We start from the raw sequence: 56,652 nt of genomic DNA on the forward strand, positions 1-56,652 counted from the left end.
CCCCCTTGCGGATTCTGGCGGTGGACGACAACGCGGTGAACCGGGACATCGTGCGCGGCCTGCTGGTCCGTGGCGGGCACAGCGTGGTCACCGCGGTGGATGGTGACGAGGCGGTGCGGACCGTGGAACGGTCGGAGGGGCCCTTCGACGTGGTGTTGATGGACATCCAGATGCCGGGCATGGACGGGCTGACCGCCACCCGCCTGATCCGCGCTCTGCCGGCGCCGCGCAACGGGGTTCCGGTGATCGCGCTGACCGCCCATGCCTCGGGCAGCTCGCTTCCGGAATGCATGGCGGCGGGCATGAGCGGGTTCGTTCCCAAGCCCTTGCGTCCGGCGGCGCTCGACGCGGCGATCCGCGCGGTCGTCGGCAACCCCGCTTCCAAGGCGGTGCCCACGGTGGCTGCCGAGGCGGCTCCGGAAAGCGTTCCGGTGGTGGACCTGCTCGACCGCGAACAGGTGGACAGCGTGGCCGAGGCTCTTGGCCCGGAGAGCTGGTCCGAGGCCGTGCAGGGCTTCTCGCGCACCGCGCGGGAGCAGGTGGCGCGGATCAGCAGCGCCCTGGCCAGCGGCGAGGAGCACCGCCGCGCCGCCCACACGCTGAAGGGTCTGTCCTGGAACGTGGGGGCGAAGCGGCTGGGCGACCTCGCGCTGGCGCTGGAAAAGGCGCCGCCGGACGAGGCCCTGGCCCTGGCCGGAAGCCTGGAAGGCGTGCTGAAGGACAGTGTGGAGGCCCTGTCCGAACCTCAATGACGAGGCCGTAAGGTGTGGGCAGGGCCTCGGGCTGGTTAGGAGGCCGGCATCTCGCCGGTCACCCAATAGTCCACGCGCTGCTTGTTGTTGGCGATGTAGGTGTCGATCGCCTTGTCGTAGGAGGTGGCGTCGGCCTCCAGCATGATCTTCTCCAGATCCTCCAGCGGCAGGTACATCCGGGTCAGGAGCTCGGCGACCTTGGGGTGCTCCTGGTAGAGTTTCTTGCGGGCCATGACGTGAACGCGCTCAAGGCCGCCCAGCGAGCCCTTCGGGTCCTCCAGGTAGCGCAGCTTCCACTTGGCGAACATCCAGTGCGGGCTCCAGGCGGTGACGGCGATCCAGTCCTCGCGCCGATCGGCGCGGCCCAGCGCGGCGGTCATCGCCGCACCGCTGGCCGACACCAGCTCGTAGCCGTCGAGGCCGTAGTCCTTCAGCGCCTTCTCCGACGCCTGCATCAGGCCCGAACCGGGGTCGATGCCCTGGATCTTGCCCTTCAGCTTCTCACGGATTTCCGGCTTGGCGAGGTCGGCGATGGTCTTCACTTGATCCTCCGGCACATAGTCCGGCACGGCCCAGCCCAGGCGGGCGCGGGTGTAGAGCATGCCCAGCGGCACGATGTCCTTGCCCACCTTGTCCAGGTAGGAGGCGTGGGTGGTCGGCAGCCAGGACATCATCATGAAGTCGAGGTCGCCCTTGGCGAGCCCCTGATACTGCAGGCCGATGTCGGCAAGCACCAGCTCGACCGGCTGATCCAGCCGTTCCTGGATGAGGCGTTGGGCGAGCTTGGTCACCGCCTCGGCGTCGGACCAGGCGGTCCAGCCGATGCGGACCGGCTTCTTGTCCCCCTCAGCCGTGTTGGCGGCGGCAATGCTGGCGGAGGACAGGGCGGTGCTGCCGATCACGGCGGCGACGCCGAGGGCCATCATCTTCAGAAACGTGCGTCTCATGCAAAAAATCCTTTGTTTTGTATGGTTTTGGGGATGGCGGTTCATCCCGCTTCGGTGACTCCGTGCGTGGGAGACAGGTGCGCGTTGTCCTTCGGCTGCGCCGCGCGGCGGCGGCTCAGCAGGGAGCGCAAGGCGGACCGGGGGGAGCGTCCCCCCGCGTCCGGGGTTCCGAAACTCTGGGTGATGCGGTCGAGCAGGATCGCCAGGATCACCACGGCCAGCCCGCCCTCGACGCCGAGGCCGATGTCCAGCCGCTGGATGCCGCGCAGCACCTCGTTGCCGACGCCGCCCGCGCCGATCATCGAGGCGATGACGACCATCGACAGCGACAGCATGATGGTCTGGTTGATGCCCGCCATGATCGACGGCAGCGCGGTCGGCATCTGCACCTTGAACAGGAGCTGGCGCGGCGTGCAGCCAAAGGCGAGGCCGGCCTCGACCAGCTCGTGCGGGACCTGCCGGATGCCCAGGCTGGTCAGGCGGACGACCGGCGGCATGGCGAAGATGATCGTCGCGATGATGCCCGGCACGCGGCCCAGCCCGAACAGCATGGCCGCCGGGATCAGGTAGACGAAGGCCGGCATGGTCTGCATCAGGTCGAGCGCGGGGCGCACCACCGTTTCCACCCGGTCGTTGCGCGCGGCCACGATGCCCAGCGGAACGCCGATGGTCAGGGCGATGGCGGTCGCCGTCAGCACCAGGGCCAGCGTGTCCACCGTCTGGTGCCACATGCCCAGCCCGGCGACGACCATCAGCGCGGCCGCGGCGAACAGCGCGAAGCGCCAGCCGTTCCGCCACAGCCCGATCAGCACCACGATGGCGGCCAGCGCCACGCCGGGCAGCGCGGTCAGGGCGGCCTGGACGCCGTCGGCGACCGCGCCGACCACGAGGTCGATGCCGTCGAACAGCCATTGCGCGTGGTCCAGCAGGAACATCACGGCGGCGTCGGCCCAATCGCCGATGGGAAGCTTGAAGTCCATGGTCAGCGCGTCCGTCCAAGGGTTTCCAGATAGGCGGTCTTGGAGATCGCCCCGACATAGGCGCCCTGCCCGTCCACCACCGGCAGCGGGCACGGGGCCGACGCGATGCGCGGCAGCACCTCGTCCATCGGCAGGTCGACGGGAAGCGGCTCGATGCCCGGAAGCAGCGCCTCGTCCAGCGTGGCGGAGCCGTTGTGCCGCTCGATGGCGGTGACCAGCGTTTCCACCGACACCACGCCGTGGAAGCGGCGGCGGCCATCCTGGACGTAACCGAACTCGCGGTCGCGCTCGCGCAGCTGGCGGACGGCGGCGCGCGGGCCTTCGCCGGTGTGGCGAATCAGAGTCACCTGATCGCGCCGGGCGATGTCGCCCGCCGTCAGGATCTTGGTGACGTCGATGTTGCGGAAGAAGGAGCGGACGTAATCGTTGGCCGGCTGCTTGAGGATTTCGTCCGGGCGCCCGACCTGGATGATCTGGCCGCCCTCCATGATGGCCAGCCGGTCGCCGATGCGGATCGCCTCGTCCAGATCGTGGCTGATGAAGACGATGGTGCGCTGCCGTTCGGCCTGAAGGCGCAGCAGCTCGTCCTGCATCTCCGTCCGGATCAACGGGTCGAGGGCCGAGAAGGCCTCGTCCATCAGCAGGACGGACGGTTCGTTGGCGAGCGCGCGGGCCAGGCCGACGCGCTGCTGCATGCCGCCCGACAGCTCCCGCGGGAAGCTCTCCGCGTAGGCGCCGAGGCCGACCGCGTCCAGCGCCTGCTGCGCCTTGTCGCGCCGCGCCTTCAGGCTTTCCCCGGCGATCTCCAGCCCGAAGGCGGCGTTCTCCCACACCCGCAGGTGCGGCAGCAGGGCGAAGGACTGGAACACCATGCCCAGGTCGCGCCGCCGCAGCTCGGTCAGCTCGGCGCGCGACAGCTTGGTGATGTCGCGCCCGTCGATCCGGATCTCGCCCGCGGTCGGGTCGATCAGCCGGTTGAGCATCCGGACCAGCGTCGATTTGCCGGAGCCCGACAGGCCCATGATGACGAAGATTTCTCCGGCCTCGACCTCGAAGCTGGCGTCGAGGACACCGACGGTCTGGCCGGTTCTTTTAAAGATCTCTTCCTTGGAAAGACCCGCCTTCAGCAGGTCGAGCGCCTGACGTGGGTGGCGCCCGAAAATCCGGGTGACGCCGTTTACGGCAATTTTCGCGGTCATCCGCTGATGCCTCCGCTCTTGGCAAAATGCGTGTGGTTCCGGACCCCGAGAGGGACCGGTCCGTCGTGCAGCCTTCATTGGAAGCAGGGGGAAGCGGGGGCGTGCCGGGGTGGAGAGGCACGCAAGGCAAGGACTTTCGTCCGCACGCCAGCAATTTCGACAGCCGCGTCGCGACCGCCTCCCGCCAACCACAGGGAAAGTAAAGCTACATGAGAAAACGCAAAAACAGCGAAGACTCATGAAATTGAAGGCTATATGAACAAGAAAACAGATTTATCTATGCATGCATACCGATGTCACCTCTAAAACAGACTGGGGTTGTAGGGAAATGCGCACATGGAATGGCGCTCCTGAAGCGCGTTCAAGAGAGCAATTCCTGGCCGCCACTGACAAGAGGCTAACAAACTTTAGGAGAGATTTGAAGCCTTTTTATGTCTCGGTTGGATATGGCACCGGATCAATGTCGTTCAAGCGTGGATTTCAAGGCTTATTATCCTAATGCCGCGCCGCGGTTCCTTCTATTTTCGCCGTTCTGGGATGCGCCCTGCTGTGACCGGCGTGTTGTGGTGGCGGACCGGTTGCGGCACCATGTCCTTGCATGTCTTCCGTTTCCGGTCAGCAAGGGGCCTTGATGAGCAACCCGTTCTTCGAAACCTGGACCACGCCCTTCGGCCTGCCGCCCTTCGACCGCATCCAGGCCGAGCATTTTCCGCCCGCCTTCGACCATGGCATGGCGGAAAACATCGCGGAGATCGCGGCGATCACCGGAAACCCCGACGCCCCGACCTTCGCCAACACCATCGAGGCGATGGAGCGCAGCGGGCGCTTCCTGAACCGGGTCGGCGGCGTGTTCTGGAACCTGAACTCCAGCAACACCACCGACGCGCTGGAGACCATCGCCCGCGACTACGCGCCGAAATTCGCCCAGCATTCCATGCGCATCGCGCTGGACCCGGCGCTGTTCGCCCGCGTCGCGGACCTCTACGAGCGGCGCGCCACGCTGGACCTCGCCCCCGACCAGCTGCGCCTGCTGGAGCGCCAGCATCTCGGATTCGTGCGCAGCGGCGCGCTGCTGCCGCCGGACGCCAAAGCGCGGATGACCGCGATCACCGAGCGGCTGGCGACCCTGCACACGCTGTTCGGCCAGAACGTGCTGCACGACGAGAAGGATTGGCAGCTCGTCCTGGAGGAGAGCGACCTCGCCGGCCTGCCGGACTTCGCGCGCAACGCCGCCGCCCAGGCCGCCAGGGAGCGCGGGCAGGAGGGCAAGTACGTCATCACGCTGGCCCGCTCCTCGGTGGAGCCGTTCCTGACCTTCTCGGCCCGCCGCGACCTGCGTCAGGTGGCCTATGAGGCCTGGATTCGCCGCGGCGAGCATGAGGGTGAGCACGACAACCGGCCGCTGATCCGTGAGATCGTCGCGCTGCGCACCGAGCAGGCGAAGCTGATGGGCTACGCCAGCTACGCCGATTTCAAGCTGGACGACAGCATGGCGAAGGACACCTCCGCCGTCGAACGGCTGCTGCTGCAGGTCTGGGGTCCGGCCAAGGAGAAGGCGGCCGCCGAGCGCGCGGAGCTTCAGGACTGTGCCAGGGCGGAGGGCATGAACGAGCCGATCGCCCCCTGGGACTGGCGCTACTACGCGGAGAAGGTGCGGCAGGCCAAGTACGACATCGACGAAGCGGAGGTGAAGCCCTACTTCGTGCTGGAGAACATGGTGCGCGCGGCCTTCGACACCGCTGGGCGCCTGTTCGGGCTGACCTTCACCGAGCGCCCCGACCTGCCGGTCTATCACCCGGACGTCCGCGTCTACGAGGTGACCGAAAAGGACGGGCGTCATGTCGGCCTCTTCCTGCACGACAATTTCGCCCGGTCGTCCAAGCGCTCCGGTGCCTGGATGAGCAGCTACCGCGACCAGGAGAATTTCGACGGGGCGGTGTCGCCGATCATCGTCAACAACAACAACTTCTCGAAGGGCGAGCCGACGCTCCTCAGCTTCGACGACGCCGAGACGCTGTTCCACGAATTCGGCCATTTCCTGCACGGCTGCCTCAGCAATGTGCGCTACCCGAGCCAGTCCGGCACCTCGGTCCGCCGTGACTTCGTGGAGCTGCCCTCGCAGATCTACGAGCACTGGCTGGCGGTTCCGGAAACGCTGTCCACCTACGCCCGCCATCACCAGACCGGGGAGCCGATCCCGCAGGACCTGCTGCGCCGCCTGCTCGCCGCCCGCAACTTCAACCAGGGCTTCGGCACGGTGGAATACACCGCGGCGGCGCTGCTCGATCTGGAGTTCCACACCCGCAGCGACGCCGCCGACACGGATGTCGCCGCCTTCGAGCGGTCGGTGCTGGACAAGATCGGCATGCCGGCGGAAATCGCCGTGCGCCATCGCCCGACCCATTTCCAGCACCTGTTCGCCGGCAGCGGCTACGCCGCGGGCTATTACGCCTATCTGTGGGCGGAGGTGCTGGACGCCGACGGGTTCGAGGCGTTCCTGGAAACCGGCAACCCCTTCGACCCAGACCTTGCGGCGAAGCTGAAGACGATCTATTCGTCGGGTGACACCCGCGACCCGATGGAACTGTACACCGCCTTCCGCGGACGCGAGCCGCGCATCGAGGCGCTTCTCAAGCACCGGGGCCTGACCCAGTCGCTCGGGGACGCCTGACGCACCGCCCATCGGCGTCGCAGACACGCACACGAGGACAAGGGACGGGGGATGGGCCGGACGCCCTCCCCCGTCCCGTGAGGATTTTGATGGCTGTTTCTCTTCTCGACCCCGCCCGCTACCGCCGCATGCCCTGGAAGAACGGCGGCGGCACGACCACCGAAATTGCCCTCCAGGAACTGCCCGGCGCCGCTGGCCGCTTCCTGTGGCGGGTCAGCATCGCCGACGTGGCGGAGGCCGGCCCCTTCTCCGCCTTCACCGGCTACGAGCGGCTGATCGCCGTCGTCGAGGGGGCCGGCATGCGGCTGACCGTGGACGGCGTCCCGGCGACCGTGACCAACCGCGCCACCCCCTTCCGCTTCTCCGGCGACGCCGCGGTGGATTGTGCCTTGCTGGACGGGCCGATCCGCGACTTCAACCTGATCTTCGACCGCGAGCGGGCCGACGCCCGGCTCGACATCCTGCCGGCCGACACGGCGGCGGACATCCCGGCCGGCGGCATGGCGCTGGTTCACGCGCTGGCCGGCGAGGTGATCCTGCGCACCGGCGACAGCGTGGCGCGGGTGTCGCCGGGCTGGACCGCGCGTTTGGACGACACCGCCGCCACGCTGGAAACCGGGCCGGGAGCCTGCGCCGTCCTCGCCCGCGTCGCGACGCGCGGGTAAAGGACCCGGCGTGAGGAGTTAGGTTGAGGGATTACGGCGCCTTCCGGCAGGTCATCTCCGGAGCGCCGTAGCCCCAGGTCACCCGCGCTTCGCCCTGATGCTCCCAGAAGCTCTCGTTGCGGCCCTGGTAGCGGGCGCCGGACGCCGCCGGCTGTCCGACCATCAGTGACACCTCGTCGCCGCGCTCGGCGATCATCGTCGGTGGGTCGGTCTCAAAGAAGGTGGCGGTCAGCTCGTTGCCCGCTTGGCCGTCGCAGGCGAAGTGGACCGGGCCGATGGCGGGCACCAGCCGGTATCTGGCCTGAAGCTCGGCGATGCGCAATCGGTATTGCTCTTCCACGCAGGCGCGGCGATCGTCGGCCTTCCAGCAGTCGTTCCGGCCCTTGATCCAGCCGCGCTGCTCCGCCTTCAGCACCGGGGGGTGTTCGTCCGCCGCCTTGCCCGTGGCTTCGCCATAGACCTCGGCCAGCTTGCGGTCGAGCGCCGACAGGCCGGCGTCGGTGCAGACCATCCGCTCGATGCTGCCCGCCTCCACCGTGGCGCAGGAGAAGGAGGGGCCGGCGGTTTCTGCGGCGAGGGCGGTGCTGCCCCATGCGATCATCGTCACAACGGCGATGCGCAGGGCGTTGCGGTGCGCAGGCATGGAGCTTCTCCCGTCCGTTTCTCTGGGCTCGGTCAGAATGCCGCGTTCCACGCTGCCGGGAAAGATGTCCCCTCTCCCCTCTGGGGAGAGGGTTAGGGTGAGGGGGTTGCGCGTGGCGGAACGTCCGGCAAAAGCGCATCCCCCTCACCCTCCCCACCGCTGCGCGGTGGGTCCCCTCCCTCTCCCCGGAGGGGCGAGGGTCAATTGGGCAGTTGCCGCTCAACCGCGCGGCAGGTAGCCGAGCTGGTGCGAAATCGCGTCTGCCGTCTCCACCACCTTTGTCCGCAGATGGTCGAGCGTGGCGGGCTGGTCCATCACGGCGCTGGGGCCGGAGAGGTTGATGGCGGCGATGACCTCGCCCCGGTGGTCGCGGATGGCCGCCGCGATGGCGACGATCCCCGACACGAAGGAGGAGCGGTTCATCGTCCAGCCGCGCTTGCGGTCCTCCGCCACCTCCTGGATCAGCGAGGTCAGCGTGACCGCCGTGGTGTCGCTGTAGCGGTCCAGCCGCACGCCGGTGTAGAGCTGCGCGATGGCCTCGTCGGTGAGGCCGCTCAGCAGCATCCGTCCCATCGCGGTGGCGTGGGCCGGCAGGCGGTAGCCGACCGCGATGTTGCTGGACAGCGTCATGTGCGAGTGCGCGCGGTAGACGTAGACGATCTCCGTCCCGTCGCGCACCGCCATGTGGGTGGAGATCTGCGTGCTGTCGCGCAGCCCGTCGATGTAGGGGATCGCCACCTCGATCCCGTCCAGCCCCGACAGGTAATGGTAGCCGAGCTGCATCGACCGCGGCGCGAGGCGGTAGGACTTGCCGTCCCCCGCCCGCCCGATGTAGCCGAGATGCTCCAGCGTGAAGACCAGCCGGTAGGCCGAGGCCCGTCCGATCCCCAGCGCCTTGGCGATGTCGGTCAGGGACAGCGTCCGGCGCTGCGGCGTGAACAGCTCCAGGATGGCCAGCCCGCGTTGCAGCGCCGGGGCGATGTAGGTGTTCGGATCGGTCTCGCTCATGTGTCCCGGCGCAACCCCTCGATGGCGCGCCGGTAGGCGGCCCGGATGGCGTCCTCCCGGACGTGGCGGCCCTCGCGCACCACGGTCCGCCCCGCCGCGATCACGTCGCGCACGGCGTGCCCGTCGCTGGCGAAGACATAGGCGTCCAGAAGGCTGTCGTCGGTCCGAGAAAGCAGTTTCGGGTTGTCGGCGTCAAGCACGACGAGATCGGCGGGCTGGCCCACCTGAACCCCGCCGCCGGTCACCGGCTGGCCCAATGCCTGCGCGCCGCCGGCCACCGCCGCCCGGTAGAGGCCGCCGCCGATGGACGGGCAATCCCCGATGCGCAGCACGTTGCGCCGCCGCTGCACCAGCCGCTGGCCGTATTCCAGGAGGCGCAGTTCCTCCGCCGCGGACACGCTGATGTGGCTGTCCGACCCGACGCCGAACCGCCCGCCCTGCGCCAGGAAGGGGATGGCGGGGAACAGACCGTCGCCCAGATTGGCCTCGGTCGTCAGGCAGAGGCCGGCCACCGCCCCGCTCGCCGCCATGCCGTCCACCTCCGCCGGGGTGACGTGCGTGGCGTGGACGAGGCACCAGCGCGGCCCCACCGGGGCGTTCTCCAGCAACCACTCCACCGGGCGCTTGCTGCTCCAGGCGACGCAGTCGTCCACCTCCGCCGTCTGCTCGGCGATGTGGATGTGGATGGGCGCGCCGGGGTCGAGCGCGTCGAGGCCGGTCAGCGCGTCGCGCATCTCCTCCGGCGTCACCGCGCGCAGCGAGTGCAGGGCGAGACCGGCGCGGCGGCCCGCCCGCTCCGCGCCCATGGCCTTCTCCATGGCGGAGACGATGGACAGCAGCCCGTCCACGTCGTTGATGAAGCGCTTCTGCCCGTCGGACGGCGGCTTGCCGCCGAAGCCGCTGTGGGCGTAGAGCACCGGCAGGTGGGTCAGGCCGATCCCCGCCGTGTCGGCGGCGGCCAGGATGCGGCGCGACATCTCTGCCCGGTCGGCGTAAGGGCGCCCGTCGGCGCTGTGGTGGAGGTAGTGGAACTCCGCCACCGCCGTGTAGCCCTGCTTCGCCATCTCCATGTAGAGCAGCGCCGCGACCGCCTCCGCCGCCTCGGGCGTCATGCGGCGGACGAAGCCGTACATGGCGTCGCGCCACGTCCAGAAGCTGTCCTCCGACGCGCCGGCGTATTCGGTCAGCCCGGCCATGGCGCGCTGGAAGGCGTGGCTGTGCAGGTTGGGCATGCCGGGGATCACCGGCCCGGCGGCCCGGGGCAGGCCGTCCGAGGAGGCGTCCCGCTCCACCGCCGTCAGCGTGCCGCGCGCGTCGAAGCGCAGCGCCACGTTCGAGGCCCAGCCCTCGGGCAGCAGCGCCCGCTCGCAGAACAGTCCGTTCATGCTGTCCCCCGTCACGCTGTCCATCGCCGCCTCCATCACGCCCGTTCCTCAGCCCAATCGGCCATGGCCCCGATGAAGCGCCGGAGATGCGGGCGAATCCGCTCGGCGCGCGCCTCGTCGAAGGCGAACGGCGCATCCTCCTCCATGTAGGTCACCTGCGCCATCTCGAGCTGCACGGCGTGCCAGCCCTCGGACGGGCGCCCGAAATGGCGGGTGATGTGGCCGCCCTTGAAGCGCCCGTTGAGAACATGGGTGAAGCCGTCGGCCCCGGCATCCGCGCCGACCGCGACCAGCCGGTCGCTCAGCACCGGATCGGCGCTGCGCCCGTCGTTGGTCCCGATGTTCAGGTCGGGCAGCCGCCCCTCGAACAGCCGCGGCACGACGGAGCGGATGGAATGGGCGTCGAACAGGACCGCCCGCCCGAACCGGTCGCGCAGCCGGGTCATCTCCGCGGTGATGGCGTCGTGGTAGGGCGTCCAGTAGCGGGTGACCCGCTCCGCCACCTCCCCCGGGTCCGGTTCGGCGCCCGGCTGGTACAGCGGCGCCCCGTCGAACAGGGTGGTCGGGCACAGGCCCGTGGTGGCGCCGCTGTAGAGCGGCGTGTCGTTGCTGGGGCGGTTCAGGTCGACGACGTAGCGCGAAAAGCGCGCCTGGATCACCCCGACTCCGAGATCCTCCAGGAAGTCGTAGAGTCGCGGCAGGTGCCAGTCCGTGTCGGGCAGGCCCTGCGCCTCCGGCACCAGCCGGCCAATGAATCCGTCCGGCAGCGCCGTGCCGACATGGGGCAGGCTGACCAGCACCGGACGGCGCGCGGCGCGAAACCCGAAAACGTCCATTTCCTCTCTCCCGTGCGACAAGTGTTTTGTCAGCAAAACTTTCTGCGTCCCTGTTCGGTCGTCCCCGGCTTCCGCGGCGTTCGCGGTACTTGGCCGCAACACCAGCGTTGCCATAGGGCGTCCGACATGCTCCAGTATGACAAACGGCGTTGACGCGACTGTTTTCCCTGGGCAACATATGTTTTATAGGCAAAACACAGCGCTGCCAAGCCGCTCGCTGCGCAAGGGGGTTCCCCGGCGTCCGAAACTGGCAACGCAGGCGCAACGAACAGGGAAATTCCGACCCATGAAGTCCTTTGGTAAGTTTCTCGCCGCCGCCTCCTTCGCCGCCGCCACGGTCGTCACGGTGGTGGGCGCCGGGTCCGTCCCGGCCCGCGCCGAGGACGCGGTGATCGCCTCGATCAAGCAGAACGGCACCTTCCGCGTCGGCGTGGACGCCACCTTCGCGCCCTTCGAATTCTCGCAGGACGGCAAGAAGACCGGCTTCGACATCGAGCTGGTCGAGGCCATCGCCAAGGAGCTGGGCGCCACCAAGGGCGTCGAATGGGTGGACATCGACTTCAAGGGCCTGATCCCCGGCCTGATGGCCAACCGCTTCGACATGATCGCCTCGGCCATGTACATCACCGAGGAGCGCCGCAAGGTCGTCGCCTTCTCCGACACCTACTATCCGGGCGGCCTCGTCATCATGGTCAAGGCGAACAACACCGCCATGAAGGGCCCGGCCGACCTCGAAGGCAAGACCGCCGCCGTGCAGATCGGCACCAAGTCGGTCGTCCATCTGAAGGAGCATTTCCCGAAGACGAAGATTGTCGAGGTCGAGACCAACGCCGAGATGTTCGGGCAGGTCGAGACCGGCCGCACCGACGTCGCGGTGACCGGCAAGCCCGCCGCCAAGCTCTACGCCCAGACGCATCCGACCGTGAAGGTGCTGGACGACCAGCTCACCACCGAGGATTACGGCTTCGCCATGCGCAAGGACAACACCGAGCTGGTGACCAAGGTGAACGCTGCCATCACCAAGCTGAAGGCCGACGGCACCTACCAGAAGCTCATCGACAAGTGGTTCGAAGCCAAGAAGTGATTGATCTTTTTGTGAACGGAGGACCCCTCCCGTGACGCTCGACTTCGCCCCCGTCTGGGGAGGGTTGCCGGAGCTGCTGAAGGGCACCGTGGTCACCATCGAGGTGACCGCGGCGGCCTTCCTGCTCAGCGCCGTGCTCGGCCTGCTCGTCGGCATCATCCGCCTCAACCCGGCGCGGCGCGTGCTGTATGGCATCGCGTCGGCCTATGTCGCCTTCATCCGCGGCACGCCGCTGCTTGTGCAGCTCTTCCTGCTGTTCTTCGGCCTGCCGCAGTTCGGCATCCTGCTGCCGGCGATGCTGTGCGGCGTGATCGGGCTCGGCATCTACAGCGGCTCCTACGTGTCGGAGGTGGTGCGCGGCGCCATCCAGTCGATCGACCGCGGCCAGATGGAGGCCGCCCGCTCGCTTGGCATGTCCTACCGCGAGGCGATGTGGGAGGTGGTCCTGCCCCAGGCCTTCCGCCGCATGCTGCCGCCGCTGGGCAACGAGACCATCGCGTTGATCAAGAACTCGGCGCTGGTGTCGCTGCTGACCATCGACGACGTGATGCGCGAGGGCCAGCGGATCATCTCCACCAGCTTCCGCGCGCTGGAGGTCTACATTGCGGTGGCGCTGATCTATTTCGTGCTGACCAACGCGGCCACCTGGATCCTGCGCCAGATCGAAAAGCGCATGACCGTGGAAAGAGGGTAAGCCGGTGATCGAGATCCGCAACGTCTACAAGAGCTTCGGCAGCACCGAGGTGCTGAAGGACGTCAGCCTGACCGTGCCGCCGTCGCGCACCACCGTGGTCATCGGCCCGTCCGGGTCGGGCAAGAGCACGCTGCTGCGCTGCTGCAACTGCCTGGAGACCGCCGACCGCGGCGAGATCCGCATCAACCACCGGACCATCATCGCCGACGGCAAGCCGCTGCCCGACAAGGAGCTGAACGCGCTCCGCGCCGAGACCGGCATGGTCTTCCAGTCCTTCAATCTGTTCCCGCACATGACCACGGTGGAGAACGTCATGCGCGCCCCCGTCGTGGTGCGCGGCATGGCCAAGGCCGAGGCGCGGGAGCTGGCCATGGAGCTGCTGCGCAAGGTGGGGCTGGGCGACAAGGCCGACGTCTACCCGTCGACCCTGTCGGGCGGGCAGAAGCAGCGCGCCGCCATCGCCCGCGCGCTCGCCATGAAGCCGAAGGTGATGCTGTTCGACGAGCCGACCTCCGCCCTCGACCCCGAACTGGTCGGCGAGGTGCTCCAAGTCATGAAGACGCTGGCCGAGGAAGGCATGACCATGATGGTGGTGACCCACGAGATGGGCTTCGCCCGCGAGGTCGCCGACACCGTGGTCGTCATGGCCGACGGGCGCATCGTCGAGTCCGGTTCGCCGGAGCAGATCTTCACCAACCCGACCCAGGAGCGCACCCGCGGCTTCCTGCGCGCGCTGGTGGACGGCCATCTCGCCGGCGCCCGCCCGCAGCCGGCGGCCGACGACCCGCTGGACACCCTGCCCGGCAACCACTGACGCCCCGTCCATCTTGCCCCACCCCCATCGGGCGCCCGCCTCGCCGCTCACGGTGCTGGCCGCGCTGATCCTCGGCGTCTGCGTCATCCAGGTCGCCAACGGCATCCTGCAGATCCTGCTGCCGCTCCGCCTCGCCGAGGCGGCGGCCCCGCCGCTGGTCGTCGGGGCGGTGGCGTCGGCCTATTCGGTCGGCTTCGTGCTGGGCTGCTGGGCCGCCCCCTGGATGATCCGGCGGGTGGGCGGGGTGTGGTCCTTCGCCGCCTTCGGGCTGCTCGCCGCCGCCGCCACGCTGCTGCTGAACCTGCTGCCCGACGCCCAGGCCTGGGTCGGGCTGCGGCTGCTGATGGGGGTGTCCTATGTCGGGATGCTCACTGTCGCGGAAAGCGGGCTGGCCGTCTTGTCGCCGCCGGGTTCGCGGGGCAGCGTCTTTTCCCTCTACATGATCGCCTGCAAGGTGGCGGTGATTGGCGGCCAGATGCTGCTCGCCAGCCCGAACCTGTCGGCCCTGTGGCTGACCGTCCTGGCGGCGGGCTGCTACGGCCTGTCGCTGGTGCCGGTGGCGGCGGTCCGCCCGCCGGCCAGCGCCGCGCCGAAGGGACCGGCGCCCTCGCCCTGGCAGTATGTGCGGCGGGCGCCGGTGGCCTTCGCCGGCTGCCTGATGGTCGGGCTGTGCAACACCGCGGTCACCGGCATCGGCCCGGCCTGGCTCGCCGGGCTGGCCCTGCCCGCCGCCGGGGTGGCGGTGATCATGTCGGGAATCCAGGTGGGCAGCGTGGTGCTGCAATGGCCGATCGGCCGCTTTTCCGACGGGCACGACCGGCGGCTGGTGATCTTCGCGGTGTCCGCCGTGGCGATGGTCGCCGCCTTCCTGATCGCCGCCTTCGCCAACCCGCCCGGCGGGGCGGCCCCGCAGGCCGTCCTGCTCGGCCTGTTCACCCTGTGGGGCAGCGCCGCTTTGTCGCTCTACGCGATCTGCGTGGCCCACGCCAACGACCATGTGACGGTGGAGGAGACGGTTCCGCTGGCCAGCGCCTTGCTGCTCGCCTGGGCGTTGGGGGCGGCGCTTGGGCCGCTGCTAGCGACGGCGGCCATGGAATGGTTCGGGCATGACGCGCTGTTCGTCTATGTCGGGGTGGTGTCGGGCGGGCTGACCCTGTTCGCCGGCCTGCGCCGTCTCATCAGCGGCCCCTTCCGCTCGGAGCCGTAGGGCTTGGCCGCAGGCGGCCGGGCGGGCTACTGTGTCCCGCCCAGCAGCCCCCCTCCCCGCGCTCCATGCCCAGCACCACTGACACCCCGACCGACGAGCAGTTCCGGGCGATCCAAGCCATCGACGCCTGGTACGCCGACCCCGCGGCCCCCCAGATGTTCTGGCTGGCCGGCGAGGCCGGGACCGGCAAGACCAAGACCACCGTCTTCGCGCTGGACCATCTCCAGGATCGCCGCAACCTGGAGAATTTCGTGGTCGGCGCGCCCACCGGCAAGGCCGCGCAGGTGCTGCGCCGCAAGGGCATCGACCGGGCGGCGACGCTGCATTCCCTGATCTACGCGCCGCGGCAGGACGACGACACCGGCGAGCTGTTCTTCGCCCGCAAGTCGGAGGGCAAGTTCGCCGAGGCCGACCTGATCGTCTGCGACGAGGGCTCGATGGTCGGGGACGACGTGGCGGGCGACCTGCTGCGCTCCGGCAAGAAGATCCTGATGATCGCCGACGACTACCAGCTTCCCCCGGTGACCGGCCAGGGCACGCTGACCAAGGGCGAGCCGGATTTCCGGCTGGTCGAGCCGCACCGCACGGCGCGGGAGAGTCCGGTGATCCGGCTCGCCCATTTGCTGCGCCGGCAGGAGCTGCCGCGCCGTTTCGGCACCGCCGGGAACGCCCATGTGCTGCCGCTGAACCGGGTGACCGAGCCGCTGGCCCTGCGGGTGGACACCCAGACCATCTGCGGCACCCACCGTGTGCGCACCGACTTCACCCGGCGCATCCGCACCCGCCACGGCTTCGACACGGTGATGCCCCAGGCCGGCGAGCGGGTGATCTGCCGACGCAACGACCGCGAGGAGGGGCTGTTCAACGGGATGATCGGCACGCTGACCCGCCCGGCGGTCGAGGGGCGGGGCCGCCAGGACGGGCTGTGGTCGCTCGGCGTCCATATGGAGGATGAGGTGAAGCCCCGCAGCAAGCTGATGGTCCACCCCTGGATGTTCCAGGCCCACTACAGCGGGGAGACCAAGGCGCCGCGGGTGGAGCGCGACGTGCAGCAGTTCGATTGGGCCTGGATGATCACCTGCCATTCCGCCCAGGGGTCGGAGTTCCCCTCCGTCACCGTGCTCGACGACTCCGCCGCCTTCCGCGAGCACAAGTGGCGTTGGCTCTACACCGCCGTCACCCGCTCGCAGGATGAGCTGTTCCTGCTGCTGCGCAACGCCGATCTGGGCGGGAACTGGCGGATGCCGGACCTCGACGCGTAACGGGGTGAAATAACCCTCTCCCCTCCGGGGAGAGGGTGGCCCGCAGGGCCGGTGAGGGGGGTGCGCGTGGCGGTGCGTTCGGCAAAAGCGCAACCCCCTGACCCTGACCCTCTCCCCAGAGGGGAGAGGGGATTTCAAAGGGGATCCATGACTCACGCCGCTGCGGCCACCCGCTCCAGCTTGGCGGGGAGGCCCTGGCGCACCGCCGTTCCGGCGATGGGATCGACCCAGACCGAGGCGCCCGGACGGGTCGGGTCGTGCAGGCCCAGGTCGTTGATGTTCACCCCGGCCCCGATCTCCGGCACCACCGGCTGGCTGCGGCCGCCGATGACGTGCGGCCGCGCGCCGAACTCCTTGTGGCCGAAGCCGTGCTCGACGGCCAGAACGCCGGGCATCACGCCGTGCCGGACGATGGCGGTCGCCAGCTCCGATCCGCCCGGCGTGGCGATGCGGATGCGGTCTCCGGTGGCGATGCCCAGCCGCCGCGCGTCTTCCGCGTTGATGCCCACCGGGTTCTCCGGGTGCAGATGGCGCAGGCGGCTGGCCGCGATGGTGTAGGCGCTGACCAGCACCGATTTCGAGCTGATGAGCTGGAAGGGCCAGTCCTCCGCCGTGTGGACCTGCCGCATCGGCGTGCCGTCGGCGAAGGCCGGGGGCGTCCAGGCGGCGGTTCCGGTCCAGCGCTTGCCGGTGACACTGCTCTTCGCCGCGCCGACCGCCTCGTTGTAGACCAGCAGCCCGTCCTTGAAGCGGTGGGTGGCCCTGTCGCCCTCGAAGCCCTCCGCCTGGTTCTGGTAGCGCCCGCCGCGCGCCAGGATGAAGGCGACCTTGCGCCACTCCTCCTCCTTCAGCACCGACTGGAGCGCCGGCAGGACGCGGGCGACGCCGGACAGGGCGATGTCCTCGTCCGTGGCGTCGGGCACCGGCTGCTTGCCCAGCCACGCGATGTTGGCGCCGCCGCGCAGGTACCAGTCCTCGGCCCGTTCCAGCGGGTGGGTGTTGCCGTCCATGTCGGCGATGGCGTCCGGGCCGAAGCCGGGCAGGCCCAGCCGCTTCGCCAGCGCGATCAGGAAGGTCTCCATCTGGACGTGCCGACCCTCTGGCAGCGGCTCGGTGCGCGGCGTCACCACCGGCCAGCGCGCCGTCGAGGTCTTGGTCGGCACGCCCGCCCAGGGGGACGCCCAACCCCAGGTCTCGTACAGCACGGTGTCGGGGATGATGTAGTCGGCGAAGGCCGTGGTTTCGTTGATGAAGGGGTCGATGGCGACGATCAGCGGCAGCGCCTTGGGGTCGCGCAGCTTCGCCTCAACCTGGGCGCGGACGCCGGGGATGCCGTAGACCGGGTTGCTGTTCCACAGGAACAGGGCCTTCAGCGGGTACGGGTAGCCGTCCACCACGCCGCTGGTCAGATACTCGGTGGTGAGCTGCGGCGCGTTGGGGTACCAGGGCGCCTTGGCCGGATAGGGCTTGCCGGCCTCCTTCTTCGCCTTGAACTCGCTGGATTTCTCATAGGGGACGGGGCGGCTGATGGCGGTGCCGGAGGGCTTTACCTGCCCGGGGAAGCTCGCCAGCTTGTAGCGCGGGCCGTCCTGCTCATCCGGGAAGCGCCCGCCGCCGAAGATGGTGCCGCCCTTCCAGTTCAGGTTGCCGATCAGCGTGTTCAGCGTGACCACGCCAAAGGCGTTGTAGAAGCCGTTGCCGGCCATCATGCCGCCGTGGGTGTTGGCGGCCGCCTTCTTGCCGTGGCTGGTGAACTCCCGTGCCAGACCGGCGATGACGTCGGCGGGGATGCCGCAGGCGTCGGCGTAGCCGGCGAGGTCGAGCCGCATCGCCTGCTCGCGCAGCAAAGTCAGGCTGGTCTTCACCGCAACGTCGCCCGCCGGGGTCGCCACCGTCCCGCCGTGGAACAGCATGGCCGGTCCCGTCAGGGCGTCATGGGCCACCGGCGTGCCGGCGGGGTCGAGCACGACGAAGGCGTCCTTGGCGCCGTAGCGCTCCTTCTCGTCCAGCGTCACCCAGCCGAGGTCGGAGGCGCGCAGCATCCGCCCGTCGCGCGGGTGGCCCGCCTGCTGGATCACCAGATGGGTGGCGTTGCACCAGCCGGCCTCGCCCGCCGCCTCCGCCGCCTTGCCGTTGGGCTGGGAGAGATAGTTGGCGTCGATGCGCCCGTTCTCGAACATCCAGCGCATTATGCCCATGACCAGGGCGCCGTCGGTGCCCGGCCGGATGGGAATCCAGTTGGACCGCTCCGCCGCCGCGCGGTTGTCGGCGTTGGTCAGCACCGGGTCAACGACGACGTAGTTCAGAACGCCGTCCGTCCGCCCCTTGGCGAGCAGCATGGCCTGCCGCTTGAACGGGTTGCCGGCGTTGGACGGGGCGGTGCCGATGAACAGCACGAACTCGGCGTTCTGCAGGTCCGGCTTGGCGTGCGGCATCTTCTTGGCGTCGCCGAACACCGCCCCGGAGCCGGAGCGGTAGGCGCCGCCGCAGTAGGAGCCGTGGCCGACGAAATTGATCGTCCCCAGCGCTTGGTTGAAAAAGCGCCGCACGAAGGGCTCCCGCCCGTCGTTGACCGACGACAGCAGGGCCACCTGATTGACTCTCGGCCCCAATTCGGGGGCGGCCGGATCGATGGGCGTCTTCAGGTCGCGCAAGCTGCGCAGGCCGGGCACCGGGCCTTCGCCGAACAGGTCGCCGCCTTCCGCGATCTCCTCGACCAGCCGGTCGAAGGCGATCGGTTCCCACCGGCCGGAGCCGCGCGGGCCGACGCGCTTCATCGGCGTGGCGACGCGGAAGGGCGAGGTCAGCATCTCCAGCGCCGCGTTGCCCCGGCCGCAGGCGGTCGAGCGGCCCTTCAGCCCCTTCTCGTCCAGCCGTGACAGGGACTTGAAGCTCTCCCTGATCGGCGTGCCGTAGGGCAGGAAGGGATCGGTGGACAGCGGGCTGTAGGGGTTGCCGGCGACGCGCAGCACCTTGTTCTTCTCCACGTCCACCCGGACGCGGACTCCACACAGGGTGGTGCAGCCGAGGCAGGCGACGTTGGCGACGATCTGGCCCGGCGTCGGGGTGAGGTCGCCGGTCGCCGGATCGACGCGGAATTCGGGGGCCGGGGCGTTGCCGGAGATGGCGTGGTCGGGCTTGTCCCCGGCCCAGGCGCCCTTTACGAGCTTGCGCCCGGTGTCGGAGAAGCCACCCGCGAAGGCGGCAAGCGCGCCGCCCGCGGCGCTGGTCTTCAGGAGAAGGCGACGGGAAATCGACATGATGGGTGCTCCGTTCACTCGGCGGCGGCCACGGTTCCGGCGGGCGCCTGGGGGGCGCGGGCCGGAGCGGGCGCCGGGCGGCGCGGGGAAGGCAGGATGGCGGTGAGGGCGATCAGCAGGAACAGCCAGAGTCCCGCCGTGCCGACGATCCCCAGCAGCCCCTCCGGACCGGCGGGAAGCGCGTAGTCGTAGAAGCCGGCGCCGGTCTTCGGCACGGTCTGGCCGCCGATGAACACGGTCCAGCGGAACATCCAGGCGCCGTGCAGGGCGATCAGCCCGGTCAGCAGCCCCGTCCCGGCGGGCTTGGCGACCGCGATGGCGAAGGGCAGCGCGGTGGCGGCGACGGCCCAGACGGCGGTGACGCGCCACGCCTCCGACCCGGCGACGCTGCCCAGCGCCTCCGCGTGGGTGGCGTCCAGCCCGAACAGGCCCAGAGCCAGCCACAACGTGCCGACCAGCATGACGCCGCCCAGGACGCCGGCGAGCAGCCGGTTCGCCCGCACCTCCACCGCGCGGTCGTTGCCGGCGGCGAAGCGGTTCAGCACCAGCACCAGACCGGCGGCGCCGGCCAGCGCGGTCATCAGGAACTGCACGGGTAGGAAGGGCGTGTGCCACAGCGGGCGCGCCTTGACCACCGCGACCTCCGCCCCGGTGTAGAGGGCGACGAGAAGCGCGCCCACCAGGGCGAACAGGCCGGCGGCGCGGATCAGCGCGTCGTTGCGCCCACCGTTCAGCGCGGCCAGCCGGTAGAGCGCGGCCAAGCGGCTGTCCACCCGGCCATGCGCCTGCAACTCCTCGCGGAAGCAGGCCCAGCCGTAGACCAGCAGGCCGGTGACGTAGAGGGGGATGAAGACCGACCCCCACCACATCCAGGAGGTCGGGCGCAGCACGACGTAGAAGTGCCAGAAGCGGCCGGGCTGGTGGAGGTCCGACAGCAGCGCCACCGGGGCGGCCAGCCCGCAGGTCAGCGCCACCAGCAGGGCGACGCGCCCGAGCGCGCGCCAGTCCTCCCGGGCGAAGGCGTAGCCGGGCAGGCTGAGCAGCAGGCCGCCGACCGACAGGCCGATCAGGAAGAAATACTGAACGGCCCAGGGAAGCCACGCGACCTCGCGGGTCACGTTGATGACCTCGACGATGTGGTTGTCCATCACGCGTGCTCCTTTTGGGCGTGGGTCTCGCGGCTGGGCCGCCAGAGCGTCGGCGTGCCGTCGACCTTCCCTTGGAATCGGGGATCGAGGCCGAGGTAGAAGACGCGCGGCTGAGTCCCCTGCTCAGGCTTCAGCACCTTGGGGTTCTCCTCGCGGACCAGGGTGGCGACGGCGCTGTCCGGATCGTTCAGGTCACCGAAGATGCGAGCGCCGCCGACGCAGGTCTCCACGCAGGCGGGCAGCAGGCCGGCCTCCACGCGGTGGACGCAGAAGGTGCATTTGTCGGCGGTCTGGGTCTCGTGGTTGATGAAGCGCGCGTCGTAGGGGCAGGCCTGGACGCAATAGGCGCAGCCGACGCAGACGGTGTTGTCCACCACGACGATGCCGTCCCGGCGCTGGAAGGTCGCGCCGGTCGGACAGACGGGGATGCAGGGCGGGTCCTCGCAATGGTTGCACAGGCGCGGCAGCATGTAGCTGCCGGCCTTGCCCTGCTCGGTCACCTCGTAGGTGGAGACGATGGTGCGGAAGCTGTTTTCCGGAACGTCGTTCTCCATGATGCAGGCGACTGTGCAGGCTTGGCAGCCCACGCATTTGCGCACGTCCACCACCATCGCCCAGCGGTGCGCCGGATTGCCGTCGCGGCGGAGCGGTGCAGCGCTGGGGGCTGCGGCGGCGGGCATCGCGGCCACCGTCGCGGCGCCGATGGTCGCGGCGCCGGCGCCGAGGCAGAAGTTGCGCCTTGATCGGTCCATGGCTGGCCTCTTCGCACCTGATTCCTTCGGCCGCGACGAACCGCGGCCCTACGGTGCGAAGGGTACCGGCGCCCTGCCCCCACTCCCATTGGGGGCATCCCTACACTTCTTAGGGTAAACCCCAGTGACGACATGCCGCAGGGGGCGGACCACAGTGTCCGGCGTGGATCAGCCCTTGAGCGCGTCGGCCACCGCCCGCGCCACGCCGGCGTGGATGGCGTCCCGTTCCTTGAAGGCGTCGGGCGTTTCGGTCAGGTAGCTGGTAATCAGCAGCGGCGCCCTCCCCTCCGGCCAGACGATGCCGATGTCGTTGGCCGTCCCGCGCACGCCGGTGCCGGTCTTGTCGCCGACGCGCCAGCCCTTCGGCAGGCCGGCGCGCAGCCGCTTGTCGCCGGTCCGGTTGGCGACCATCCAGGCGATGAGCTGCTCGCGCGATGCCGGGGTCAGCGCGTCGCCCAGCATCAGCCGCTCCATGCTGTGGACCATCGCCGCGGGCGTGGTGGTGTCGCGCGGGTCGCCGGGAATGGCGCTGTTCAGGGACGGCTCGTTGCGGTCCAGCCGGGTCTTTTGGTCGCCCAGCGTGCGCAGGAAGGCGGTCAGCCCGGCGGGGTCGCCCACCGCCGGCAGCAGCAGGTTCGCCGCCACATTGTCGCTGAGCGTCATCGTCGCCTCGCACAGTTCGGCCACCGTCGGGGGTGGGCCGTCGAGGCGGGTTTCGGCGAAGGGGGCGTATGGGACCATGTCCGCCTTGGTCACCGGGATGCGCCGGTCCAGCCGCTCGCGTCCCTCGTCCACCCGCTTCAGGACGGCGCCAGCCAAAAGAAATTTGAAGGTGCTGCACATCGGGAAGCGCTCGTCCGCGCGATGCCCGAAGCGCTGCCCGGTGCCGGTGTCGAGCACCGCCACGCCGAGCCGCCCGCCGCTGCGCTTTTCCAGCGAGGCGATCGCGTCGGCCAGCCGCTTGTCCCCGAAGTTCCTGGGTTTCTCCGCCCTCACGCGGGTCGCCGCCAGCACCGTCATGCCGCCCGCCGCGGCCAGGAAAGCCCGCCGTCCGATCATCGTGTCCTCGTCTCATGCCGTGTCGATGGGCGGACGATAAAAAGCTCCTGGCGCTCGAACAAACGATGATAGTTTTCACAAGCCACAAGAAAAACTAATGGCTCTTCATGGCCCGCCCCCAGCTTCCGCTCAACGCGCTGCGCGCCTTCGAGGCGTCGGCCCGCCATCTCAGCTTCACCCGCGCCGGGCTGGAACTGTGCGTCAGCCAAGCGGCGGTCAGCCAGCAGATCCGCACGCTGGAGGCGCGGCTCGGCGTCACCCTGTTCCGCCGCTTGCCGCGCGGCCTTGCCCTGACCGACGAGGGGGCGGCGCTGGTGCCGGTGCTGATGGACGCCTTCGAGCGCATCGGCGCGACGCTCGACCGCTTCGCCGACGGGCGTTACCACGAGGTGCTGACGGTCGGGGTGGTGGGGACCTTCGCCACGGGCTGGCTGCTGCCGCGCCTGCCGGCCTTCACCGCGGCGAACCCGGCGGTCGACCTGCGCATCCTGACCAACAACAACCGGGTCGATCTGGCCGGCGAGGGACTGGACTTCGCCATCCGCTTCGGCGACGGCTCCTGGCACGGCGTGGAGGCGGTGCCGCTGCTCGACGCCCCGCTGACCCCGCTCTGCGCTCCGGCGCTGGCGCAACGGTTGTCCGCCCCGGCGGACCTCGCGCGGGAGGTGCTGCTGCGCTCCTACCGGATCGAGGAGTGGCAGCGTTGGTTCGCGCTGGCCGGGGTGCCCTGCCCTGCCATCCGCGGTCCGGTCTTCGACTCCTCCCCCACCATCGCCGCCGCCGCCGCGATGGGCGCCGGGGTGGCGCTGCTGCCAGCACGCCTGTTCGGGCACGACCTCGCCACCGACCGACTGGTCCGCCCCTTTGCCAACGAGGTGCCGGCGGGCCGCTACTGGCTGACCCGCCTTCACTCCCGTCCCGAGACGGCGGCGATGCAGAGCTTCCGCCACTGGATCGCCGCCGCCGTCTTTGCAGAGGATTAGGCCGGAGTCGGCACCTGCTCCGGCAGGACGCCGGCCTGCTTCAGTTCCCGCCAGAAGTCCGCCGGGATCGGCTGCTTCATCAGGGCCATGTTCTCCTGCACGCGCGGCGGGTTCTTGGTGCCCGGAATGACCGAGGCGACGACCGGGTGCGCCGCGCAGAATTGCAGCGCCGCCGCCCGCAGGTCCACGCCGTGCCGTTTGGCGATCTCGGCCAGACGGTCGCGCGCCGCCACCTTGTCCGGCGGAGCCTCCTGGTACTCGAAGGTCTTGCCCCCGGCGATCAGGCCGGAGTTGTAGGGGCCGCCGACCACCACATGGACGCCGCGTTCCTGGCAGCGCGGGAACAGCGTGTCCAGCGCCGGCTGGTTCAGCAGGCTGTAGCGCCCGGCCAGCAGGAAGACGTCCGGGTCGGCGCGCTCCATCGCCATCACGCAGGGCTCCACCCGGTTGACGCCCAGACCCCAGGCTCGGATCACGCCCTCCTCGCGAAGCTGGGTCAGCGCCACCGCGGCGCCCTTCATGGCGGTATCGAACACCTCCAGCCAGCGGTCGCCGTGGGCGTCCTCCGCGCAGTCATGAATGTAGGCGATGTCGATGCGCGCCATGCCCAGCCGTTGCAAACTGTCCTCGATGGAGCGGCGCACCCCATCGGCGGTGTAGTCGTAGTCCACCCGGAAGGGCAGCCCCTTCACGAAGGGGCCGTGTTTGCCGCCCTTGCTGGAGTCGGCGCGCAGCAGGCGACCGACCTTGGTGGACAGGACGAACTCGTCGCGCGGACGGTTGCGCAGGACATGGCCGAACCGGTGCTCCGATATGCCGGGGCCGTACTCCGGCGCCGTGTCGAAATAGCGGATGCCGGCGTCCCAGGCGGCGGCCAGCGTGGCCTCCGCCACGTCGTCTGGCACCTCCTCGAACATGTTGCCGAGCGGAGCGCCACCAAACCCGATGGGTCCGGGCGGAGCGAAATGCTTGCTGTCCGGCATGACCGACCTCTCGTTGTTCCGTGCGTGTGCGGGATTCCAGTCTGCGCTCTGGCGGCGCTTCCCTCAACATGGGGCCTCAACGTCGGCCCTCAACATTGGGATGGTTCCGGCGTTCCCATTCGCAACTTGCCGGCGCGGGCGTGGCGATTTGCGACGCGGATGGGAGCGCGTTGGCAAATTGCAACGGTTGGGAAGGAACAACCGCGCAGCCCACTCGGGATTTTTGCTGGGTGGAACAGCAATTGCGTGGGGATTGGGAGTTGGTACGGAATTTGAGAATGATTTGATCCGGTGCGGGCAACCGACACCGAACAAAAAATACCCCAGGCAGGACATCCCATCATGACCACCTCCCTTCGTGCTTTCGCCAACTTGCGCACCGCAACCAAGGTCTATACCGGCTTCGGGGTCACGCTGGCCCTGCTGGTCACGTTGGGGGCGGTTTCCTGGAGTGGCCTTCGGTCCAACGATGCGGCGCTGCGCAGCTACGCGGCGCAGTCCGACATCACGGTGACGTTGGGAGAGGCCGATACCGCGCTGTCCGACGCGCTGGGGGCGGCGGCGGAGTTTCTCGTTTCCGGCGCGGACGGTGCTGCCAACCGCTTTCGCGCGACAGCCGGGGACTTCCGCCGGCAGTTGGACAAGGCGGCCCCCGGTATCCGCGACGGCGCCGACCGCCAGGCGGTGGAGGAGATCCGCGGGCTGGAACGGGACTTCCTGACCGGCTTCGACCGGCTGGTCGCCCTGCGCACCGAACGGGACGGCATCGTCGCGGAGGTCGTGAACAAGCTGGGGGCCGACATCCGTCGGACGTTGAGCGATCTGGTGACGGCCGAACGGCAGACCGGCAATCTGGACCGCACCGTTCAGGCGGCGGGCGTCAGCGAGCAGTATCTGCTGGTGCGCGTTCTGGTCGCCCGCTTCGTGACCGAGACGAAGCCCGAGGATCTGGTCCGCATCCGCCAGGATCTGGCGGCGGTGGCCGCCGACGTCGAAGACGAAGCCAAGGGCTGGGCCGATTCCCCGGGTGCTGCCAAGCGCTCCGAGCTGCTTGCCAAGCTGCCGCGCTACACCGCCGGCATCGAGCGCATCGCCGCCATCGCCGAGGAGATGACGCGCGTCAACGCCGACACGCTGACCCGCGCCGGAGCCCAGATCAATGGGAAGATCGGGTCGATCCGCCAGCACTCCACTGAGGTCCTGAAGGGGCTGGAGGTCAGCGCCGCCGCCGCAGTGACCGCCGCCGAGCGGCAAGGCGCCGCGGTGACCGCCGCCGCGGTGGCGCTGGGCCTGCTGTTGGCCTGGATGATCTCGCGGGCGATCACCCGCCCGCTCGGCGCCATCACCGGGGCGATGGGCCGGCTGGCCGAGGGCGACCGTACGGTGCAGGTGGACGAGGGGTGGCGAAAGGACGAGATCGGGGCGCTGGCCCGTGCGCTCCAGGTCTTCAAGGCGAACGCCGAGGAGATGGAGCGCATGCGCAAGGCCCAGGAGGAGGCCGAACGCCAAGCCGCCGAGCAGCGCCGCGCCACCATGATCCGCATGGCCGACACCTTCGAGGCGACCGTCCAAGGCATCGTCGAGGCGGTGGCGAGCGCCGCCGGCGGCATGAACAACGCCGCCAGCACCCTGTCCGGCACCGCGGCGGACGCCAGCGAGCGCTCGCTGCTGGTTGCCTCCGCCTCCGAGGAGGCGTCGGCCAATGTGCAGACCGTCGCCAGCGCGACGGAGGAGTTGTCGGCCTCCATCGCCGAGATCGGCCAGCAGGTGGAGATCTCCACCCGCATCGCCGGGCAGGCGGTGACGGATGCGGAGGGTGCCGACCGCACCATGCGCGCCCTGGTCACCGCCGCCGAGCAGATCGGGCAGGTGGTGGAGATCATCAGCGGCATCGCCGCCCAGACCAACCTGCTGGCGCTGAACGCGACCATCGAGGCCGCCCGCGCCGGCGAGGCCGGCAAGGGCTTCGCCGTGGTGGCGGGCGAGGTGAAGGCGCTGGCCAACCAGACCGCCAAGGCGACCGACGAGATCCAGTCGAAGGTGCAGGAGATCCAGCAGACCACCGGCGGCGCGCAGAAGGCCATCGGCAGCATCGGCCAGACCATCGGCCGGATGAGCGAGATCGCCACCACCATCGCCGCCGCCATCGAGGAGCAGGCCGCCGCCACCCGCGAGATCGCCAGCAGCGTGTCCCAGGCTGCCCAGGGGACGGAGGAGGTGTCGCGCAACATCGCCGGCGTCAGCACGGCGGTGTCGGAGACCGGCAGCGCCGCCAGCCATGTCCACGGCACGTCGGAGGAGTTGGCCGCCGAGGCCGAGCGCCTGCGCAGCGAGGTGCGCAGCTTCATCGCCACCGTCCGGGCCGCCTGATCCGGCGGGATGAGGGGATCACCGCTTGTTCCGGTTCCCCTTCGCCGGAAGGGTGGTAGGCTGAACCGAGGCGTCTGAGGGTCGGGCGTCTCGGTTGGATGCTTTGATTGAGCGGCCGGATGGTCGGTCATGGCGAAACGGATCTTCCCAAGGACCGCCTCTGCTTTCGTCCGGCGCTTCGCCGGACTGGCCGGGGGCTACTGGTCGGGGCGGGACCGCTGGTCGGTGTGGCTGCTGGGGGCGGCCCTGCTGGCCCTGACGGTGGCGCAGGTGTCGGTCCCGGTCATGATGAACCTGTGGAGCCAGCGCCTGTTCGACGCGCTGGAGCAGCGGGCGATGGACCGCCTGCCGGTAATGGTCGCGGCGGCCGGCGGCATCCTGCTCTACAACATCGCCGTCACCGTGGCGCATCTGTGGGTGAAGCGGCGCCTCCAGTTCGGCTGGCGGGCGTGGCTGACCCGGCGGCTGGTCGGCGCGTGGGTGTCGGACGGGCGGGAACAGGCCCTCCCCTCCCGCCCCGGCGACCATGACAATCCGGACGGGCGCATCGCCGAGGACGTCCGCATCGTCACCGAACTCGCTGTCGATCTCGGCCATTCGTTGACCTACTGCCTGTTGCTGCTGGTGAGTTTCGCCAGCATCCTGTGGCGGCTCTCCGGGGTGGCGCCGGTCGCGTTCGGCGGCGTGAGCCTTGCGGTGCCCGGCCATTTGCTTCTCCTCGCCTTGGCTTTTGCCGCCGCCGGGACCACCGCGGCCATCGCCGTCGCCCGGCCGCTGGTCCGCGCGGCGGAGCGCCGGCAGGGGCTGGAGGCCGATTTCCGTTTCGGCTTGGCACGGGTTCGCGAGAACGCTTCGGTCATCGCCCGGCAGCGCGGCGAGGCCGTGGAGCGCGGCCGCATGTCCCTGCTGTTCGACGGGGTGCGCCGCGGCTGGGAGCGGCAGACCGGCGCGCTGGTCCGTGTGATGGCCTTCGGCGCGTCCTATTCGGTGCTGTCCGCGGTCTTTCCCATTCTGGTGGTGGCGCCCCGCTACGCCGCGGGAGCCATCACGCTGGGGGTGATGATGCAGACCGCGCAGGCCTTCCAGCAAGCCGTCGCAGCGCTGTCCTGGCCCATCGACAATCTGGCGACCGTCGCCCAGTGGACGGCCTCGGTCGAGCGCGTACTGGGGCTGAAGGAGGCGCTGGACGGGATCACCCCCTTGCCCCCGGTCAAGGCGCCCGCTCCCGACCTCCTGTCCGATGGCGGCAACACCGCGCGGAAACGGTGAGACGGTCCGGCACTTTCCGTTTGACCTCAACTTAGCTTGAGGTTCTATCCTGCCGCCGCACGCCGAAACCTTGGGAGGGACCGGGCCGAATGCACCGCGAGATACGGCATCTGCTGCGCCGCTGGAAAATCACTCTGCTGAGGAAACGCGAAAACCGCCGCCGCCTTGCCCTGTTCAGGCCCATCCTGCCCGGTGCGAACCTGAAGGACCGGTTGATTGCCTGCTGCGGGGCCATGCTCGGCCTCGCCGCGACGGGCCTGCTCTGCCACAACCTGCTGACCCACATCACCAGCGCGCCCGCCCTGGTGGCGCCGATGGGAGCGTCGGCGGTTCTGCTGTTCGCGGTGCCGGCCAGCCCGCTCGCCCAGCCCTGGTCGATCATCGGCGGAAACACCCTGTCGGCGCTGGTCGGGGTGATGGTGGCGGCGCTGATCCCCGACCCGATGCTGGCCGGCGGCGTGGCGGTGGCGCTGGCCATCGCGACCATGTCGATGACGCGCTGTCTGCACCCGCCGGGCGGCGCCGCCGCGCTGACCGCGGTGATCGGTGGGCCGGCGATCGCGGCGTCGGGAATGCAGTTCGTGTTCTATCCGGTGGCCGTCAATTCTATCCTGCTGGTGCTGGCGGGCTGGACGTTCCATCGCTTCTCCGGCCATTCCTACCCGCACCGGGCGCCGCCCAAGCCGGCCAACAGCCATGGCACCGCCGATCCGCCCGCCCGGACGCGCGCCGGCTTGACCGCCGATGACCTGGACGAGGCGATCCGCGAACTGGGGGAGGCGCTGGACGTCAACCGCGACGACCTGAGCGCCCTTCTGGAGAAGGCGGAGCTTCACGCCATGGAGCGGATGCATGGCGGGATCACCTGCGGCGACATCATGTCCCGCGACGTGGTGACGGTGAGCGCAGAGGCTCATCCCGAGGTGGCACGCGCGCGGCTGATCGAGCACAGCTTCCGCACCCTGCCGGTGGTCGACCGGCGCAACGTGGTGGTCGGTCTGGTCGGGCACGCGCATCTGGTTGGCAACGCTGCGACGGTGGCCGCGGTGATGGCCCCGCCGGTGACCGCCGGCCCGGAAACCCCGGCCTTCCGCCTGCTCGGCCCACTGTCGGACGAGAGCACGCACGAGGTCGCCATCGTGGATGGGAGCGGCGGACTGCTGGGGGTGGTGACCCAGACGGACCTGCTGCTGGTGATGGCCCGCACGAACCTGCTGCAATCGTTGGACAGCGCCCGGAGCCCGGCCGCGCTGGTGGCGCCGGCAAGCCGCTGAACCGCAAAGGCAGTCACGGCTCCGCGAGAAAATTTTCTCGCGGAGCCGTCTTTTTTTACTCCCCCCCCCTGCCCTTCCCGGCGTTCGGACCGGCGTTCAGGATCGCGTCGATGTCGTCGCGGATCGCGCGGAGCGTCTCGCGGTCGATGTCCGCCAACGCCAAACCCTGTTCACGGACGCTGGCGACGGCTTGGCGCGCCCCGAACACCACCTTCGCCAGCGGCTTCGGCAGGGCGCTGCCGGTCGGAACCGCGTTGCTGCGGGGCTTTGCCGCCACGGGCGCCGGAGTCTCCTCGTCGGCGGACCGCCGGGTCATCTCATTGACCAGCGCGTCCCAGCCGCGCAGCTGCTCCCCCTCCCCTTTCAGCCGGGCGATCTCCACCAGCCGGTAGCGCGCCGGGCGGTGCAACGGGTATTCGTCGCGGATGCGCTGCGGCAGGCGGCTGATGAGGAGCGCGCGGGAAATGTCCACCCGGTCCTTGCCGACGATCCGCCCGACGTCCTCCTGCCGGTAGCCGTGGCGCTCCATCAGCCGGGCGTAGGCGTCGCCCTCCTCGAAGGGCGACAGGTCGGCGCGGACGACGTTCTCGATCAGCGCCAGCTCGTCCGACGCGCCGGTGACGGTGACGGCGTAGATGGTCGGGTGGCCGAGCGAGCGAACGGCGCGGAAGCGCCGCTCCCCGAAGACAAGCTGGAAGCGGCCGTCGCTCAACTGCTGCACGCCGACCGGTTGGGCCAGCCCATGCTGCGCGATGGAGGATTTCAGCGCCTCCATGTCCGTCTCGTCGAAATGGCGGCGCGGCTGGTCGGGGTTGGTGACGATGCGGCCGACGTCGATCTCCACGACGACCGGGCCGCGGCGGTTGAAGCCCTGCCCGTCCTCACGGGCTTGACGCTCAGCCGCGGCCGTGGTCAGCACGCCGGTGTTCGTCCGGGCCAGTTTACGCGACATGGGCCATCACCTCCGGCATGCGGGTACGTTCCTGGATCAGCGCGTCGGCGACGGCCTGATAGACCTCGTAGCCCGGCGCGTCCGGCACCGCCTCCAGCGCGGCGCGCCCGGCGGCCACCGCCTGGGCGTAGACGGTCGCCCGCGGGATCGGGCCGAAGACGCGCAGCTTCGCGCCGAACAGGTTGCGGATGTCGTCCAGCGACGCCTGGTCCTGGGTCAGCCGCGCGTTGAACATCGTCGGCAGAATGCCGAGCACGCTGACCCCCGGGTTGGCCCGGCGGCGGATCATGTCCAGGTTCTCCAGCAGGAATTCCACGCCGGCGACGCTCAACATCTCCGTCTGGCAGGGAATGGCGACGGTGTTGGCGGCGGTCAGCGCGTTGCGCGCCAGCATGCCGAAATGCGGCGGGGTGTCGACGAAGATGAAATCGTAGCTCTGCCGCGCCCCGCCATCCAGGCATTCGCGGAGTGCGCAATCCCCCGAGGACTGGCTTTGCAGCTCGGCCTCTGCGTCGCCCAGCCGCATGCCGCTGGGGATCACGTCCAGCCCGCTGTCGGTGGTTACGATGTAGTCGCTGAGGTCGAACCCTTTCCCCCGCGATTTCAGCGCCTCCACCGACGCCTTCAGCGCGTAGTAGAGGGTTTTCTCCTCGCGCTCGCGCTCGATGGAGTTGATGCCGAGATGGATGGTGGCGTTGGCCTGCGGGTCCGCGTCGATCAGCAGCACCTTGAAGTGCCGGGCGAGCAGGGTGGCCGTGTTGACGGTGAAGGCCGTCTTGCCCACGCCGCCTTTGCGGTTGGCCGCGGCACAGATCAGCGCCGGGCCATGCTGCGTCACCGTTCCGATCTTCTCCTGCAACAGCAGAGAAATGACCGGGGCGGGGATCTTTTCGCTGCCGTTCTCCCAGCGCGAGATCTTTGCCTTGTCGTATTTTCGGCCGAGCTTTTCGTTCAGCCAAGCCGCGAAATCCGGCTGGTTCAGCGTCCGGCCTTCCCGGAACGCCTTGATGTCCTCGCCGCGCATGGTTCATTCCCCTGCCTTGCCCCGAGGCCACTTTTGCGCGGCGCCTGAGTGCGGTCAAGCCGGAATGTTGACTCCGGGGCAGGGGAGGGGAGTCAACATTCGGCGAGAAAATTTTCTCGCCGGAAACGCCCGGCGGGTGGTGCGACCGCGGCACCACCCGCCGCTCCGGTCAGCTCGGCTTGTAGGCCGCCTTCGCTTCGGGCATCAGCTTTTGCAGCGCGGCGATGCGGTCCGCCGTGCCGGGGTGGGTGGACATGAAGGTGGGCTGCTCGGCCCCGGCCTGCTTCATGTTCTGCCACAGCTCGATGGCTGCCTGCGGGTCGTAGCCGGCGCGGGCCATCATCAGCAGGCCGGCGCGGTCGGCCGCCAGCTCCTGGTTCCGGGAATAGGGCAGCAACAGGCCGTACTGCGCGCCGGTGCCCAGCGCCGCGGCGATCATCTCGCTGCCGCCGACCCCGCTCGCCCCGGCCACGGCCCCCAGGATGCTGGTGCCGGCGTCGGTGGCCATCTGGGTGCTCACCCGCTCGGCGGCGTGGCCCTCCAGATTGTGGGCGATCTCATGGCCGATGACCGCGGCGAGCTGCGCGTCGGTCTTGGCGTATTGGAACAGCCCCTCATAGACGCCGATCTTCTGGCCGGGCAGGGCGAAGGCGTTGGCTTCCTTGCCCTGGAACACGCGAACCTCCCAACCGGCGGGGTCGAGCGAGGCGGCGCGCAGCAGGCGGGCCGAGATCTGCTCGGCGCGGCGCTGGTAACTGGCGTTGGCGGTGGCCGGGGTCGACTGGATCAGGCGTTGCCAGTCCTGCTGGCCGAGTTCGACGAGCTGTTCCTGCGAGACGAGGTTCAGCCCGAGCCCCGTCGAGTTTCCGGCGCATCCGGCCAGCGCCAGGGACCCGGCCAGCGCCGCGGCAAGGCACAGGGGTCGGACGGTCATGGTCGGCATTGCTCTTCCTCCGTTGTGGTTCTGTCCACCGCATCCTATCCGATGGCGGATGGGCTGTGCCGGGGCAATTCGGTGGTCATGTTTTCGGTGGCCGTGTTCTGAAAGCCGCAACGTTTGGCAAGGCGTGATGTTGCTTCCCGTCACCGCCGGCACGCGGCGGGTCGAATTCGGAGAGCACCATGCCGATCAAAGCCTTCGCGCTGAACTGCACCCTGAAGCCGTCGGGAAAGCCGTCTTCGACCGACGCAATGATCGGCCTGCTCCAGAAGGATCTGGCGGCCCACGGGGTCGCGGTGGGGGCGCCGGTCCGCGTCGCCGACCATGACGTGAAGCCAGGCGTCACCTCGGACGAGGGGCCGGGCGACGCTTGGCCGGACCTGCGCCGCCAAGTGCTGGAGGCGGACATCCTCATCCTCGGCACGCCGATCTGGATGGGCCAGCCGTCCAGCGTGTGCAAGCGGGTGCTGGAGCGCATGGACGCCTTTCTGGGCGAGACGGACGACCAGGGCCGCATGGTGTCCTACGGCAAAGTCGCGCTCGTCGCCGTGGTCGGCAACGAGGATGGCGCCCACCATGTCTCGGCGGAGCTGTTCCAGGCGCTGAACGACGTCGGCTTCACGCTCGCCGCCAACGCCGTCTGCTACTGGGTGGGGGAGGCGATGCAGAAGACCGACTTCCAGGACTTGGACAAGGTGCCCGATAAGGTGGTCTCCACCTCGGCCATGGCCGCACGCAACGCCGCCCACCTCGCGCGCTTCCTGAAGGAGAAACAGTATCCCGGCGAATGATGGCTCCCGGCGATTAGACGTCTAATAGCGTCGCATCGCCGTCTCCTCCCAGCCGTGCCATTCTGTGGATATCCTCTCAAGAGCCTTCTCAACCGCCCGCGCGATTCCATGTATAGTCGGTCTTGTAGGCCGGCGATGCGATGGCGTCGCCGCGGGTGGATGGTGGCAGGAGGAACGGGTGGCGACGCTCAAGGAATTCGAAGAAGCCTTGAAGACGGCGGGCAACACGGAGGCCCTGGAGATCCTGGGCAAGCTGCGTGAGCGCGACAAGGCCCAGCGGTCGATCCGCCCGGCGCGTCGCGTCGTCGGCAAGAAGATGACCCCGGAACTTGCCGCGCAGATTCTGGAGCTTCATCGCACCACCGACATGACGCAGCAGGAAATCGCGTTCCAGCTCAGCGTCAACCAGGGCCGCGTGAACGAGGTCATCAAGCGCGGCAAATGGCTGAACGACGACCCGAACGCTCCGGAGGCCGTCGCCCGCGACAAGGCCAAGGCCCGTGTCAAGGACGGGGTGGGCATCGACCCGCGCCCGTCCCGTCCGAAGAAGAAAAAGGCCGCCAAGCCGGCCGAGGAACCGGCGGTCGAGGAACCGGTGGTCGAGCCGGTTCAGGAGGCCGTGGCGGAGGACGTGCCTGCTGCCGCAGCGCCGGTTCCGGAAGAACCGGCCCACGCGCCTGAGCCGGTCGAGGCGGCCCCGGAAGCGCCCGTGCCCGAACCGGCTCCCCTGGAGCGGGTTGAGATGGCCCTGAACCCGGACGCCCAGGATGCGGTGGCCGAGGAGAAGGCGGCGCAGGACAAACCAGCGGCGGAAAAGGCGCCCAAGGAGAAGAAGAAAAAGCGCAAGGCCGAGCCGCCGGCGCAGCTTCTCTTCGACGGGCTGTAAGGCGTCCGTTCAGCCGCGGCGGGGCTGCCACCAGCGGGCCAAGAAGCCCAGCCCGGCGAAGCGCACGACGTGGTGCGTGCCGACGAAGGCGGTGTCGAGGCCGAGCACGAAGGCCACGATGGTCATCGCCTCCACCCCGCCCGGCGCGTAGGCGAGCCAGAGCTGGCCGAAGGGCAGCCCGAGCAGCCAGCCTCCCGCCCAGGCGAAGATGGAGGACAGGACGAGCGCCAGCGCCACGCTTTCCAGCGATGGGCGCAGCGCCGCCCGCAGGGAGGCCAGCGTGACCCCGGCGAAGCGCGACCCGATCAACGCCCCCGTCACCACGAAGCCCGCGTTCAGCAGCCAGTTCGGCAGGCGGTGGTCGACGAGGCCGCTGCCGTGCAGCAGCGCGCTTCCCAGCATGGCGCCGAGCAGCACGCCGCCGGGCACGCGCAGCTTCTGGAACAGCAGCCCGGCCAGGGCGCTGGCCCCGATCAGCAACGCCAGTTCGGGCAGGGCGTCCGCCGGGTCGGATAGGGCAGGGCGAGGCGGCAGACCCGGCGTGGACGACACCAGATCCAACAACCAGGGCATGGCGGCGACCAGGACGAACAACCGCAAGCTCTGCGCCAGCGCGACCCGCGGCAGGTCGGCCCGGCTCTCGGCCGCCAGCACCAGGACGGCGCCCAGCGCGCCGGGAACGGCGGCGTAGCGCGCGGTCGCCGGGTCCCAGCGGTGCACCCGCTCCAGCCAAGCCGAGCAGGCGTAAAGGCAGGCCATCACCGATCCCGCGAGCAGCGCCATGCTGAGCGGCCAGGAGGCCATCTGGTGCAGCGTGTCGGGTGTCACCCCGGCGCCCATGGAGATGCCCAGCAGCACGAAGGCGGCGGTGCCGAGCGGGGAGGGCAGGCGGAGTTTCATTCCGGCGAGGCCCCCGCCGGCCACCGCGGTCATCGCCCCCATCAGCCACGCCGCGGGCAGCCCCGCCAAGGCGAACAGCCCGCCACCCAGGGCGGCCAGAAGGAGGGTCAGGGCGGTGGCGGCGAGTCGCTTCATCATCCGTCGGGTCCGGCTGCGGCAAGGGCCGTGCACTGTGCGTGTCACCCGCAATCTCGCGCAACCGGTATGGGCGGTCACCTGACAAGCGTGTGCGGCATAGGCCGGCGATTGTCCGGACCGTCCGCCTGCTGCATTGTCGGAGCAACCAGCCGCCACGGCGGCCCAGACGACGCGGGAGGGGACCATGCCGATAAGAACCGGGGGACGGACGCCATGAGGTTCGCCGCCAACCTGTCCATGATGTTCACCGAGCGGCCCTTCCTGGAGCGGTTCGGCGCCGCGGCGGCGGCCGGCTTCGACGCCGTGGAGTTCCTGTTCCCCTACGATACCCCGGCGGAGCGGATCAAGGAGGCGCTGGGCGCCCATGGGCTGACCCAGGCGCTGTTCAACCTGCCCCCCGGCGACTGGGCGGCGGGGGAGCGCGGCATCGCGAGCCTGCCCGGCCGCGAGGCGGAGTTCCGCGAGGGTGTGGCGACCGCCATCGTCTACGCCAAGGCGCTGGGCAACCGGCTGCTGCACTGCATGGCCGGCATCCCGCCGGAGGGGCTGGAGCGGGATGCGGCGCTGGCGACCTACACCGGCAATCTGAGCCATGCCGCGGCGACCTGTGCGGAGGCGGGGTTGACGCTGCTGGTGGAGCCGATCAACAACCGCGACATGCCCGGCTATCTGATGAACGGCACCGCGCTGGCCCGTCGGGTGATCGAAACGGTGGGGGCACCGAACCTGAAGCTCCAGTTCGATCTCTACCATTGCCAGATCAGCGAGGGCGATCTCGCCACCCGCATCCGGGCCAACGCCGATCTCACCGCCCATGTGCAGATCGCCGGCGTCCCGGATCGGCAGGAGCCCGACCGCGGCGAGGTCAACTATCCCTATCTGTTCGAGGTTCTGGCCGACACCGGCTACCGCGGCTTCATCGGCTGCGAATACCGGCCCCGCGCCCGGACCGAGGACGGGCTGGGCTGGTTCCACGCCGCCAACACGCGGGCTGCGCGCTGACCATGGACCTGTTCGCCCCCCTGTCCAGCATCGCCGCCGTCGTCGTGCCGGTGTTCCTCATCGCCGCCCTCGGCTTCGGCTGGAGCCGCGCTAAGCTGCCCTACGACAGCGCCTTCATCACCACCTTCGCGATCAACGTCTCCACCCCCTGTCTGGTCTTCTCCTCGCTGGCCCGCCTGACGCTGGGCGGGGACGATCTGCTGACCATGGCGGCGGCCTCGGTCGGCAGCATGGCGCTGGCCGGGCTGATGGCGACGCCGATCCTGCTGGCCAGCCGCTTGCCGCTGCGCGTCTATCTGCCGGCGCTCAGCTTTCCCAACGGCGGCAACATGGGCATTCCCGTCTGCCTGTTCGCCTTCGGGGAGACCGGGATGGGGCTGGCGGTGCTGTTCTTCGCGACGCTCGCCGTCCTCCAGTTCACCATCGGCCCGGCCCTGGCGGCGGGGCGCACGGACGCCAAGCAGGTGCTGCGCACCCCGGTGATCTACGCGGTCGCGCTGGCCGTGCTGGTCCTGTTGACCGGCGTCCAGCCGCCGCAATGGGTGACCAACACGACGACGCTGCTCGGCAACTGCGCGGTGCCGCTGATGCTGTTCTCGCTGGGGGTGGCGCTGGCGGGGCTGCGGATGCAGGGGATGCTGCGGTCGCTGGCCATGTCGGCGCTGCGCCTGCTGCTCGGCTTCACCGCCGGGCTGGCGGTGGTCGAGGTGCTGGGCCTGGAGGGCGCGATGCGCGGCGTCGTGCTGCTGGAAAGCACCATGCCGGTGGCGGTGTTCAACTACCTCTGGGCGCTGCGCTACAACAACGCGCCGCAGGAGGTCGCCGGGATGGTGCTGGGCTCCACGGCGCTGTCGTTCCTGACGCTGCCGCTGCTGCTGGCCGTGGTGATGTGAAGAGGGGGAGGGGAGCGCTTGCCCCCACCCTAACCCTCCCCCGCTGACGCAGGGGAGGGGACCAATTCTCCCTCCCCTGCGAAGCGGGGGAGGGCCGGGGTGGGGGCAAAACTTCGCCCGCCCTGGCACCTCACGCCGTCGCGGCGTCCGAATGGGTCGCCGCGCGCACCCGGCGGTGGAAGGACGGCGGCACCACGCAGGTCCCGAAGAACATCAGGTAATGCCGCATCTTCGGATCGCCCGCCCGGGTTGCCTCGGCCAGCAAACGGCGGACGGCGTTCCAGTCGCCCTCGCGGCGGGCCATGCCGACGACCTTGGTCATCAGGAAGGCGGCGTAGGCGTTGCCGGTCATCAGCGGACGGTGCGTGCGCGCCCATTCGAAGGCCTGGCGCCAGTCGTCCACCGAATGCAGCGAGGCGCGCCCCTCGTCGATCTCCACGAAGCACAGCGGCTCGTCGACGAAGACCAGCTCCGCGCCGGGTTGATCCAGCGCGCGGAACAGCCAGCCCCAATCCTCGAAATGCCGGTAGTCGGGCATCGGCACGGCAAGCGCCAGCGAGCGCGGCACCATGATCGTCGGGGTGGCGAGATAGCCGGGGCGGGACAGCGGGCTGCGGCGGTCGATCAGGTAGTCGCTGATCGGCTCGCCCGGCTCCGGCCGGCGTTGCGGCCAGACGTAGCGGCGCTCGCCGATGCTGACGCTGGTGCTGCAGGAGACCACCGGCAACTTGGCGCCCGACGCCTTGGCGGCGGCGAGCTGCCGTTCCAGCTTCTCCGGCGCCCAGGAATCGTCGTCGTCCAGGAAAGCGATCCACTCGCCGAGCGCCGCCTGCACGCCAGCGTTGCGCGCCCCCGCGGGGCCGAGCGAGGCCGGGTTCTGCACGATGCGCAGGCGGCGGTCCTCCACCGCCTCCAGCGCCGCGACGGTCGCCGGGTCCGGCCCGTCGACGACGACGACGATCTCGACGTCCTTGAGCGTCTGGGCGCGCACGCTTTCGACGGCGTTCAGCACGAGATGCGGGCGGTTGCGCGTCGGGATGACCGCGCTGACGGTGACGGGCGGGGCTTCCGCCGTCCCGCCCTTCGCCTTTCCGCCGTTCACCTCAACGTCCTTCATCGCTTGTACTCCAGATATTGGAAGCCCATCAGGCCGTAGAGATAGCCGCTGCCGACGCAGATCTTCTGGAGCCGGCGGATCGGCCAGCTCGTGTCGAAGGCCATCACCATCGGCACCAGCGGCAGGGCGGCAATGTTCAGCGCGATGTGCGCGAGGCCCAGCGTGGAGCGCTTCACCAGCGTGCGGCGCTGGCCGTTCAGCTTGGCCTCGGTCAGCGACACGCAGGTGCCGAGCCGGAAGGCGCGGCGCAGAATCCAGCGCGCGGTCATGCGGCTGGCCGGCACATGCTCCTCGATGGTCGCCTCATCGCACCAGACGATGCGGTGGCCCTGGCGCCGGATCTGCTCGAAGAACAGAACGTCGCTGCCGCCGGACAGGCTCAGCTCCGGATCGAAGCGCACGCCGCCCTTCAGGATGGAGCGGCGGAACAGCACGTTTCCGGTCGCGCAATAGGCCGGCTCGCTGCCCGTGGGCATGCGCTGCAGGTCGTGGAAGCGCCCCTTGGTCAGCCAATCGGGCGGACGCTTCTCGTAGATCGGCAGGACCGGGCCGGCGACCACGGCGGCGCCGGTGCGCTCCATGGCCGTCACCAGCCAATCCAGCCAACCGGGGCTCGCCACCTCGTCGTCGTCGATGAAGGCGATCAGGTCGGCATCCGTGGTCTCGTCCAGGCAGCGGTTGCGGGCGGCGGGAATGCCCGGCACCGGCTCCGCCGCGTAGCGGATGGGGAAGCGCCAGTCCTGCGCCATCTCGCGGCACAGCGGTTCGGCGGAGCGCGCCGGGTCGTTGTCCACCACCAGCACTTCGACGTCCAGCGGGGCGTCTGGGTTGAAGGTCAGCCCCTCCAGCGACAGCAGCGTGCGGTGAAGATCCTTCGGCCTGCGGTAGGTGCACACGCAAACCACCAGCTTTTTCGACATGGTGCCTGTTCCTTCCTCACGCCTGTTCATGGTGTTCATGCCGGGGATCGGGTGCGTTTCAGCCGGGCCAGCGCGATCCGCACCTGACCCATCAGGTTGGCGGGATTGAGCACGGCCAGGGCCAGCAGATAGAGGCTGCCCGCCGGGGCGAGCTGGACGAGCAGCAGGTCGCTTTCCATCGCCGCGATCTTCAGCCCGGCGGCGAAGAGCAGGGCGGCGGTGGTCACCTTCAGAAGATCCTTCACCGGCACCGCCAGCACGCCGGCGCGCGGCATCAGGATGACCGCGGCCACCACCCAGCCGAGCTGCGCCGCCAGCGAGCCGTAGGCCGCCCCGATCACCCCGAAGCGGGGGATCAGGAACAGGTTGGCGCCGATGTTCAGCACCGCCGTCAGCATGGTCAGCTTCAGGATGTAGCCGGTCTTCTTGGTCAGGTGCAGCGACAGGTCGAAGTGATAGATGCGCAGGATGCTGATGAAGACCGACAGGGCGACGAGCGGCATGATCGCCGCACCGGTCTCGCGGTATGCCTCGCCGAGCAGCAGCCCGACGATGCCCTGGGCGGAGATGACCTCCATGAGCACCAGGGGCAGGCAGACCAGCAGCAGGATCGTCAGGTTCTGCGCCATGATCGGCCGCGCGGCGCGCGGACCGGCGCTGTCGAAGGCGCGCGACGCCATCGGCAGCGTGACCAGCGAGGCCGCCGAGGCCACCAGCATGATCGGCTGCTTGGCGAGGTCGAAGGCCATGGCGTAGGCACCGGCCGCCGCCTCGCCGATGAACCAGTAGATCAGGAAGCGGTCGGCGAAATCGAGCGCCCAGCCGACCATCAGGCTCAGCATCAGCGGGCCGCCGAAGGTCAGCAGGAGGCCGACCCGCTCCCGCGCCGGCCAGCGCAGCGAGATGCCCTTGAGGTCGGAGCGCAGCCAGATCGCGGTGACCAGCAGGAAGCCGATGCTGGTGCCGAGCAGCAGCCCCTCCTCCTTCCAGCCGATCAGCACGAAGGCGGAGCCGAGCGCCAGCCCGAACAGCGCCTTGGCGAAGGACTTGGCCGCGAAAACCGAGCCCTTCAGCCGCGCCCGCGACATCTGGATCGACAGGTCGAACCAGGAGATCAGGATCGCGATGACCGGCAGATACAGCACATAGTCGATGCCGTTCATGCCTGGATAGAAGGCCACCACCGCGCCCAGGATGGCGAGCACCCCGCAGGCCACCACCAGGAAGGCGGTGACCACGGTGGAGAGCCAGGCGTCCCGCTCCGCCGCGTCGCCGCCGCACTTGCGCAGGACGAACAGGCCCATCCAGGAGAAGCCGCAGGCGTTGATCGCCGCCGCCGCCGCCATCACCAGGGCGTAATGGCCGTAGGCCTCCGGCGTGACGATGCGCGAGAAGACCGCGACCGCCGCGAAGCCCAGGATGCCGACGGCGATCCGGGTCGCGAAGAAGGCGAAGCCGCTCGACATCATGACCGCGACTCCGCAACCGGGATGCCGTTCCGCAGCTTGGGCCGCCGTCCCGCCGCCGGACGCGGGGTCAGGGCGTGGGCGTGGACCGTCTTGGCCAGCCGCGTCTGGAAGGCGGTGAAGAGGAACCACAGCAGGCCGTTCTGGATCAGCAGGCTGCTTTCCGCGACGTTGCCCAGCAGGAGCATCATGGCGAAGACGATGTGCCAGCGCGCCGCCCCGCTGCGGTCGACCGGGACAATCCGGGCGATCCGCGACAGGTAGATCACATAGGCCACCAGGAAGAGGCCGAGGCCGAGCAGGCCGACGTCCAGCGTCGTCTGGATGAAACCGTTGTGGGCGTGGATGTCGAAGCGGCCCGAGGTGCGCCAGAACAGCGCGCCCGGCGCGTCCAGCCCCGACCAAAAGGCGCTGAAGCCGTAGCCCAGCACCGGCTGCTGCTCGATCATCCGGAAAGCGAAGTCCCAGATCAGCGTGCGCCCGGTCAGCGTGATGTCACGGCCGAGCAGCGCGACGATGCTTTCCAGGTTCAGCAGGGCGAAGATGGCGGCCAGCATGATGACCATAGTGCCGCCGTACAGCTCCAGCGCCAGCGACCCGGCGTCCTGCCGGTGGGTGACCAGCATCACCAGGGTCATGCCGGCCATGGCGACGATCAGTGCCGTGGCGGAGCCGGACATGGCGAGACAGCCGGCCATGATGGCGAAGGTGCCCAGACGCCAGACCAGCGCCATGGTGTCGGTCACCGGGCGGGAGCGCAGGACGAACAGCCCGGCGGTCAGGCCGAAGGCCATGGCGTCGCCCAGGCCGTTCTTGTGGGAGAAGACGCCGCGCCACTGGGATCCCTGCTCCGCCGGCATCAGGCCGTAGCTCGGCAGGCCGACCGCCAGCAGCGCGCTCAGCACCGCCAGCACGAAGACCGCGCGGTGGATCAGCCGGGCCAGCGCGACCTCGCCGTAGGACAGGCCGACATAGAGGCCGAAGATGGTCGTGCCGACCAGGGCCACGCTGCGGCGGATGGTCAGCGACGGGTCATGCGACCACTGGCTGGACGCGATGGCCAGCACCACCATGAGGGCCATGGGAATGCTGAGATAGCGGAAGGCCCGCACGCCGTGGAGCATGACGATCCGCAGCAGGGCCGTGGCGTAGAGGCCGGCGAAGATGAGCTGCTTGATGGTGTCGCCGGAGGATTCCGGCGCGCCGCCCGCGCGCAGGATGAAGCGCTGCGAGGGCGCGGACATCATCACCGACAGCAGCGCGTCCCACAGCAGGATCAGGCCGATCGCGCACACCACCTGATCGAACAGGCTGGGCGTGAGATCGGCGGCGCTGCGCAGGAGCGGCGTCCGTGGCCGGGCGGGCGGCGCGTCCGCAGCGGGCGCCGCCGCCAGAGCGGCTCGGTTTCGCGGAAATGGCGTTGCACTCATCCTGTTCCCCCGATGAACCCTTTAACCCCTCTCCCCTCCGGGGAGAGGGAGGGGACCCACCGCATCAGCGGTGGGGAGGGTGAGGGGGTTGCGCTTTTGCCGGACGGTCCGACACGCACATCCCCCTCACCCTAACCCTCTCCCCAGAGGGGAGAGGGGATTTGCCCATCAGCGCGTGTAGTAGCGACGCGCCTCGTTCATGCCGTAGGCCTCTTCCGACGCGTCGGTGCGGGCCAGCTTCTTCAGGTCCACCCGGCTCAGCACGACGCTGGTCACGTCGCGGCCCAGCTCGGTCAGCCGGTCGATGGCCCGCTGGACGACGGCGCGTGGCGTCTGCTCCCAGCGCACCACGAACAGGCATTCCGTCGCCGTCCGGGTCAGCACGCCCGCGTCCGCCACGACCGCCATCGGCGGGGTGTCGAGGATGACGCAGTCGTATTCGAGCGAGGCGAACTTGATGATGCTCGCCAGCTTCTCCGAGCCCAGAAGCTCCTGCGGGTGGTCGCAATGCGGGCGGCCGACGACGTAGTGCAGCCCGCTGCGGCCGTCCACCTGGACCACGTCCTGCCATTCCGCCTTGCCGACGATCAGGTCGCTCAGGTCGCCCGGGGCGTTGTCGCCCAGCACGTTCCCGATGCGCGGGCAGCGCAGGTCGCATTCCAGAAGCAGGACCCGCCGGCCGGACGCCGCCAGCATGCGCGCCAGGGTCAGGCAGACGGTGGTCTTGCCCTCGCCCGGAACGGCGGAGGTGACCATCACCACGGAGCCGGTGTTCAGGGCGCCGCGGGCGTAGAGCGACACGCCGATGGCGCGCACCGCCTCGCTGTACTCCGACCGCGGACGGTCGAGGACATAGTCTTCCGGCTTGGCGTTCTTGTGATGCGGCAGGGACGGCACCAGCCCGATGGCCGGCACGCCGATCGTCTCCTCCACATGCTGGGTGTTGCGGAAGGTCTTGTTCAGATGATCGCGCAGGAAGGCCAGGAACATGCCGATCAGCAGGCCCACGGCCAGACCGCCGCCGACGAACAGCTTCTTGCCCGGCGTCGACGGCTCCAGCGGCGGCTCCGCCTTGGACACGACGCGGGCGTCGCGCTGCTGAAGGTCGTCCTGTTCGCGCGTTTCGACGAGACGCTGGAGCAGCCCTTCATAGACGCGGCGGTTGGCGTCGGCCTCGCGCTGCAACTGGGCCAGACGGACGTTGGCGCCCAGCTCGCCCGCGGTCTCGGCGGTCAGCTTCTTCAACGCGGCCTCAAGCTCGCGCTCGCGGGCGCGGGCGATCTCGACCTCGTTGTTGATGACCGCCATGATCTTGGTGGCTTCCTCGCGCATCTTCTGGCGCAGGTTCGTCAACTGGTTGACGTAGGCCTGCACCGCCGGATGCTGGTCGCCGTAGCGGGTGCGGTATTCGGCGAGCCGCCGCGCGATGCCCGATTCCTCCTCGCCCAGCCGCTGGATCAGCGGCGAGCCGAGCACCTCGGCCGCGTTGCCCTCCGTCGGGCTGCGCGCGACGATCCGGGCGTTCTGCGCCCGCGCCTCCGCCCGGCCGCGCTCCGTCTGGGCGACGACCAGGGCGCGGTTCAGCTCGGCCAGCTGCTGCGACAGGAAGGTCTCGCCGCCGGCGCTGCCGAGCACGAGGCCCTGCTGCGCGCGGTAGTCCTGCACCGCCTTGTCCGACACCTCGACCTGGGCGCGCAGCTCGTTGATGCGGTCCTCCAGCCACTTGTTGGCCTGCTGGGTGACCTCCTGCTTCGTCTGGAGCTGGTCGAGCAGATACTCGTCGACGAAGGCGTTGGCGATGCGCGCCGCCTTGTCGGCCTCCTTCGCCTTGAAGGAGACGACGATGGTGTAGGACTGCGCGTCGCTGGTCGCCGACAGGCCGCGTCGAACGTCCGCGATGACCGCGGCGCGCTCCTTCTCCGCAGTCGTCGGCTCCTTCACGCCAATTCCGGCGGAGTTCAGATAGCCGGTGATCTGCTGCTGCAGCGGCGACAGGTCGTAGCCGATGGTGTCGTTGATCCCGGCGATGGCCCGGTCGATGGCCGAAGGCCGCTCGATGGCGCCGTTGAACTCCGGGTCATGGACCAGCCCCAGCCGGTCCACCACCTTGGCGGCGGTGGCGCTGGAGGTGATCATGTCGATTTCGGTCCGGATCGCCGCCGCCTCGCGCGGGAGGTTGGAGATCACGGCGTTGATGTCCGTGACCTCCGTCGTGCGCGGGTCGATGATGAGCACGGCCTGGCTGGTGAACCGCGGCTCATAGAGCAGGGCACCGGTGGTGGCCAGCGCGGTGCAGCACAGGACGCTGGCGATGATCGTGCTCCGGCGCCGGCGCAGCACCTGGAGGAGGTCGCGGAGCGCGACCTCCCGGGTGCTGGCTTCGGACCCCAGGGCTCCGTCTACATGAGTGTACGCGGCCATCCCATTCTCCTGAGGATCGGTCGGTTAGGGTCCAGGCCGGCGGTCAGCCCTTCACGATCTTCTCGTCGACGATGCCCGCCTTGCCGAAGGCGTTGCGGGTGTCGACGATCAGCGGCAGCCCCTCCAGGAAGGCCTTCAGATCGAAGGAGTCGTGGTCGGTGCACAAGATCGCGGCGTCGAAGGCGCCGTCCTGGATTTCCTCCAGCGCGACCGACGGCGTGCCGGCCATACGGGCGAGACGGCGCGTCTCCGGAAGCTCCGGCACATGCGGGTCGTAGTAGAAGACCTCGCAGCCGCGGTCCTGGAGAAGATCGATGATCTTCAGCGCCGGGCTTTCACGCATGTCCTCGATGTTCTTCTTGTAGGCGACGCCCAGAACGAGGATGCGCGACCCGCGCAGCGCGCGGCCGAGCTTGGAGTCCATGGCCTGGGACAACCGCTCCACCACGTAATGCGGCATGCGGGTGTTGATCTCGCCGGCCAGCTCGATGAAGCGCGTGGCGACGTCGAACTCGCGGGCCTTCCAGGTCAGGTAGAAGGGGTCGATCGGGATGCAGTGGCCGCCCAGGCCGGGGCCGGGATAGAAGGGCATGTAGCCGAAGGGCTTGGTCTTGGCGCCCTCGATCACTTCCCAGACGTCGATGCCCATCGCGTCGTAGACGACCTTCAGCTCGTTGACGAGCGCGATGTTGACGCAGCGGAAGATGTTCTCGGTCAGCTTCACCGCCTCGGCGGCTTCCAGCGACGAGACCGGGATCACGCGCTCCAGCGCGCGGCCGTACATCGAGCAGGCGATGCGCAGGGCGTTGGGGTCCTCGCCGCCGACGATCTTCGGGATGCGGGCGGTGGTGAAGGTCTCGTTGCCGGGATCCTCGCGCTCCGGCGAGAAGGCCAGCAGGAAGTCCGTGCCGCTGTTGAGGCCGGTCTTCTCCAGGATCGGGCGCACCACCTCGCGCGTCGTGCCGGGGTAGGTGGTCGACTCGAGGACGATCAACTGGCCGGGGCGCAGCACCTGGGCGATCTGCCGGGTGGTGACCTCAATGCAGCTCATGTCCGGTTCGCGGTTGCGGGTCAGCGGCGTCGGCACGCAGATGACGATGGCGTCCATGTCGGCCAGCGACTGGAAGTTCGCCGTGGCCGTGAAGCGGCCCTCCTCCAGCATTCCGCGGACCTCGTCGGTCGACACGGTGCCGATGTAGGAGGTGCCGCCGTTGAGGCTGGCGACCTTTTCCGGATCGATGTCGAAGCCCGTCACCGAGAAGCCGGCCCGCGCGAACAGCCGCGCCAGAGGCAGGCCGACGTAACCCAGGCCGATGACGCCGACGCTGGCGGTCCCCGCCGCGATCTTCGACTCCAGCGTCGCCAGAGCTTCCGGAATGCCGGACGTGCCGACCGAACCCCCGCTCACCAACAGGTCGGCAAACTCATTGCTCGACATAAGACGTCTCCTTTTCCGACTCTCTTGTTCGTAGAGGTTTCACCGTTATTCGCGATGTATTGCAGAGATCAAATTTACCGACACAAAACCGAAGCCAAGGTCCGGTTCTGACATCGGGCCTTGGCTTTTGCTGTTCATAAGATTGATCGATCGGCGTTTCCTCTCACCGAATACATTAGGCTGCTTTGTCTAAGCACCCAGCAATCGTGATAGAAAAAGTGGCAGCCGTAAACGTCGTAAAAGGCCGAACTACCGTCAGTTGACCGGGTTATCTTTCTTGTGAGACTTTCGGGATGACCATCCCGAAAGGTGCTCTATTAACCCCTTTTGAGTAACCACGGACTGAATAGACGAAAGGAGCCGGACCGGCGCGTCGGCGGCCGGACGGCTCCTTCGCACCGCGGTCATCCCTGGACGGCGACTCCCTCCGGTTGCAGCCCGGCGGGCTCGGGCAGCGTGTTGTGCATCAGGAAGCTGGCGTCGCCGTCGCCCATGGTCAGCAGCCAGTTGCCGCGGTCGGCGAACTCCTCCCGATCGACCCCGGCGTCCGGCCCGGCATGCGCCATCACCCGCACCGGGAAGCCGACGCGGTCCGGCACCTTCATCATGCCCATGGCGAGGAAGGTCCGCTCCGCCCGCGTGTTCAGCGTCCGGCAGATCAGCGCGGTCGCGCGCTCCGTCGCGGCGATGCGCAGCGTGTGGCTCAGCAGGACCCACAGCCACTTCGGCTCGCACAGGTAATCCACGACGGCGAGGCAGGGCTCCTTGCGCCAGGTCTCACGGCGCAGGACCACATAGCCCAGCGGCTCGTCCCCACGCGACAGGATGAAGCGACGGTAGTCCGAGGCGCAGGGAATCGCGTCGTAGCGCCAGCGCAGATGCGTCAGGTCGCGCAACGCGATCAGCGGGTAATGCGGGGAGGCGCGCTGCCAGATGGCGTCGGCCCGCCCGTCGAACCGCCCGATCTCCTCGAACCGCGCGCCGGTCGCCCGGCTCAGCAGATGACCGCCGATCCGTGCGCCGTGCAGGGCCGGGCCGGCGATCGCCCCGATGGTCCGCATGCGGCCCTGAAGCGAGGACGCCTCCAGGCAGCGCCGCGTGTCCAGCGGGAAGACGTAGGCGGGCAGGGCGCCGATGTCGATCCAGCCGGCCTTGCTGTAGGCCTTGTAGGCGGAATCGGAAATGTGGATGGCCATCGCCAGAGGACGGCTGTCGAGCTGCGCTTCCGCCAGGGGCGTGAAGGCGCCGCGCATCCGCCATTCCGGCAGGACCATCAGGCTGTTGGCCCAGGAGGCCGGGATTTCCCGGTTCCGCGCCTTCAGGCGGAAGGGAATGCCGCATTGCTGGCCGACGATCTGTCCCTGCCGCTTGCACACCCAGACTTGCGGCCCGTCCGCGTCCCGGTCGGGCACCTCGTCGAAGAGCCAGCGGTTGTAGGCGTCGTCCACCTGCCAGACCCGTTCCCCGAACATCTTGCGCTGGAAGCCGCGCAACTCCCCCTTGTCGGAAGCGTCGAAACGGAAAACGGTTTTCTTCAGCCGGTCGGTGATCGACTGACCGACGGTGCTGCTGCTGGTGCTCACATGCCCCCCCTTGTTCGAACGCGCCGTCCCTTGCCCGGCCCGCGGCTCGCCCGCGGACGTCGGGGCCAAGGTCAGCGCACGGATTCCGGCCGCATTCCGGATGCTTCCTGCACAGGTCCTCCCGATGGTTGGTTGGCCGATGGTTGGTTGGCCAATGGTTGGTTAGCGGTGGTCCCGGTCCGGGTTTCGGTTTTGGCCTCTGTTCTGGCGTCGTTGCTGACCCGGTTGCCGGTGACGGCCTTGTCGATGCTGTCGGCGATGATGATGGCGGCCCGCTTGCCGTTGCGGTGGAAGAGGTTGTCGCGCAGTTCCAGCGTGATCGAGCCGTTGCCCTTCTGGTGCTGCAGGACGCCGCCGTTGTTGTCGTAGAACTCGTTCTCGTAGACCCGGTAGGTCACGTCGATCCCGCGGTTCTGGCCGAGCGAGAGACCCGCGTCGGCGTTGCGGAAGATGACGTTGCGGTAAATCTCGGTGCTGGACTTCGCCAGGATGCCGGCGCCACGCGGGTTGTCGTGGATCAGGTTGTCGTGGATCTTCAGCCTGCTGCCGGCCTGCCCCTGGTCGTGGTAGAGGCCGTGGGAGCGGCCTTCGCCGCCGTTGACGCCGTTGTTGAAGACCCGGTTGTGGGCGATCTCGCCGGTCAGGATGCGCCCGTTCCAGCCGGAATAGACGCCGCCGTCCTTGCGCCAGCCGTTGTCGGCGATGGTGTTGCGCGTAATGACCTGGTCGGTGTTGTCCGCCGCGTAATGCACGATCCCATAGGCGCCGTTGCCGGTGATGGCCGACCCGTCGATCCGCAGCTTATCCGACGTGCCCTGTACGACGATTCCGGAGCCGCCGTTGCCCGCGACCGTCACGTTCGTCACCGACACGTTGCGCGCCCGCGGGCCGAGCAGCAGGCCGGTGTCGGCCGCGCCGGTGATCGTCAGCCCGTCGAAGGCGACGTTCGTCCGTCCGTTCAGGCTGACCGCGACCGAGGAACCCCGCGCGTCGATCACCGGGGCGTCGCCCTTGCCATAGGCGCCGTAGGTGATCGGCCGGTCGGTCGTGCCGGAGGAGGAGGCCAGGAGGCTGCCGCGCCAGTTCTCCCCGCGCTCGAACAGCACGCGGCTTCCCGGCGGGAAGGCGGTGGCGTTCACCTTCTCCAGCGACTTCCACGCCTCCTTCGGGCCGCGGCCCGACCGGCGGTCGTCGCCGTCCGTGGCATCGACGTAGAAGACCGGCGCATCCTCAGCGTTCTGGGCGGCGTTCCGGCGCGCGCTGACGAGCAGCGACGGCTGGGCGGGACGCTCGATGGCGGGGGGAGGCGGGGGGAGGGAATCCATGGGGCTGACTCGCGCGGCCTACAGGGCGACGCGGATCAGCGCATAGGCGAGGCCCCAGGCCGCCAGCGCGCAGCCGGTGCACAGCAAGGCCCATCCCGCCCGCTGGAGATCGAGCATCGGGGGAGCGGCGCGGTCCGTCGCCTTCGGAGCGGCGTCCGTCGGAAGGACGTCCGCAACCCCACCCAGCAGGTTCGTGCTGGCCGGCGTGGCTTGCTCGATCATAGCGATCTCCTCGCGGGGGGCCTGATAAGCGGAGGGGCCGGCGATCAAAACCGCAACGTGTCCCTGCTGCGGTATTTTGTGTTACATCGTGGACAAATAAAGGGAAATGAAAAGGGATCACGCTTAAGCGATCAGGCTACGATAAGGGGGCATTTCGAAGGGAGGAATAGGCATTCTCTTTGGAATTGCTGAGTAACGTTCTTCCGTAATGCCTATGCCAACAGCAAGAACTCCCTCTCCCATGGCGGAGGAGGGAGCCTTCCATAGGCCGGACCGCTTATCCGGCCAGACCGTTCATCCGGCCAGGGCGCGCTTCATGTTGCCGGCACCGCCGCGCAGCAGGCGCTTGACCAGCTGCTGCTTCGCCGGGGCCGGACCGTTCTCGAAGCAGATCCGCTGAATCCGCCGCTGCGGACCGCCGCGGCGCGGCCAGGAGGTGCCGAAGGTGACGTCGACCCCATCGCCGTACAGTTCCCCGAACAGCGCCTCGGGCAGGCCCTCGTCGGAATAGGGGAAGGCGAAGGAGCCGCAGCCGGGACCGAACAGCTCCCGGATGCCGGCGACGCTGCCCGTCACCTCCTCCTTCCGCTGCTCCGGCGTCAGCAGGCGGTGGTTGGGATGGTCGAAGCCGTGGGCGCCGATCGACACCCCCTCCGCCATCAGGTCGGCGATCTCGTCGCGGGTCAGATAGGGCTTCTCGTCCGCCAGGAAGCCGGCCGTGTCGAACTCCAGGACGGTGGCGATCTCGTCCAGCACGGGGCGCTGGTGCCAGCTCACCTTCATGACGCCCGCGGCGGGGTTGGCGGCGACGGCGCCCGTCCGCGCCAGGGTGGCGGCGCAGACGGCGCGGCGGGGGTCCGCCTCCGCCAGCCGGCTCAGCCGCTCCGCCAGAAGGCTCGCCTTGTGCCGGTAGAAGAGCGTCTTGTTGTCGAGGAAGTTCAGATTCAGGTATAGCGCCGGACGGATGCCCTTGCGGCGCAGGATCGGCATCGCGACTTCCGCGACCTCGCGCATGCCGTCGTCGAAGGTGACCAGCAGCGACGGGCGGCGGATCTCCGGTCCGCCCATGGCCGACCCGGTGACGGTGGGCAGGTCCGTCGGCTCGAAATGCTTCAGGAGGAAGTCGAGATCCTCCGTGAATTCCTTCGGCGTGCGTGGCCGGTAGATGTGCTTCAGATGGTCCGGCACCGTGTCGCAGACGGCGTGGTAGACGACGGCCAGCACCGGGCTGCCGTAGGCGTGATGGCAGGCGGTCCCCAGCGGGTTGCGCAGCGCGTCCGTCCACCGGAGCCGCCGACCCAACCCGCCACCGGAAATCACGTCGGCAACGCTCATTCAAATCCTCCCGCGGAAGAGTCAGAGGGCAGAGGGTCAGAGAGCGTCCGCGCCATCGGGAGCGAGGCGCTTGGGCTGCATCATGGCGGTGTGGATCCGTGCCATGGCCTGCGCCTCGGTCGGCGTGCGGACCAAGCGGTACAGCATCCTTTTCAGGCCCGGCGGGGTCAGCCGGAAGCCGATCTGAAGCGAGGCCGTCGCCAGGAATTCCGAATTGGTCAGGAAGCCCGACCGCCAGCACCACACCCGGAAGGCCCATTCGTTGACGGCGTAGCGCAACCCGCCGCGCCGGACGCGCTGGGCCATGCTGGTGCGGAAGAGGAGCAGCGCCTCCTGCACCGTCTCCATGCGCGCCCCGGCCTGAAGCAGGCGGACATACAGGTCGTAGTCCTCCAGATTGCCGAAGCAGGAGCGGTAGCCGCCGATGGCGGTCAGCGCCCGTCGCCGCACCATCATGGTGGGGTGCGACAGGACGCAGTGCCACTTCATGCCCTGGCTGATTTCCTCATGGGTCTCCGGGCTGCGCTTCACGCAGGTGATGGCACCGGGGTCCTGTTCGAACTCCGCGTGCCAGGAGAAGGACGCGTCTAGCGACCCCTGCTCGGCGAAGGCGCGCGCCTGCGTCTCGAAGCGGTGGGGCAGGCAGATGTCGTCGCTGTCCATGCGGGCCACCAGATAGCCCGTGCAATATTGCAGGCCGTCGTTCAGCGCGCGGGCCAAGCCCCCCTGGTTGCGCCGCCGCACCACCACAAGCCGGCAGGCGTTGGACGCCTGATAGCGGGCGATGACCTTTTCCTGCTCCTCCCCGATCCGTCCATCGACCACCAGCACGCATTCGCGCGGGAGAAGCGTCTGGGTATAGACGCTCTCCAGCGCGGCCTGAAGGTTGTCCGCCTTCTCGCCGGCGTAGGTGGCCATAAGCACGCTGATCGATTGAGTGTCCCGACCGTCCCTCGGTCCGCTCACGTGATTCATACCTGGTCTCCACCCCTCTTGTCGTGGCGACGCGGACGGCGTCCGGCGGTCCGGCCATCGGGTGTTTCCCCGCGAAGGGGGCAACCGATGGCCATGACCACGGACACCGCGGCCCTGGGAATGGAGGCGTGTGCGTGCCGCCCTTGAGCCCCGCTTCCGCGGCACGCGCGCGCAAGCGGTTTCGGCGTTCCTTCCCCGGTGGCCGTCGGTCCGGCGCCTGTGCGGCGCCAGCCGTCCCGTCCTTGTCGTCGTTGTCAGTGCCGTTCTTGCCCTGTCTCGTCCCTTTCCTGGTCGGTTCTGTAGGGGTTTCCCTCCGGTCCGCATCCCGGACTAGGACACCCCTGGCCGTCGTATCGGCCGGTGCCGATGCACGCATAGGCACGGAATAGGTCTGTGGACGCTATCAAAGGGCGGATGGCGGGTAAACCTACATAAAGTGCAAGATAAATATCCCCTTCGCAGCGTCCCAAAGGGAAAGCCGTCTGCCACTTTGGTCGATTTGGGAGAAAGTGGGGGATGCCGCGCGCACTGCGGAGAAATAACGGCTGATCGTCATGAAAAGGCGGCTAACGGGGGTGGCGTCCGGCCTTCATCATTCCGCTGAGGCAGGCCTTGCTGTGCGATGCACAAGAAATAGAGGCGAAAGCAGAGCCGCCGGCGGGACTGTGCTTTCGATTATTGCCGTTTTGTGTCGCGAGCGGAAGCTGGAAACGCTCTCCCGGCCACGCCGCTCCGAAACGTCTCTCCAGACACGCCAACGCCCGGCCAGAGACTGGCCGGGCGCGGACGTTGCCGAAGGGGCGGAACCCCCGATCGTCAGATGATCGGGTTGGCCTTGGAGACCGAGGAGATGGTGTTGTTGGTCACCGTCTGCTTGATGCTGTCGGCGATGTTGATCGCCGCACGGCCGTTGTTGTTGTAGAAGGTGTTGTCGTACAGGCTCAGCGTGATCGACCCGCTGCCCTTCAGGTGCTCCAGGATGCCGCCGTTGTTGTTGAAGATCTCGTTGCCGTAGATCTTGTAGGTGACGTTGGTGGTCTGGTTCTGGCCGAGGGAGATGCCGACGTTCGAGTTGCCGTAGATCGTGTTGTTGTAGATCTCGGTGCTCGACTTGGCGAGGATGCCGGCGCCGCGCGGGTTCGAGTAGATCACGTTGTCGTGGATCTTCAGCGTGCTGTTGGCCTGGCTGTGGTCGTGGTACAGGCCATGCGACCGGCCGTCGCCGCCGCCGCTGCCGTTGTTGAAGATCGTGTTGCCGGCGATCTCGCCGCTCAGGATGCGGCCGTTCCAGCCCGAGTACACCGCGTCGGTGCGCCAGCCGTTGTCGCTGATGATGTTGTTGGTGAAGTACTGGTTGGCGTTGTCGGCGGAGTAGTGGACGAGACCGTAGCCGCCGTTGCCGTCGATCGTGGAGTGATCGATGCGCAGGTTGTTGGAGGTCCCGCTGATCACCACGCCCGAACCGCGGTTGTCGATGATCTGGGAGTTGGTGACCTTCACGTTGTTGGCGCCGCCGTTGAGCAGCAGGCCGGTGTCGTTCGAACCCGTCATCGTCAGGTTGTCGAACGTGATGTTGTCCTTGTTGTTCAGGCTGACCGCGAAGCTGGCGCCGCTCTTGGCCTTGATGATCGGATCGGCGCCGGTGCCGTAGGCGCCGTAGATGATCGGCTTGTCGGAGGTGCCGGAGGTCGAGACCAGCAGGCTGTCGGTCCAGGTCTCGCCGCGCTCGAACAGGACCAGCGAGCCGGCGGCGAAGTTGGTCGAGTTCACCTTGGCCAGCGACTTCCAGGCCTGGTTCGGGTTGTTGCCGGAGTTGCTGTCGTTGCCGTGCGTCGCGTCGATGTAGAAGACCTGCGAGGCCGGGGTCGCCGGGTAATCCGACGTGCCGCCGCCCGGGTTCGACGGGGCGGGCGGGGCCGTCGGCGTTGTGGGGGTGGTCGGCGTGGTGGGGGTAGTGGGCGTCGTGGGCGTCGTGGGCGTCGTGGTCGAGGAGGGGAAGAACTCCTTCGGCGCGGCGACGACCAGCGTGCCGTCCCACCACATGCCGGACTGGCCCTTGACCACGTCCTTGCCGTCGAGCGCGCCCTTGTCATAGGTGACGGAGGCGTCGGTCGGATTGACGGCGTTGCCGTTGATGGTGATCTTGTTGACGATCAGGTTGCGGTCCTGACCGTTCACGAAACCATCGTTGTCGTACTGGATCTGGACCTTGTGGGCCTGACCGGGGGCGATGTCGGCAGTGAAGCTGTAGTCCTTGGCGGCGGTGCCGGCGGAACCCTCGCCGATGACCTTGCCGTCCACCATCACCTTGAAGTGCGGGGCGACGCCGCCCGCCACGTTGCCGGCGGCGTTGACGACGATCTTCGTGGCGCCGGTCACCGCTTCGGCGGTCGCGGCGGGGAAGAAGTCCTTCGGCGCGGCGACGACCAGCGTGCCGTCCCACCACATGCCGGACTGGCCCTTGACCACGTCCTTGCCGTCGAGCGCGCCCTTGTCGTAGGTCACCGACGGGTCGGCCGCGTCGAGCGCGTGGCCGTTGATGGTGATCTTGTTGACGATCAGGTTGCGGTCCTGGCCGTTCGCCATGCCGTCGTTGTCGTACTGGATCTGGATCTTGTGGGCCTGATCCGCCGTGACGTTGGCGTTGAAGGTGAAGTCCTTGGCGTCGGTGCCGGCAGAGCCTTCGCCGATGACCTTGCCGTCCACCATCACCTTGAAGTGCGGGGCGATGCCGCCCGCCACATGACCGGCGGCGTTGATGACGATCTTCGTCGCGTTGTCGGCGGTCGCGGAGGCATCGGCCAGGGCCAGCGGCTGCACGGCCTGGAGGGCCTGCGCCTGGAGGAGGGAGGTCGGCGTCGCGTAGGCATCGGCGGTGGACACGGGGGTCTCGCGGATGGTCAAATGCGCCGTGTCGGCGCCGAGATCACCGGCGTAGTTGGTGTGGTCCGTCAGATCCTGGTGGTGGAGGTCGATACCCAGATCGTCCATGGTCTGCACTCTCTTCCTTGTGGGGATGCCACCGCGGTTGGTGGCCGGCGGGGCAGGCACGCGGTCGGTGCGTCCCCATCCTTTCGGTTAACGCTTTCGCCTTTTGGCTTACCCCTTAAGACTAGCCGCTTCGCTGTGGCCTTAAATGGGACGATTTTAGGATAATAAATCTCAAATGCGTGACATCCCGGTCACAGTGAGGCCGATCCGCCCCGGTGGCGGGGTGATTCGGCGTCACAACCGGTGGGAAATGTCTTGTCGATACCCATCGCGGCGGCGATGCCGGGATGAGCGGTGCGCAGCCAACGATGGCGGCGATGCGGACAATAAAGGGGATGGCTCAGGAATCAGACCATCCATTGACTCGGGTCAATCCGCCGGAACCGGTCCGGGCGTAGCCTTCCTCCATGCATTGCTAAGGAGAAGGTGACATGGAGACGATGGTCTTTCTGGTGCTGGCGCTTCTGCTGACCGGCTTCCTGACCGCGCTGTCGGTGCTGGGCATGGCCACGCTGCACGCCACGGTGCGGGTCATTCTTCCGGCCCGCCGCCCGGTGGCTCCCGTTCGGGTGTCCTGACCGGACCACTTATACGAAGTGAGTCAGAGGGGGAGGGGGCCGTCGTTCTTGACCTCCTCCATCACCGCGTAGGTTCGGGTTTCCCGGACGCCGGGCAGCGACAGCAGCACATCTCCGAGAAACCGCCGGTAGGCCGCCATGTCGGCCACCCGCGTCTTCACCAGATAATCGAATCCGCCGGCCACCATGTGGCATTCCAGAACCTCCGGCGCGTGTCGGATGGCCTGGGCGAAGCGGTCGAACACGTCGGGCGTCGTCTTGTCGAGCAGCACCTCGACGAACACCATCAGCCCGAAGCCCAGCCGGTGCGGATCGAGCCGCGCCGTGAATCCCGTCACATAGCCGTCCTTCAGCAACCGCCGCATCCGCTCGCCGGCGGTCGTGGGCGACAGGCCGACCCGCTCCGCCAGATCCACGGCGGAAATCCGCCCGTCCATCTGCAAAATCGCCAGGATGCGCCGGTCGGTCCGATCAAGTTCCGTCACTTTCACGCTCCATGCCGCCTCTGTCCGTTGATATCGCGGCATTAAGGCAAAAACAACCGTGGAGACACGACGAACTCCGCGATAGTCTGCGGATGCCGCAGTGGAAAAAGCAAAACAAAGCGGACGCTGCGGTTTTAAAAAGACGAATTGGATCGGGTGAGAGACACCGTGACCTTCGATATTGGCCCCAATGCCACGGATGGCGCCGGATCGGCGCCGGGCGGCGGCACGATCCTTCTGCTGGGTGCCGGACGCATGGGCGGCGCCATGCTGCGCGGCTGGCTGGCGCAGGGCGTGCCGGCCTCCGCCATTTCGGTCGCCGACCCCAGCCCCGCGCCGGATCTGGTCGAACTGGCCGCGCGGACCGGCGTCCGTTTGAAACCGGCGGACGGCGCCGCGGTCGATACCGCCGCAGTCGATACCCTGGTGGTCGCGGTCAAGCCGCAGATGGTGGAGAGCGCCGCGGCGGGCGTGCAGGCGACTCTGGCGCCGCACACGCTGGTGCTGTCGATCATGGCGGGCAAGACGCTGGCCGACCTGCGCCGCCTGTTCCCGGCGGCGGGCAGCGTGGTGCGGGCGATGCCGAACCTTCCGGCGGCGGTCGGGCGCGGCGCCACCGTCGCGGTGGCCGAGGCGGGCTGCCCGGCGGATCGGAAGGCGCGCGCCGAGTCCCTGCTGACCGCGGTCGGGAGCCTGGAGTGGCTGGCCGACGAGGCTCTGGTCGACGCCGCCACGGCGCTGTCCGGCTCCGGCCCCGCCTATGTCTTCTATCTCGTGGAATGCCTGACCCGCGCCGGGGTGGAGGTGGGGCTGCCCGCCGACGTGTCGGAACGGCTGGCCCGCGCCACGGTCGAAGGGGCGGGCGCGCTGATGGGCGCCACCGGTCAGCCGGCGGCCGAGCTTCGCGCCGGCGTGACCTCGCCCGGCGGGACCACGGCGGCCGGCCTTTCCAAGCTGATGGCCGATGACCACCTCCAGAGTCTGTTGAACGCGACCCTGCGCGCGGCGGCCCAGCGTGCCGCCGAACTGGGCGGAACCGGCCCGAAAGCCTGAGAAGCACACCCCTTTTCACCATCAGGGACCGGCTCGCCCCCGGCCTGCGGATTCGAGCAGACGACACCGATGAACAGCATGACCAACCCGATTGACACCCGGACCGCCCCCCCGTCCGCCGCCCCCGGCGAAGCGGCGCCCTTCGCGGACTTCGCGCCGCCGATCCGTCCGGCGACCGAACTGCGCGCCGCGATCACCGCCGCCTACCGCCGGCCCGAACCGGAATGCCTGCCCTTCCTGTTCGAGCAGGCGTCGCTGCCGCCCGGCGTCATCACCGCGGCGGCGGCCACCGCCCGCAAGCTGATCACCGCCCTGCGCGCCAAGCCGCGGGGCCGCGGCGTCGAAGGGCTGATCCACGAATACAGCCTGTCCAGCCAGGAGGGCATGGCGCTGATGTGTCTGGCGGAGGCGCTGCTGCGCATCCCCGACCACGCCACGCGGGACGCGCTGATCCGCGACAAGATCGCCGGGGGCGACTGGCAGGCCCATCTCGGCAAGGGCGGCTCGATGTTCGTCAACGCCGCCACCTGGGGCCTGCTGAT

The 56,652-nt window shown here is 68.9% G+C and carries 47 protein-coding genes and 1 pseudogene (2 of these 48 running past the window's edge); 19 read left to right on the plus strand and 29 right to left on the minus strand.

Annotated elements, in window-relative coordinates:
• Positions 1–752, plus strand: partial view of a PAS domain S-box protein gene (locus tag Sp245p_RS26980; protein WP_014241961.1) — the final stretch only. The gene continues 2,569 nt to the left of window position 1, outside the view; the window shows 752 of its 3,321 coding nt (coding positions 2,570–3,321); its start codon lies beyond the left edge, outside the window; it ends in the stop codon at positions 750–752.
• Between the two features lie 35 nt (positions 753–787).
• Here the strand turns inward: Sp245p_RS26980 and Sp245p_RS26985 are convergent, their stop codons facing one another.
• The 3 genes from Sp245p_RS26985 to proV are packed head-to-tail and all read right to left on the minus strand — an operon-like array spanning position 788 to position 3,878.
• Positions 788–1,699 (minus strand): glycine betaine ABC transporter substrate-binding protein, encoded by a 912-nt coding sequence (locus tag Sp245p_RS26985; RefSeq protein WP_244439513.1) that lies wholly within the window; start codon positions 1,697–1,699, stop codon positions 788–790.
• A 41-nt stretch (positions 1,700–1,740) separates the two neighbouring features.
• Positions 1,741–2,679, minus strand: coding sequence for an ABC transporter permease (locus Sp245p_RS26990; RefSeq protein WP_014241963.1), 939 nt, complete (start codon positions 2,677–2,679; stop codon positions 1,741–1,743).
• Positions 2,680–2,681: 2 nt separating this feature from the next.
• On the minus strand, positions 2,682–3,878 hold the full coding sequence (gene proV, locus Sp245p_RS26995; protein ID WP_014241964.1) for a glycine betaine/L-proline ABC transporter ATP-binding protein ProV: 1,197 nt from the start codon (positions 3,876–3,878) through the stop codon (positions 2,682–2,684).
• 631 nt (positions 3,879–4,509) lie between these two features.
• Here proV and Sp245p_RS27000 point away from each other — a divergent pair.
• Both Sp245p_RS27000 and Sp245p_RS27005 read left to right on the plus strand, forming a co-directional pair.
• Complete coding sequence (locus Sp245p_RS27000) at positions 4,510–6,549, plus strand: M3 family metallopeptidase (protein ID WP_014241967.1); 2,040 nt, start codon at positions 4,510–4,512, stop codon at positions 6,547–6,549.
• An 89-nt stretch (positions 6,550–6,638) separates the two neighbouring features.
• Complete coding sequence (locus tag Sp245p_RS27005; RefSeq protein WP_041813129.1) at positions 6,639–7,214, plus strand: HutD/Ves family protein; 576 nt, start codon at positions 6,639–6,641, stop codon at positions 7,212–7,214.
• Between the two features lie 31 nt (positions 7,215–7,245).
• On the opposite strand, the gene Sp245p_RS27010 is transcribed toward Sp245p_RS27005, so the two are convergent.
• The 4 genes from Sp245p_RS27010 to hutG all read right to left on the minus strand — a co-directional run bounded on the left by Sp245p_RS27010 (position 7,246) and on the right by hutG (position 11,086).
• A complete protein-coding gene (locus tag Sp245p_RS27010) occupies positions 7,246–7,857 on the minus strand; it encodes an MliC family protein (RefSeq protein ID WP_014241969.1) in 612 nt (203 codons plus the stop codon).
• A gap of 219 nt (positions 7,858–8,076) precedes the next feature.
• Positions 8,077–8,865, minus strand: a complete 789-nt coding sequence (locus Sp245p_RS27015; protein ID WP_014241970.1) for an IclR family transcriptional regulator — start codon at positions 8,863–8,865, stop codon at positions 8,077–8,079.
• Positions 8,862–10,250, minus strand: a complete 1,389-nt coding sequence (locus Sp245p_RS27020) for a formimidoylglutamate deiminase (protein WP_041813421.1) — start codon at positions 10,248–10,250, stop codon at positions 8,862–8,864. Before Sp245p_RS27020 ends, Sp245p_RS27015 begins: the two co-directional genes overlap by 4 nt.
• Before the next feature lie 35 nt (positions 10,251–10,285).
• Positions 10,286–11,086 carry an N-formylglutamate deformylase gene (hutG, locus tag Sp245p_RS27025; RefSeq protein WP_014241972.1) on the minus strand — a complete coding sequence of 267 codons (801 nt, stop codon included), beginning with the start codon at positions 11,084–11,086 and terminating at the stop codon, positions 10,286–10,288.
• A gap of 286 nt (positions 11,087–11,372) precedes the next feature.
• On the opposite strand from hutG, the gene Sp245p_RS27030 reads away from it, so the two are divergent.
• The 5 genes from Sp245p_RS27030 to Sp245p_RS27050 all read left to right on the plus strand — a co-directional run bounded on the left by Sp245p_RS27030 (position 11,373) and on the right by Sp245p_RS27050 (position 16,147).
• Positions 11,373–12,170: a glutamine ABC transporter substrate-binding protein gene (locus Sp245p_RS27030; protein ID WP_014241974.1), complete on the plus strand. Its 798-nt coding sequence runs from the start codon at positions 11,373–11,375 to the stop codon at positions 12,168–12,170.
• A 31-nt stretch (positions 12,171–12,201) separates the two neighbouring features.
• Complete coding sequence (locus Sp245p_RS27035) at positions 12,202–12,864, plus strand: amino acid ABC transporter permease (RefSeq protein WP_014241975.1); 663 nt, start codon at positions 12,202–12,204, stop codon at positions 12,862–12,864.
• A gap of 4 nt (positions 12,865–12,868) precedes the next feature.
• Positions 12,869–13,678 carry an amino acid ABC transporter ATP-binding protein gene (locus Sp245p_RS27040; RefSeq protein WP_014241976.1) on the plus strand — a complete coding sequence of 270 codons (810 nt, stop codon included), beginning with the start codon at positions 12,869–12,871 and terminating at the stop codon, positions 13,676–13,678.
• Between the two features lie 13 nt (positions 13,679–13,691).
• Positions 13,692–14,885 (plus strand): MFS transporter, encoded by a 1,194-nt coding sequence (locus Sp245p_RS27045; RefSeq protein WP_014241977.1) that lies wholly within the window; start codon positions 13,692–13,694, stop codon positions 14,883–14,885.
• A gap of 65 nt (positions 14,886–14,950) precedes the next feature.
• Positions 14,951–16,147: an ATP-dependent DNA helicase gene (locus tag Sp245p_RS27050; RefSeq protein WP_014241978.1), complete on the plus strand. Its 1,197-nt coding sequence runs from the start codon at positions 14,951–14,953 to the stop codon at positions 16,145–16,147.
• Positions 16,148–16,299: 152 nt separating this feature from the next.
• Here the strand turns inward: Sp245p_RS27050 and Sp245p_RS27055 are convergent, their stop codons facing one another.
• The 4 genes from Sp245p_RS27055 to bla form a co-directional block, all read right to left on the minus strand.
• Positions 16,300–19,407, minus strand: coding sequence for a molybdopterin dinucleotide binding domain-containing protein (locus Sp245p_RS27055; RefSeq protein WP_041813131.1), 3,108 nt, complete (start codon positions 19,405–19,407; stop codon positions 16,300–16,302).
• 14 nt (positions 19,408–19,421) lie between these two features.
• Positions 19,422–20,555: an NrfD/PsrC family molybdoenzyme membrane anchor subunit gene (nrfD, locus tag Sp245p_RS27060; RefSeq protein ID WP_041813133.1), complete on the minus strand. Its 1,134-nt coding sequence runs from the start codon at positions 20,553–20,555 to the stop codon at positions 19,422–19,424.
• On the minus strand, positions 20,555–21,307 hold the full coding sequence (gene dsrO / locus Sp245p_RS27065) for a sulfate reduction electron transfer complex DsrMKJOP subunit DsrO (RefSeq protein ID WP_014241981.1): 753 nt from the start codon (positions 21,305–21,307) through the stop codon (positions 20,555–20,557). The genes nrfD and dsrO overlap by 1 nt, the downstream gene beginning before the upstream one ends.
• Before the next feature lie 168 nt (positions 21,308–21,475).
• Positions 21,476–22,366: a class A beta-lactamase gene (bla, locus tag Sp245p_RS27070; RefSeq protein WP_014241982.1), complete on the minus strand. Its 891-nt coding sequence runs from the start codon at positions 22,364–22,366 to the stop codon at positions 21,476–21,478.
• A gap of 107 nt (positions 22,367–22,473) precedes the next feature.
• On the opposite strand from bla, the gene Sp245p_RS27075 reads away from it, so the two are divergent.
• Positions 22,474–23,349: a LysR family transcriptional regulator gene (locus Sp245p_RS27075; protein ID WP_014241984.1), complete on the plus strand. Its 876-nt coding sequence runs from the start codon at positions 22,474–22,476 to the stop codon at positions 23,347–23,349.
• Here Sp245p_RS27075 and Sp245p_RS27080 read toward each other — a convergent pair.
• Entirely contained in the window at positions 23,346–24,332 is a 987-nt protein-coding gene (locus Sp245p_RS27080; protein ID WP_014241985.1) for an aldo/keto reductase, read from the minus strand. The genes Sp245p_RS27075 and Sp245p_RS27080 overlap by 4 nt on opposite strands.
• 342 nt (positions 24,333–24,674) lie before the next feature.
• Between Sp245p_RS27080 and Sp245p_RS27085 the strand changes: the two genes are divergently transcribed.
• The 3 genes from Sp245p_RS27085 to Sp245p_RS27095 all read left to right on the plus strand — a co-directional run bounded on the left by Sp245p_RS27085 (position 24,675) and on the right by Sp245p_RS27095 (position 29,245).
• Entirely contained in the window at positions 24,675–26,702 is a 2,028-nt protein-coding gene (locus Sp245p_RS27085; RefSeq protein WP_129557241.1) for a methyl-accepting chemotaxis protein, read from the plus strand.
• Between the two features lie 129 nt (positions 26,703–26,831).
• Positions 26,832–27,971: an SbmA/BacA-like family transporter gene (locus tag Sp245p_RS27090; RefSeq protein WP_014241987.1), complete on the plus strand. Its 1,140-nt coding sequence runs from the start codon at positions 26,832–26,834 to the stop codon at positions 27,969–27,971.
• Positions 27,972–28,060: 89 nt separating this feature from the next.
• Positions 28,061–29,245: an HPP family protein gene (locus Sp245p_RS27095; RefSeq protein WP_014241989.1), complete on the plus strand. Its 1,185-nt coding sequence runs from the start codon at positions 28,061–28,063 to the stop codon at positions 29,243–29,245.
• 55 nt (positions 29,246–29,300) lie between these two features.
• Here Sp245p_RS27095 and Sp245p_RS27100 read toward each other — a convergent pair whose 3' ends face one another.
• From Sp245p_RS27100 to Sp245p_RS27110, 3 genes are all read right to left on the minus strand, one after another.
• The gene (locus tag Sp245p_RS27100; protein ID WP_014241990.1) at positions 29,301–30,197 is read right to left on the minus strand and encodes a ParB/RepB/Spo0J family partition protein; all 897 of its coding nucleotides are present in this window, start codon (positions 30,195–30,197) and stop codon (positions 29,301–29,303) included.
• Positions 30,187–31,221: an AAA family ATPase gene (locus Sp245p_RS27105; RefSeq protein WP_014241991.1), complete on the minus strand. Its 1,035-nt coding sequence runs from the start codon at positions 31,219–31,221 to the stop codon at positions 30,187–30,189. The genes Sp245p_RS27100 and Sp245p_RS27105 overlap by 11 nt, the downstream gene beginning before the upstream one ends.
• A gap of 169 nt (positions 31,222–31,390) precedes the next feature.
• On the minus strand, positions 31,391–32,155 hold the full coding sequence (locus Sp245p_RS27110; protein ID WP_041813439.1) for a M48 family metallopeptidase: 765 nt from the start codon (positions 32,153–32,155) through the stop codon (positions 31,391–31,393).
• Positions 32,156–32,343: 188 nt separating this feature from the next.
• Here Sp245p_RS27110 and Sp245p_RS27115 point away from each other — a divergent pair, with 188 nt between their 5' ends.
• Together Sp245p_RS27115 and Sp245p_RS35995 are read left to right on the plus strand one after the other, a co-directional pair.
• Positions 32,344–32,952 (plus strand): flavodoxin family protein, encoded by a 609-nt coding sequence (locus tag Sp245p_RS27115; RefSeq protein ID WP_014241993.1) that lies wholly within the window; start codon positions 32,344–32,346, stop codon positions 32,950–32,952.
• Positions 32,953–33,130: 178 nt separating this feature from the next.
• Positions 33,131–33,544, plus strand: a pseudogene (locus Sp245p_RS35995) (hypothetical protein); the annotation flags it as partial.
• A 303-nt stretch (positions 33,545–33,847) separates the two neighbouring features.
• On the opposite strand, the gene Sp245p_RS27125 reads toward Sp245p_RS35995, so the two are convergent.
• Positions 33,848–34,876, minus strand: a complete 1,029-nt coding sequence (locus Sp245p_RS27125; protein WP_014241996.1) for an AbrB family transcriptional regulator — start codon at positions 34,874–34,876, stop codon at positions 33,848–33,850.
• A 213-nt stretch (positions 34,877–35,089) separates the two neighbouring features.
• On the opposite strand from Sp245p_RS27125, the gene otnI reads away from it, so the two are divergent.
• Positions 35,090–35,878, plus strand: a complete 789-nt coding sequence (gene otnI, locus Sp245p_RS27130; RefSeq protein WP_014241997.1) for a 2-oxo-tetronate isomerase — start codon at positions 35,090–35,092, stop codon at positions 35,876–35,878.
• A gap of 2 nt (positions 35,879–35,880) precedes the next feature.
• Positions 35,881–36,771: an AEC family transporter gene (locus tag Sp245p_RS27135; protein ID WP_014241998.1), complete on the plus strand. Its 891-nt coding sequence runs from the start codon at positions 35,881–35,883 to the stop codon at positions 36,769–36,771.
• Positions 36,772–36,901: 130 nt separating this feature from the next.
• On the opposite strand, the gene Sp245p_RS27140 is transcribed toward Sp245p_RS27135, so the two are convergent.
• From Sp245p_RS27140 to Sp245p_RS27195, 12 genes are all read right to left on the minus strand, one after another.
• Positions 36,902–37,888: a glycosyltransferase family 2 protein gene (locus Sp245p_RS27140; protein WP_014241999.1), complete on the minus strand. Its 987-nt coding sequence runs from the start codon at positions 37,886–37,888 to the stop codon at positions 36,902–36,904.
• Positions 37,885–38,808, minus strand: a complete 924-nt coding sequence (locus tag Sp245p_RS27145; protein WP_014242000.1) for a glycosyltransferase family 2 protein — start codon at positions 38,806–38,808, stop codon at positions 37,885–37,887. The genes Sp245p_RS27140 and Sp245p_RS27145 overlap by 4 nt, the downstream gene beginning before the upstream one ends.
• Positions 38,809–38,843: 35 nt before the next feature.
• Complete coding sequence (locus Sp245p_RS27150) at positions 38,844–40,277, minus strand: lipopolysaccharide biosynthesis protein (RefSeq protein ID WP_014242001.1); 1,434 nt, start codon at positions 40,275–40,277, stop codon at positions 38,844–38,846.
• Entirely contained in the window at positions 40,274–41,704 is a 1,431-nt protein-coding gene (locus tag Sp245p_RS27155) for an O-antigen ligase family protein (RefSeq protein WP_014242002.1), read from the minus strand. Before Sp245p_RS27155 ends, Sp245p_RS27150 begins: the two co-directional genes overlap by 4 nt.
• A 168-nt stretch (positions 41,705–41,872) precedes the next feature.
• Positions 41,873–44,125 carry a GumC family protein gene (locus tag Sp245p_RS27160; RefSeq protein ID WP_014242004.1) on the minus strand — a complete coding sequence of 751 codons (2,253 nt, stop codon included), beginning with the start codon at positions 44,123–44,125 and terminating at the stop codon, positions 41,873–41,875.
• A gap of 43 nt (positions 44,126–44,168) precedes the next feature.
• A complete protein-coding gene (locus Sp245p_RS27165) occupies positions 44,169–45,563 on the minus strand; it encodes a nucleotide sugar dehydrogenase (protein ID WP_014242005.1) in 1,395 nt (464 codons plus the stop codon).
• 404 nt (positions 45,564–45,967) lie between these two features.
• Entirely contained in the window at positions 45,968–47,146 is a 1,179-nt protein-coding gene (locus Sp245p_RS27170; protein WP_014242007.1) for a GNAT family N-acetyltransferase, read from the minus strand.
• Between the two features lie 71 nt (positions 47,147–47,217).
• On the minus strand, positions 47,218–48,471 hold the full coding sequence (locus tag Sp245p_RS27175) for a right-handed parallel beta-helix repeat-containing protein (protein WP_014242008.1): 1,254 nt from the start codon (positions 48,469–48,471) through the stop codon (positions 47,218–47,220).
• A gap of 18 nt (positions 48,472–48,489) precedes the next feature.
• Positions 48,490–48,693, minus strand: coding sequence for a hypothetical protein (locus Sp245p_RS27180; RefSeq protein WP_014242009.1), 204 nt, complete (start codon positions 48,691–48,693; stop codon positions 48,490–48,492).
• A gap of 294 nt (positions 48,694–48,987) precedes the next feature.
• Entirely contained in the window at positions 48,988–50,028 is a 1,041-nt protein-coding gene (locus tag Sp245p_RS27185) for a polysaccharide deacetylase family protein (protein ID WP_014242010.1), read from the minus strand.
• A 36-nt stretch (positions 50,029–50,064) separates the two neighbouring features.
• Positions 50,065–50,946 (minus strand): glycosyltransferase, encoded by an 882-nt coding sequence (locus Sp245p_RS27190; protein WP_014242011.1) that lies wholly within the window; start codon positions 50,944–50,946, stop codon positions 50,065–50,067.
• Positions 50,947–51,819: 873 nt separating this feature from the next.
• Positions 51,820–53,994: a carbohydrate-binding domain-containing protein gene (locus Sp245p_RS27195; protein WP_014242012.1), complete on the minus strand. Its 2,175-nt coding sequence runs from the start codon at positions 53,992–53,994 to the stop codon at positions 51,820–51,822.
• Positions 53,995–54,425: 431 nt separating this feature from the next.
• Between Sp245p_RS27195 and Sp245p_RS35200 the strand changes: the two genes are divergently transcribed.
• Positions 54,426–54,572, plus strand: coding sequence for a hypothetical protein (locus tag Sp245p_RS35200; protein WP_014242013.1), 147 nt, complete (start codon positions 54,426–54,428; stop codon positions 54,570–54,572).
• A gap of 23 nt (positions 54,573–54,595) precedes the next feature.
• Here the strand turns inward: Sp245p_RS35200 and Sp245p_RS27205 are convergent, their stop codons facing one another.
• Positions 54,596–55,099, minus strand: a complete 504-nt coding sequence (locus Sp245p_RS27205) for an Lrp/AsnC ligand binding domain-containing protein (protein ID WP_082188267.1) — start codon at positions 55,097–55,099, stop codon at positions 54,596–54,598.
• Between the two features lie 126 nt (positions 55,100–55,225).
• Here Sp245p_RS27205 and proC point away from each other — a divergent pair, with 126 nt between their 5' ends.
• Together proC and putA are read left to right on the plus strand one after the other, a co-directional pair.
• Entirely contained in the window at positions 55,226–56,110 is an 885-nt protein-coding gene (proC, locus tag Sp245p_RS27210) for a pyrroline-5-carboxylate reductase (protein WP_246119823.1), read from the plus strand.
• Between the two features lie 69 nt (positions 56,111–56,179).
• A protein-coding gene (gene putA / locus Sp245p_RS27215; protein ID WP_014242018.1) for a trifunctional transcriptional regulator/proline dehydrogenase/L-glutamate gamma-semialdehyde dehydrogenase crosses the window boundary here: on the plus strand, positions 56,180–56,652 show its beginning. It continues 3,256 nt past the right edge of the window; only the first 473 of its 3,729 coding nucleotides appear in the window; the start codon lies at positions 56,180–56,182; its stop codon lies off the right edge, out of view.

The organism is Azospirillum baldaniorum, assembly GCF_003119195.2.
In the GTDB taxonomy this organism is placed as follows: domain Bacteria; phylum Pseudomonadota; class Alphaproteobacteria; order Azospirillales; family Azospirillaceae; genus Azospirillum; species Azospirillum baldaniorum.

What these genes read in the sequence shown, in the direction of transcription:
- Sp245p_RS26985 (WP_244439513.1), bottom strand. Translation starts at nt 1,699, where the DNA reads ATGAGACGCACGTTTCTGAAGATGATGGCCCTCGGCGTCGCCGCCGTG.
- Sp245p_RS26990 (WP_014241963.1), bottom strand. Translation starts at nt 2,679, where the DNA reads ATGGACTTCAAGCTTCCCATCGGCGATTGGGCCGACGCCGCCGTGATG.
- proV (WP_014241964.1), bottom strand. Translation starts at nt 3,878, where the DNA reads ATGACCGCGAAAATTGCCGTAAACGGCGTCACCCGGATTTTCGGGCGC.
- Sp245p_RS27000 (WP_014241967.1), top strand. Translation starts at nt 4,510, where the DNA reads ATGAGCAACCCGTTCTTCGAAACCTGGACCACGCCCTTCGGCCTGCCG.
- Sp245p_RS27005 (WP_041813129.1), top strand. Translation starts at nt 6,639, where the DNA reads ATGGCTGTTTCTCTTCTCGACCCCGCCCGCTACCGCCGCATGCCCTGG.
- Sp245p_RS27010 (WP_014241969.1), bottom strand. Translation starts at nt 7,857, where the DNA reads ATGCCTGCGCACCGCAACGCCCTGCGCATCGCCGTTGTGACGATGATC.
- Sp245p_RS27015 (WP_014241970.1), bottom strand. Translation starts at nt 8,865, where the DNA reads ATGAGCGAGACCGATCCGAACACCTACATCGCCCCGGCGCTGCAACGC.
- Sp245p_RS27020 (WP_041813421.1), bottom strand. Translation starts at nt 10,250, where the DNA reads ATGAACGGACTGTTCTGCGAGCGGGCGCTGCTGCCCGAGGGCTGGGCC.
- hutG (WP_014241972.1), bottom strand. Translation starts at nt 11,086, where the DNA reads ATGGACGTTTTCGGGTTTCGCGCCGCGCGCCGTCCGGTGCTGGTCAGC.
- Sp245p_RS27030 (WP_014241974.1), top strand. Translation starts at nt 11,373, where the DNA reads ATGAAGTCCTTTGGTAAGTTTCTCGCCGCCGCCTCCTTCGCCGCCGCC.
- Sp245p_RS27050 (WP_014241978.1), top strand. Translation starts at nt 14,951, where the DNA reads ATGCCCAGCACCACTGACACCCCGACCGACGAGCAGTTCCGGGCGATC.
- Sp245p_RS27055 (WP_041813131.1), bottom strand. Translation starts at nt 19,407, where the DNA reads ATGTCGATTTCCCGTCGCCTTCTCCTGAAGACCAGCGCCGCGGGCGGC.
- nrfD (WP_041813133.1), bottom strand. Translation starts at nt 20,555, where the DNA reads ATGGACAACCACATCGTCGAGGTCATCAACGTGACCCGCGAGGTCGCG.
- dsrO (WP_014241981.1), bottom strand. Translation starts at nt 21,307, where the DNA reads ATGGACCGATCAAGGCGCAACTTCTGCCTCGGCGCCGGCGCCGCGACC.
- bla (WP_014241982.1), bottom strand. Translation starts at nt 22,366, where the DNA reads ATGATCGGACGGCGGGCTTTCCTGGCCGCGGCGGGCGGCATGACGGTG.
- Sp245p_RS27075 (WP_014241984.1), top strand. Translation starts at nt 22,474, where the DNA reads ATGGCCCGCCCCCAGCTTCCGCTCAACGCGCTGCGCGCCTTCGAGGCG.
- Sp245p_RS27080 (WP_014241985.1), bottom strand. Translation starts at nt 24,332, where the DNA reads ATGCCGGACAGCAAGCATTTCGCTCCGCCCGGACCCATCGGGTTTGGT.
- Sp245p_RS27085 (WP_129557241.1), top strand. Translation starts at nt 24,675, where the DNA reads ATGACCACCTCCCTTCGTGCTTTCGCCAACTTGCGCACCGCAACCAAG.
- Sp245p_RS27090 (WP_014241987.1), top strand. Translation starts at nt 26,832, where the DNA reads ATGGCGAAACGGATCTTCCCAAGGACCGCCTCTGCTTTCGTCCGGCGC.
- Sp245p_RS27095 (WP_014241989.1), top strand. Translation starts at nt 28,061, where the DNA reads ATGCACCGCGAGATACGGCATCTGCTGCGCCGCTGGAAAATCACTCTG.
- Sp245p_RS27100 (WP_014241990.1), bottom strand. Translation starts at nt 30,197, where the DNA reads ATGTCGCGTAAACTGGCCCGGACGAACACCGGCGTGCTGACCACGGCC.
- Sp245p_RS27105 (WP_014241991.1), bottom strand. Translation starts at nt 31,221, where the DNA reads ATGCGCGGCGAGGACATCAAGGCGTTCCGGGAAGGCCGGACGCTGAAC.
- Sp245p_RS27110 (WP_041813439.1), bottom strand. Translation starts at nt 32,155, where the DNA reads ATGACCGTCCGACCCCTGTGCCTTGCCGCGGCGCTGGCCGGGTCCCTG.
- Sp245p_RS27115 (WP_014241993.1), top strand. Translation starts at nt 32,344, where the DNA reads ATGCCGATCAAAGCCTTCGCGCTGAACTGCACCCTGAAGCCGTCGGGA.
- Sp245p_RS27125 (WP_014241996.1), bottom strand. Translation starts at nt 34,876, where the DNA reads ATGATGAAGCGACTCGCCGCCACCGCCCTGACCCTCCTTCTGGCCGCC.
- otnI (WP_014241997.1), top strand. Translation starts at nt 35,090, where the DNA reads ATGAGGTTCGCCGCCAACCTGTCCATGATGTTCACCGAGCGGCCCTTC.
- Sp245p_RS27135 (WP_014241998.1), top strand. Translation starts at nt 35,881, where the DNA reads ATGGACCTGTTCGCCCCCCTGTCCAGCATCGCCGCCGTCGTCGTGCCG.
- Sp245p_RS27140 (WP_014241999.1), bottom strand. Translation starts at nt 37,888, where the DNA reads ATGAAGGACGTTGAGGTGAACGGCGGAAAGGCGAAGGGCGGGACGGCG.
- Sp245p_RS27145 (WP_014242000.1), bottom strand. Translation starts at nt 38,808, where the DNA reads ATGTCGAAAAAGCTGGTGGTTTGCGTGTGCACCTACCGCAGGCCGAAG.
- Sp245p_RS27150 (WP_014242001.1), bottom strand. Translation starts at nt 40,277, where the DNA reads ATGATGTCGAGCGGCTTCGCCTTCTTCGCGACCCGGATCGCCGTCGGC.
- Sp245p_RS27155 (WP_014242002.1), bottom strand. Translation starts at nt 41,704, where the DNA reads ATGAGTGCAACGCCATTTCCGCGAAACCGAGCCGCTCTGGCGGCGGCG.
- Sp245p_RS27160 (WP_014242004.1), bottom strand. Translation starts at nt 44,125, where the DNA reads ATGGCCGCGTACACTCATGTAGACGGAGCCCTGGGGTCCGAAGCCAGC.
- Sp245p_RS27165 (WP_014242005.1), bottom strand. Translation starts at nt 45,563, where the DNA reads ATGTCGAGCAATGAGTTTGCCGACCTGTTGGTGAGCGGGGGTTCGGTC.
- Sp245p_RS27175 (WP_014242008.1), bottom strand. Translation starts at nt 48,471, where the DNA reads ATGGATTCCCTCCCCCCGCCTCCCCCCGCCATCGAGCGTCCCGCCCAG.
- Sp245p_RS27180 (WP_014242009.1), bottom strand. Translation starts at nt 48,693, where the DNA reads ATGATCGAGCAAGCCACGCCGGCCAGCACGAACCTGCTGGGTGGGGTT.
- Sp245p_RS27185 (WP_014242010.1), bottom strand. Translation starts at nt 50,028, where the DNA reads ATGAGCGTTGCCGACGTGATTTCCGGTGGCGGGTTGGGTCGGCGGCTC.
- Sp245p_RS27190 (WP_014242011.1), bottom strand. Translation starts at nt 50,946, where the DNA reads ATGGCCACCTACGCCGGCGAGAAGGCGGACAACCTTCAGGCCGCGCTG.
- Sp245p_RS27195 (WP_014242012.1), bottom strand. Translation starts at nt 53,994, where the DNA reads ATGGACGATCTGGGTATCGACCTCCACCACCAGGATCTGACGGACCAC.
- Sp245p_RS35200 (WP_014242013.1), top strand. Translation starts at nt 54,426, where the DNA reads ATGGAGACGATGGTCTTTCTGGTGCTGGCGCTTCTGCTGACCGGCTTC.
- Sp245p_RS27205 (WP_082188267.1), bottom strand. Translation starts at nt 55,099, where the DNA reads ATGCCGCGATATCAACGGACAGAGGCGGCATGGAGCGTGAAAGTGACG.